The organism is Nocardioides albidus, assembly GCF_006335005.1.
Lineage (GTDB): Bacteria > Actinomycetota > Actinomycetes > Propionibacteriales > Nocardioidaceae > Nocardioides > Nocardioides albidus.
Genome location: NZ_VDMP01000022.1, coordinates 1 through 56479, shown reverse-complemented (window position 1 = coordinate 56479; position 56479 = coordinate 1). Strand labels below are relative to the sequence as shown.

The following is a 56479-nucleotide window of genomic DNA, read 5'->3' as shown; positions in this document are numbered from 1 at the left end:
GCTGGCCGCCACCAGGACGGCGCGGTCGATGCGCTCCGGCTCCTGCAGCGCCCACTCGAGGACCTGCATGCCGCCCAGCGAGCCGCCGACCGCCCCGTGCAGTCGGTCGATGCCGAGGTGGTCGAGCAGGCGCCGGTGCGCGGTGACCAGGTCGGCCATGTCGAGCAGCGGGAAGTCCGGGCCGTAGGCCTGCCCGGTCGCCGGGTTCGGCGAGGAGGGACCCGTCGTGCCCGAGCAGCCGCCCAGCAGGTTGGCGCTCACCACGAAGAGCCGGTCGGTGTCGAGGGCCTTGCCGGGGCCGATCAGGTTGTCCCACCAGCCCGGGCGGTGGGCGCCTTCGTGCCACCCGGCGGCGTGCGCGTCGCCGGTGAGGGCGTGGGCGACGAACACCGCGTTGTCCCGCGCGGGCGACAGCGCGCCGTAGGTCTCGTAGGCGATCTCGACCGGCGCGATCCGGGCGCCGGACGCGAGCACGAGCGGGTCGTCGTCGGTGCCGACGACGACCCGCTCGGTCGAGACCAGGCCGACGGAGCCGAGGCTGTCGCTCACTTCGCGGCGGCGAGGGCCTGCTCGAGGTCGGCGATGATGTCCTCGACGTTCTCGATGCCGATCGAGAGCCGCACCATGTCCTCGGGCACGCCGGCCGCCTCGAGCTCCTCCGGGGTCAGCTGCGAGTGGGTCGTGGTGGCGTTGTGGATCGCCAGGGACTTGGCGTCGCCGATGTTGGCCAGGTGGCTGAACAGCTCGAGCGCCTCGACGAAGCGCTTGCCGCCGTCGCGGCCCGCCTTGACGCCGAAGCTGACCAGGCCGCCGTACCCCTTGCCCGTGAAGGTGCGGTCGGCGACCTCCTTGTAGGGGCTGTCCGCCAGACCGGGGTAGCTCACCCAGGAGACGGAGTCGTGGCCCTGGAGGTATTCGGCGACGGCCAGGGCGTTGGCGCTGTGGCGCTCCATGCGCAGGTGGAGGGTCTCCAGGCCCTGGAGGAAGAGCCAGGAGTTGAGCGGCGCGACCGCGGCGCCGGTGTTGCGCAGCAGCACGGTGCGCGCGCGGATGATGTAGGCGAGGTTGCCGACCGCCTCGGTCCACACGACGCCGTGGTAGGCGCCGTCGGGCTGGGTCAGGCCGGGGAACCGCTCGGAGTGCGCTGCCCAGTCGAAGTTGCCGGAGTCGACGATGATGCCGCCGATGGAGGTGCCGTGGCCGCCGATGTACTTCGTCGCGGCATGCACGGCCACGTCGGCGCCCTGGTCGAAGACCCGCGCGAGGTACGGCGTCGGCGCGGTGTTGTCGACGATGAGGGGCAGGCCCTGCGCGTGGGCGGCGTCGGCCCAGGCGCGGATGTCGACCACGTTGATCTTCGGGTTGCCGACGGTCTCGGCGAAGACCAGCTTCGTCCTCTCGTCGACGTGCTGGGCGAGTTCCTCGGGCTTCTCCGGGTCGACGAAGCGCACCTCGATGCCGAACTGCGGGAGCGTGTGCGCGAACAGGGCGTACGTGCCGCCGTACAGCGTCGAGAGGGCCACGATGTTGTCGCCGGCGTAGGTCAGGTTGAGCACGGCGTACGTCGTCGCGGCGGAGCCGGACGCGGTGGCGAGCGCGCCGACGCCGCCCTCGAGCTGGGTCATCCGGTCCTCGAACACCGACTGCGTCGGGTTCATGATCCGGGTGTAGATGTTGCCCGGCTCGGCGAGAGCGAACAGGTTGGCCGCGTGCTCGGTGTCGTTGAAGACGTACGACGTCGTCTGGTAGATCGGCACCGCCCTCGCGTTGGTCGCGGGGTCGGCCTGCTCCTGACCGGCGTGGACGGCGAGGGTCTCGGGACGGTAGGTCATGGGTGCTCCTGTCGCTGGCCCCGCACGGCTTTGGGGGATGTCTCACCAAGACTAAAGTCAAGTGATTCGGTAGACAATGCTCGTCCCACAGGTCAGGCACGAGCGGGCACCGGGCGGGTAGCGTCCGCGACGTGAGGAGACCCCGCACCCGCAGCCTCGTCGTGGAGTGCCGCACCGACGACGACATCGCCCTCGAGGCGGACGCCGGAGCCGCCGCCGGCGCCGGCGTCGCCGGCCTCGACATCACCCGCACCCGGCTCTACACGCCCGACGAGCTCTACGACGCTCCGCGCTACGCCGACTCCCTCGACGCCCGGGCCTATCACTGGACGCTGGGCACCTCCGGCCCCGCGGAGGCCCTGGCCGAGGTGCTGCACGACCAGGCCGTCGACACCGCGCTCGGGGAGTGGGTCGCGGGGCAGGGGAAGGTCGGCCTGGTCGGCGTGATGGGCGGACATGCGGCGGGCCGCGGCACGGTGGCGTACGACGACGCGGCGCACCTCGGCGCTCTCCTCGGCCGCGCCCACGTCGTCGCGACCGGCGGCGGACCCGGCGCGATGGAGGCCGCCAACCTCGGTGGCCGGATGGCGGCCGCTCCGCCCGAGACGCTCGCCGAGGCGCTGCGTCGCCTGGCCGCCGTACCTTCCTTCCAGCCCTCCGTCGACGACTGGGTGGCCGCCGCCCGCGATGCGCTGTCCCTCGTCCCCGACCCCAGCCCCTCGCTCGGCGTACCGACCTGGCACTACGGACACGAGCCGCCCAACCTGTTCGCCACCGCCATCGCGAAGTACTTCCGCAACGCCCTGCGCGAGGCGATCCTGCTGCTGGTGTGCGACGCCGGCATCGTCTTCCTGCCCGGCGCCGGCGGCACGGTGCAGGAGATCTTCCAGGACGCCTGCGAGAACTATTACGCCGACGAGGACGCGGTCGCCCCGATGGTGCTGGTCGGGCGCCGCTACTGGACCGAGGAGCTCCCGGCCTGGCCGCTGTTGCGCGCGCTGTCCCGCGGCCGGGCGATGGAGCGCCACGTGCACCTCGTCGACAGCGTCGAGGAGGCTGCCGGTCTCTTCGACCCCCGGACGTGACCTGGCTCACCCGGGCGTCGTTGGGGCGATGTGGAGATCTCTCGTCGAAACCTGATCCGCAACGCCGTCGCCGCCGGAGGCCTCGCCGCCGCGGCCACCGCGCTCCCCGGTGTGCTGCGCTCCGCCGCGAGCGCCGACGCCGCGCCGAGCACCACTCTGGGCGCGACCTTCGCCACCGGACCGGCCGGCGCCGGCGGCTACCGGTCGGTGATCAGGGCCTCCGGCGAGCCGCACCGCGCCCGCACGGGTCTCGGCATCCTCGGCGACGCCGGGCGCGCCGCGCGCCGTCAGGGCCTGATCTCCTTCGTCCAGCTCAGTGACATCCACATCGTCGACGCCCAGTCCCCGCTGCGCCTGGAGTGGACCGACCGCCTCGACGACCCGAGCCCGCTGCCCGCGACCGGACTGTTCACCTCGTCGTACCGGCCCCAGGAGATGCTCACCGGCCAGGTCGCCGACTCGATGGTGCGCGCGATCAACCGGATCGGGAGCGGGCCGGTCACCGGACAGCCGTTCGCGCTCGCGATCCAGACCGGCGACAACTCCGACAACTCCCAGCTCAACGAGGTCCGCTGGAACATCACCACCCTCAACGGCGGGCCGGTCCGCTTCGACTCCGGCAACCTCGGCTCCTGGGAGGGCGTGGCCGACAGCAGCGTCGCGACCTACGACCCGGCGTACTGGCACCCGCACGGCAACCCCGCCGGCAAGCCGGTCGACCACCCTCGCTCGGAGTACGGCTTCCCCGTCGTCCCCGGGCTCCTCGACGCCGCCCGCCGGCCGTTCACCGCCGAGGGCCTGCAGATCCCGTGGTACTCCGTCTTCGGCAACCACGACGGCCTCGCGCAGGGCAACTTCCCCGCCTCGACGCTGCAGCTCAACCTGATCGCGCTCGGCGCGCTCAAGGTCGTCTCGCCGCCCTTGGGCCTCGATCCCGGCCAGCTCCTCGAGGACCTCACCACCGACCCGGCCGCGGTGCTCACCGGACTGCTCAGCGGCGTCTCCAACGCCGGCGTGCGCGTGGTGACCCCCGACCTCAACCGACGCCTCCTCACCCGCAAGCAGATCGTCGAGCAGCACTTCCTCCTCGGCGGCGCCCCCTTCGGCCACGGCTTCACGAGCACCAACCGACAGCAGGGCACGGCCTACTACTCCTTCGACCGCGGCCGCGTCCGCTTCGTCGTACTCGACACCGTCAACCCCAACGGCTACTCCGACGGCTCGCTCGACCCGACCCAGTTCGCCTGGCTCACGGCGCTGCTCGCCCAGTCCGCGGACCGGATCGTGCTCGTCTTCAGCCACCACACCTCCGACACCATGGGCAACCCGCTCATCGCGACCGGCGGCTCGCTGGAGCCCCGGGTCACCGGCGCCAAGGTCCTCGACGCCCTCCTCGCGACGCCCTCGGTGGTGGCGTGGATCAACGGGCACACGCACCGCAACAAGGTCACCCCGCGGCCGCGGCCCGGCGGCGGTGGACTGTGGGAGATCACCACCGCCTCCCACATCGACTGGCCGCAGCAGGCCCGCATCGTCGAGGTCGCCGACAACCAGGACGGCACGCTGTCCCTGTTCACCACCATGGTCGACCACACCGGACCGGCCTCCGCCGGCGCGGGCACCGAGAGCGCCGAGCGACTGGCCGGTCTCGCGCGCGAGCTCGCCGCCAACGACTGGCACGACCACGGCGCCGGCCTCGGCACTCCCGAGGACCGCAACGTCGAGCTGCTGGTGGCGAACCCGCTCGCTTGACCGGGCGTCCGGGCTGGCCTCGCGGGCTACTCCGCGGCAGCCAACTGGCCGCAGGCGGCGTCGATCTCGCTGCCCCGCGTGTCGCGCATCGTCGTCGCGATGCCCTTGGCCTCGAGACGGCGGACGAACTCGTCCATGTCCTCCTCGCGCGACCGGGTGAACTGCGAGCCCGGGACCTCGTTCAGCGGGATGAGGTTGAGTTGGCGATAACCCATGGTGCACAACGCAGAGACGTCAGCAGGAGCGCGTCGACGCGCAGGCACGTGGTTAATCGCGGACGGCACGTGAGCCACGTTAGACCGTCAGCTACGTCAAGGTCGCAGCAAGCAACGCCGTCCTGCTCGTCACCGCGCCGCCGTGAACCAAACTCGTTCGCAAGCACACCCGCTCATGACTGATGATTGTTCGGTGTCAGACCTGCCCGCACGCCAACTGCTGCTGTACGACGCAGCAACGCGCTGGAACGCGCCGCCCATGTGGCGTGGCCCTGAAGAGGTCATCGAGGCTGCCTGTAACTGTCTCGTCGACGGCATCGACAGCCCTAGTCTTCGACTGCTCGCTGGCGCCTCGCCGAAGGACCCCGCACAGGAGATCGAAGGCCTGGTACGGGCGACACTGCAGGAGCTTGGACTCCCTGAGCCTGGGACGATGCCGCGCACCAAGGTCATAGGTAGCGACGGCATGGTTCTCACACGCCTCTCACGCGACACGGTTCGATTCGAGGTGCGAAGCACGGAACCCGAACTGACTGGGCACGAGGTGCTCGTATACGTCAACGACGTAGAGATGACACGCCTCGGCGCTGGCATGGGCATGGATCCCTTTGATCTCCTCATCCCCGAGAACCAACTCATCGCGACGACCACACCCCATCAGGTAGGCATCGCACGTTGCGAATGTGGCGAGTACGGATGCGGCTCGACCGATGTCGTCATCGTTCGCGACGAGAACGCCGTCCACTGGGACTGGGAGTTCGAAGCACCCATCCGCGGCGGCGTGTCCTTCAAGGCAGATGAATACGACGCGGAGGTCGAACGCCTCGGTGCCGACCGATCATGGGAACGACCCGAGGACACCACCGCACGCCTGATCCTGACCGGAGCAGATCGCGAGCACCTGGACTCCATGGGCATGCGGCTCGACTGGGTTGCCAAGGATCACGAGAACCACGACTTCCTCAAGGTTGCCCTCTACCTCGGAGACTCCGACTGGAACTCAGAGAAGCCCGGCTATCAGGTGTTTCTCCGCTTGCCGCGCAAGGGACGCACGCCTCAGGAGGTTGCGACCGAAGCCCTTGGGCTCCTCGCCAATGACCCACGCAACTGGTCCGCTGGCTGGCACGAGACCAAGCGCGGCACCGCTGTCCCGCCCAGCCTCGCTGGACGCAAGTGGCGCCAGGAGAGCATCGGGCTTGCTGTACCCGAACCCAAGAGGCCTGCCCGCGGCTTCTGGCGTCGCAGGAGGTAGCAGCATGGACACAAACGAAAGCGCTTAAGCGGCTTCCCGTGGCCAATTGAGCACGGCGACTGGGCTACGACTTATCGAGAGCGCCGCTCACGCAGCCTTCGTTGCCGCGTCGATGATGCTGGCCAACGCCTTCGGCGTCATGGTGTCCACGGAGAACGCCTTCGCCTTTGCGACCACTTCCTTGTCCTGCGTGACGATCACCCAGTTATCCGAGAAGAGGTCCTCACTGCTGAGCACGACGGCCAGGGCAACGAGGATCGGATCGGCAGTGCCCTTGTAGTTGTAGAGATCGATGAACTTCGTATGGCCCACGGGCACGGTCTTCATGACGTCTGAGAGCTGCGCGAGCATCGCGGGTGTCATCTCGATGGTCAGAGGCTCGAGCAACTTGGCGTGCTTCGCGCGCCGTGACTCATGAGCGACCTCAGCGGGCACGCGACAGTGCTCGCGGAAGAAGGGGGACTTCTTCCTGTCTCCAAGAGGGCCGAGCGCGTTGTTGTCGATGAGGTACATGGGCATGGCTACAGCCCCGCCCTGTAGTCGCTGATCGCACGGTCACTGCGGTAGGCGTTGGAGAACATGACACGGCAGAAGTCGCCCGTCTTGATCGTGCCCGAGTCGTAGAGGGCGAGCATGCGCCGCGAGCACTCATGCCCGTTGAACTTCCTGAGGGCGTTCATGGGAAGCATCCTGTTGCGGGGCGTCTTCTCGATCTTGTCGAAGGCATCCTTAAGAGCCGCGAGGTGCTCCTCGGCCTCGTCGCGGGTCAGGAGCTTGAGGCGCTGGGCGCGCATCACTACAGCGCTGGGAGTCACCTGGAAGACGTTCGATGCCGCAGTGATGGCCTCGAGGTCGCTCAGGTCCGCGCGACGGAAGTCTGATTCGGGCATGAGAATCTCTGCCGCCAGCTCGTACTCCCGCTTTGACTTCTCCTCGGCGGTGTGGCCGTTGTAGGTGACCGTGGCAAACCGTCCACGGGCAACAAGCACCGCCATCAGCATGAGGGTGAAGATGCGCCGACCAGTGGGCTCGAAGGCCTCCCCCTCGTCGCCGCTGGCGATGAAGATGAAGGGAAGCTTGGCGTCCTTCACCGTCATGCCGCTAAAGATCTTGCCCTTGGGCAACCGCTGCGGCATGAGGTCCTGCACGCTCTGCGCCACGAGGATGTTCTGAGCCTCAAGCCTGTCCACCAGGAGGCCGAGCGCATCGCCCTTGTTCTTGGCGCCACGTAGTTCGGTCGCCCCAAGCTGCAGGGCCTCCCTCAACCTGGCCGCATCCTCGGCGATGGGCGCCTTAGACTTCTTGAGCATGCCGACGATGGGGTTGCGGTCGAGCGTCTTGTCCTTCTTCATCCAATCCTGCTTGAACTGGATGTTCTTGACGATGAGCTCCACTTGGGCCAGATCGACGTGGTGCCGCGAGTTCATGGAGAACTCACGCTTGGCACTGAAGCCCTCCAGCAGCCGCTTCTGCTTGATGCGCAACTGCTCGTCCACCACATCGCGGGGCGCGAAGAACAGGGGGTAGGGAATCTCCGCCATGCGGGCGTGCTTCACCAAGTCCCTGAAGGAGATGGAGCCGTTATCCATCGCCTTCGTGATCGGCGCATAGCTACGGACGACCGACTGCTCAAAGAGCGCTTCGAACACTCCGCGATCGATCGGAGTCGGGACGCGGTCGAGCATCACGTTTATGGACATTCACGTCACCGCCTCCCTTTTGTCGATGGCATCACTCAAATGCTGCGCCCACAGTGGCGCTCCCCCAGCACGACACGCCGAACAAGCATTGCTCATGCCCGACCTCCGCATGCTCAGTTTCGGTTAGACCCGAACCTCCGCGTGAGCATCCACCGCTGGTGGTGCGCCTCCGCAGCGTCCACTTCGCCGTCACTGAGGTTGTGCGGAGCTTCGCCGCGTCACTCCGCGTCACTCCGCGTCAGGGTGAGTTTGGCGGACTACCGGCGCTGGCGAAGAGCGTTCTTCTTGACCCCAAGCTTCAGCGCCGCCCACGCTCGCAGCAACTCCACACCGTTTCGATAATCCTCAAGCTTCTTGGCCGGCGGGATCATGGCTCGGTTGGCGTGCTTCACCGAGTTGTAGGAGTCAGCGAAGTCCTTGGCGAAGGTCGCATTAGTGAAGCTAATCGCCCCCGCTACTTCCCCGAGCAGGAACTCAATGCGCTTCTCAACGGTGGTCCCGTTCGCCGCGCCCGGCGACTTCCCAGAGTCGATGAGTGCGTGGTAGCCGATTGCTTCCATGGCGATTCCCAGCTGCATCACGTGAGCGTCGATGGTTGCGCCTTCAAGGTCGAGGAGCCGGATCAGCGGGTCGATCCCACGGTGGTAAGCCTTGGCGAGCTTGAGCCACCTGTTCAGGCCCGTCTTGCCGATGTCGGCATAGGTGAACAGGAAACGATCACTGACCTTCCACGAGGGCTCCGACCTGGACGTAGCGATGGTCCGAACCTCCCGCCATGTCTGTAGGTCCTTGCCGTCCACCGGCACGGTCTCCTTGGTGCAGGCGGCCTGATGCGAGACGAAATTGATGGGCTGCCATGCGGCCACTCGGAGGAGGTCTCGCACCCCGAAGTGAGGGGTCAGGTGATCGCCCCACTCCCTGTTCGCCTTCGTGAAGGTTTCGAGGAACACCTTGCTTCGGTAGGTCACCTCGGGCGATCGCTGCCCGGAGGTGACCGCGTGAGCAACTGCCTTGAGGTTGAGACCCGGCCCAAGAGGCATGTCCTCAACGGGTGATGCCGTTGTGCTGAGTTCTCGTGCACTTCCATCCTTGGGCCACTTCACGAAGGACTTGACCGCTGAATAGCCGAGCCACTGTCCCAGCCCGTCGATCTCCGACCGCAAGCCGTTGAGTTTCACGTAGTGCGCCGCTGCTCGCGCGCCCTCGACGGCGAACGTGGCGTTGATGACTCCGACCCCGGCATCTGGCGAGACGCCGCCGAACTTCTGCTGAGCTGAGCCACTCCTGCATCCAATGAGACCCACCGGCCCCTTGTTGTCGAAGTAGTCCAACTCGTCGGGTGGGGTGTAGCTGTACTTCGTTCGATCGGGGTCGTCCGCATACATGGTCCCGTGGCCCCACCAGCGCCCCCGGATGTCCTCGTTCACGAGGAAGGGAACCTTCAGGCGCACCCCGAGGTCATCGTGCTCATAGAGAGCGGTCATCAATTCCGTGTTGGGGTCACCGTCGATGAGGAAGCCGATGCGCGTCATGATGTCGTCACTGCTTCACTATCGCAGCCGACCGTCGTTGCCACGCTGCGATTACTCGGGGTCGTACTGGTTGTGCCAGAAGGAAGTCGACTGTCGCGGGAGCCCGGCTGCCTGATTGACGCGGTCGTCGTACCGGTAGTCGTACTCCCACGGGACGACCCTTCCGATTCGCGAGGCAACGGTGCCGAAGTCCGGGCCCGGGCTGTAGGCCGGAGCCAGACGACTGAGCGCGGCTTCAAGATCACTCTTCGACCAAGCCTTCATCAACCAGACGCCGGTGAGCGGTAGCACGTTGCCGCCAGGCAGAACGTCCTCCGCGAAGCGCGGCTCACCCCAACGCTCGCTGGATTAGAGCTCGGCAAGCATTGAGGGCGATGCACAGACGAGGTTGAAGCTGTCTACCTTGTCCTCACCGACCTCACCGATGAACACCTCGACATTGACAACGAAGTGGTCACTGCCGTGGGCAGGTTCGTCGTGCCAGACATTGATCGCCTTGACCTCACCTGAACTCCACCGGACATGTTGAGACCCTGTGTGCGGCGGGGCGGCGCTGCCACTCAGATACAGCACTCATGGTTCACGACGGAGTGGGTTCATGAGTCTGGATCCGATCCACGAGGTCGGGGTGACCTCGATCGCGCAAGTAGTCGCTGAGGTACTGGCCATGGCTCTTGAGCACGGACCTGCTGACGTAGCCTTCAAGAACCGACCGGGCTTCTTGCTGACGCCCGAGGGCAATGAGCATGTCGGCAATGTCCAGACCTCCGGCGGGTGACATGCCGATACCTACCGCTCCATACCTATGAAACTCATCAAGCACCGCGTCGTGGCTGGCAAATCGCGCCAGCCACGGGAAGCCAAACTCCTCCAGGCTCCTCTGGGTGTGCTCGACGCTCTCCGGGTCATCAATCGGCAGCCACATGTCGTGCTGCGCGCCCTCAAGCTGTCCGGCCGTCCGGCGCAGATGGCAGTTGTAGTCGTTGATCCAATCGGACCGCGGTGACCCACCGCGTTTGATTTCGGGCACGTACACACCAAAGTCCAGGCGGAAGGTCCCGTAGCGGCGCTCACGCAGACCCGACACCTCTGTCCAAGCAGCAGGCTCCTTCGGGTGCTGCCAGAAGTTGGCGACGTGGACCAGGCCACTGTCCATTGTCCGATTGAAGCAGTGCCTGCGCTTCCTGAAGCCCTGCTGCTTCATCAGAGGGGCGAAGGTAGCCACGATGGCAGCCATCTGCTCCGATTCCGCGGTCGCCATGGGACGAGTCTTGCCTAGTCCCTACTCAGATGCGGCGAGCTGCCCGCAGGCGGCGTCGATCTCGCTGCCACGGGTGTCGCGCATCGTCGTCGCGATGCCCTTGGCCTCGAGGCGGCGGACGCCCTCGTCCATGTCCGCCTCGCGCGACCGGGTGAACTGCGAGCCCGGGACCTCGTTGAGCGGGATCGGGTTGATGTGGACCCAGCCGGTGCCGCGGCCGTCGGCGGACAGCACGTCGGCGAGCAGGTCGGCCCGCCAGCCCTGGTCGTTGATGTCGCGCATCAGGGCGTACTCGATGGAGACCCGCCGTCCGGTCTTGGCGAAGTACTCGTACGCCGCGTCCACGGTCTCGGCCACGGAGAAGCGCGTGTTGATCGGCACCAGGTCGTTGCGCAGCTCGTCGTCGGGCGCGTGCAGGGACAGCGCGAGCGTGACGGGGATGCCCTCGCCGGCGAGTTGCCTGATCCGCGGCACCAGACCGACGGTCGAGACCGTCACGTGGCGCGCCGACAGGCCGAGCCCGGACGGCGCCGGCTCGGTCAGGCGGCGTACGGCGCCCACGGTGGCCTTGTAGTTGGCCAGCGGCTCGCCCATGCCCATGAAGACGACGTTCGAGAGCCGACCCGGTCCGCCCGCGACGTCGCCGTTGGCCATGGCGCGGGCCCCGACGACGACCTGGTGCACGATCTCGGCGGTCGACATGTTGCGCTGCAGGCCGCCCTGGCCGGTCGCGCAGAACGGGCAGGCCATCCCGCAGCCGGCCTGGCTGGAGATGCAGATCGTGGCGCGGTCCGTGTAGCGCATCAGCACCGACTCGACGAGCGAGCCGTCGAAGAGCTTCCACAGCGTCTTGACCGTCTTGCCCTTGTCGGCGCTCTGCTGGCGGATCGGGTCCATCAGGTCCGGCAGGAGGGCGCCGACCAGGTCGGCGCGCTGGGCCGCCGGCAGGTCGGTCATCTCGGCGGGGTCGTGGACCAGCCGGCCGAAGTAGTGCATGCCGAGCTGCTTGGCCCGGAAGCCGGGCAGGCCCATCTCGACGAGCAGGTCCTTGCGCTCGGCCTCGGTGAGGTCCGCGAGGTGCCGGGGTGGCTTCTTGCGCCCCCGGGGCTCGGCGAAGACGAGGGGAAGCGGGCGCGGCTGCGCGGCGGGCTGCTCGGACATGTCCCACCGATTCTCCCACCCGCGGGCGCGCGGTCCCAATCCCGCGCGGACCCCGGAAGAGGGCTCAGGAGTCCTTGCTGAGCAGGAACCAGACGACGGCCGCGGCGACGACGAGGACGACGAGCACGGTCGAGACCATCCCGAGCAGCATGTAGCGGCCGAACCGGCGGGTGTGGTGCGGCACCAGCAGCCCGATCGGCACCACGAACATCAGCAGCACGAACGGGAACAGCTCCTCGACGCGCTTGTAGCCCGCGAGCCACTTGATGATGGCGGCGTACAGCCCGGGCACGACGATGATGGCCAGCATGCCGGTGAAGAAGCCGGCGAGCGGGAAGAAGATCGGGTGTCCGCGGTGGAACCAGTCGGGACGACGGGACCGGTCCTCCGGTGCGTCCACCTCGCCGCCCACGCGGTCCTCGCCTGCCTCACTCATGTCCGGGCGATCGTAGCGGCCACAGCCCGCGGAACGACATCCGGCGCGATCGCCCGCGCACCGGGTCCCGCGCGCGTCGTACTGGCCCGCGGCCCCGCCGACCTGTGACAGTAGGCCGGTGACCGACCCGCACCCCTCGCTGACCTACAGCAGCTATCTCGCCCTCGACGACGTCCTCGCCGCGCAGCACCCCCGCTCGGACGAGCACGACGAGCTCCTCTTCATCGTGATCCACCAGGTCTACGAGCTGTGGTTCAAGCAGATGCTGCACGAGCTGAGCGGCCTGCAGCAGCGGCTCGAGGCCGGCGACGGCCCGCGCGCGCTGCACACCCTCGGCCGGGTGCTCACCATCCTCAAGGTCAACGTCGCGCAGGTCGACGTGCTGGAGACGATGACCCCCCGCCAGTTCACCAGCTTCCGCGGCCGCCTCGACGCCTCCAGCGGCTTCCAGTCCGCCCAGTTCCGCGAGCTCGAGGCCACCCTCGGCCGCCGCGACTCGCGAGTGTTCGAGCACTACCCCGAGGGCAGCAGCGGCCGGGTCCGGATCGCGGCCGCCATGTCGCGGCCGTCCGTGTTCGACTCGTTCCTGCGCTACCTCGTCACCCAGGGGTACGACGTCCCGGCCGCCGCCCTCGAACGCGATCTCACCTCGCCGTGGGAGCCCTCCCCCGATGTGCAGCGGCTGCTGCTGGCGGCGTACGCCGACGACGGCGGTGCCGCCCAGGTCGCCGAGCGCCTGGTCGACCTCGACGAGGGACTCCAGGAGTGGCGCTACCGGCACGTGAAGATGGTCGAGCGCACCATCGGCGCGAAGCCCGGCACGGGCGGATCCTCCGGCGCGAGCTATCTGTGGAGCACCGTCACCCGCGCCCTCTTCCCGGATCTGTGGGCGATCCGGAGCGAGATGTGAGCCGGGCCGGAGACCTCGCGCGGCACTACAGCCGCTTCCGGGTCGCCGACCGCCTGCTGCTGACCGGGCACTCGCACCAGGCCTGGCCCGATGTCGCCCGCGACGCGATCCTCGAGGCCTACGACGACGCCGCCCTGGCCGTCGACGAGAAGTGGGGCCGGGCCCAGCAGCGGGCCGAGCGGCTCCGCGACGGGGTTCGCGCCCTGCTCGGCGACCCGGGTGCGGCCGTCGCACTCGGCGCGAACACCCACGAGCTGGTCGTGCGCTTCCTGTCCGCGCTCGACCTGCGGACCCGGCCGCGCCTGGTCACGACCGACGGCGAGTTCCACTCGGCGCGCCGCCAGCTCGATCGGCTCGCCGAGACCGGTCTCGAGGTCGTGAAGGTGCCTGCCCGGCCGGTCGCCACCCTGGCGGAGCGCTTGGCGGCCGCCGTCGACGACCGGACCGCCGCTGTCGTGGTCTCCTCGGTGCTCTTCGAGACCTCGCAGCTGGTGCCGGGCCTCGACGGCGTCGCCGCCGCCTGTGCCCGGACCGGCACCGAGCTCCTCGTCGACGCCTACCACCAGCTCGGCGTCGTCCCGCTCTCGGTGCACGAGGCGGGCCTGACCGACGCCTGGGTCGTCGGCGGAGGGTACAAGTACCTTCAGCTCGGCGAGGGCAACTGCTTCCTGCGCCTCCCCCCGCACGCCGACGGGCTGCGGCCCGTGATCACCGGGTGGTACGCCGAGTTCGGCGACCTCAGCGGCTCCGCGGCCGGCACGGTCGCCTACGCCCGGGGCAGCGACCGGTTCGCCGGGTCGACCTACGACCCGACCAGCCACTACCGCGCCGCCCGGGTCCTCGACTTCTTCGCCGAGCAGGGCCTGACTCCCCCGAGACTGCGGGAGATCTCCCTGCACCAGCGCGGTCTGCTCGCCGACGCCTTCGACGACCTCGACCTGCCCGCGGAGCTCGTCACCCGCGACCGCGAGACGCCTGCCGACGGCTTCGGCGGCTTCCTCACCCTGTTCACGGCGCAGGCCGCGCGACTGCAGGCCGCGCTCGCCGAGTGCGGGGTGCTGACCGACAGCCGCGGCCCGCACCTGCGGTTCGGGCCGGCGCCGTACCTCACCGACGAGCAGCTCACCGAGGCGATGGGCATGCTCGGCGAGGTCGCCGCGGGCACCAGGTGAGCCGGGTGGATCAGGTGAAGATGCCGTAGTGCAGCAGCAGCCAGATCGGCGCGATCGTGGCGAGCAGCGAGTCGAGGCGGTCCATCAGCCCACCGTGGCCGGGGATGACCTGGCTCATGTCCTTGATGCCCAGGTCGCGCTTCATCACCGACTCGCACAGGTCGCCGAGGGTGGCCATCACGACCGCGATCAGGCCGAGCGCCACACCGATCCACCAGTCGCCGTCGAGCAGCCACACGACCAGCGCGACGCCGGCGCCGACGGTCGCCAGGGCCGACCCGGCGAAGCCCTCCCAGGACTTCTTGGGCGAGATGACCGGGGCCATCGGGTGCTTGCCGAAGAGCACGCCCGCGACGTACCCGCCGATGTCGGAGGCGATGGTGACCAGGATGAAGGTGATGATCCCCTTCACGCCCGGGTCGTCGAGACCTCCGCCGCCACGCCCGCCCTCGGCCAGCATCAACGCGACGAACGAGCCCAGGAACGGGACGTAGACCAGCGCGAAGACCGAGGCGGTGGCGTTCTTGACGTAGCCGTCGATGCCGCGGCGCAGCAGCCACAGCATGATCACCAGCGCGCTGACCGCTGTCGCCGTCACCAGCGCCGCCGAGCCCCAGAGATAGGCGACGACGACCATGGTCACGCCGCCGGCCATCAGCGGCTGCTCGGGCAGGTCGATGTCCTTGGCGAGCAGGCCCTTGCGCAGCTCCCACACCGCCACGACGACGGCGATCGCCACGATCACCATGAACGCGGGCTTCCAGAACAGCAGGGAGGCGGCGATCGCGCTGAGGAGCACGACCGCCGAGCCCACCGCCGCCTTCAGGTCCCGGCCGGCCCGGCCGTGGTCCTTCTTCGGGGCAGCGCCGTTCGAGGACGGCGTCGACGTCGAGGACATGGAGAGTGGGAGCGGTTCGAGGTCAGACCTCGAGCAGCTCGGCTTCCTTGTTCTTGAGCAGCTCGTCGATCGCCTCGGTGTGCTTCTTGGTCAGGCCGTCGAGGCGCTTCTCGGCGCCGGTGACGTCGTCCTTGCCGACCTCGCCGTCCTTCTCGAGCTTCTCGAGGGCCTGCTTGGCCTTCTGCCGGACCTGGCGCACGGCGACCTTGCCGCCCTCGGCCTTCTCCTTGGCCAGCTTGATGAACTCCTTGCGGCGCTCCTCGGTGAGCTCGGGGAACACGCAGCGCAGCTGCTTGCCGTCGCTGGAGGGGTTCACGCCGAGGTCGGAGTCGCGGATGGCCTTCTCCACGTTGTTGAGCGCACCCACGTCGTACGGCGAGACGATGATGATCCGCGCCTCCGGAGCCGTGAACGACGCCAGCTGCTGCAGCGGCGTGGGGGTGCCGTAGTAGTCGACCAGGATCTTGCTGAACATGCTGGGGTGGGCACGCCCGGCACGGATCGCCGCGAACTCCTCACGGGTCGCGTCGACCGACTTGCCCATCTTCTGGTCGGCCTCGTTGAGGGTGTCGTTGATCACCGGTTCTCCTTCGTCTGATGCTGATCTGGGGCCCGATCTGGCGTGACCTCAGCCCGCGCTGACCCGCGTGCCGATCCTCTCACCCTGCACGACACGCAGGATGTTGCCCTCGGGCTGCATGCCGAAGACGATCATCGGGAGCTTGTTCTCGCCGCACAGCGCGAAGGCGGTCTGGTCCATGATCCGCAGGCCCTCGGCGATCGCGTCGTCGTAGGTGAGCTCGTCGTACTTCGTCGCCGTCGGGTCGACGTTCGGGTCGGCGCTGTAGACGCCGTCGACGCCGCTCTTGGCCACCAGAACCACGTCGCACTTGCTCTCCAGCGCCCGCTGGACGGCGACCGTGTCGGTCGAGAAGTACGGCAGACCCATGCCGGCGCCGAAGATGACCACGCGGCCCTTCTCCATGTGCCGGATCGCGCGTCGCGGGATGTAGGGCTCGGCGACCTGTCCCATCGTGATCGCGGTCTGCACCCGGGTCTCGACGCCCTCCTTCTCCAGGAAGTCCTGGAGGGCGAGGCAGTTCATGACGATGCCGAGCATGCCCATGTAGTCGGCGCGCACCCGGTCCATGCCACGCTGCTGCAGCTCGGCGCCGCGGAAGAAGTTGCCGCCACCGGTCACCACGGCGATCTGGACGCCGGCGTCGGCGACCGCCTTCACCTCGTGCGCCAGCGCCTGCACGACATCGGGGTCGACCCCGACCTTGCCACCGCCGAACACCTCACCGGAGAGCTTCAGGAGGACTCGCTTGTAACCGGGCACGGCCCGACCTTACCGGGGGTGCGGCGGCACCTCCTCATTGCACCCGCTGCACCCGCTGCCGGAAGTTGCCGCTGTTGTCGCCGTCGATCCCGGAGTCGCGGGTCTTGGAGATGTGGCCCACCTTGTCCTCGCCGCCCTGGACCGGCTGACCCTCGATGATCGTGTCGCGCTCGAAGTGGTGCGACTTGTCGGTGTTGCGGTAGTAGCGGTGGACGGCCCAGTACGTCGCGACGCCGCCCGCGGGCCCGGCCGCCAGCAGCCAGATCGCACCGTCGTCGGAGGACAGCGGGAGGATCGCCGTGATCAGCTCGCCGATCATGCCGCTCATGCCGTCGCCACCAGGATCGCGCCGGCGATGCCCTCGAGGACGGTGCCGACCGTGAACGCCGCGAGGAGCAGCTTGGGCTGGGAGACGGGGATGCTGCCCATCGTCTCCCCCGTGCGGGCATTGACCGCGATGTAGTGGAGCACGCCGTTGCTCTCCTGCTGGTAGGAGTACAGCCAGACCGGGAGGTACATCGAGATCCAGCGGGAGCCGCCCACGTCGAGCTTCTCCTGCTCCCAGCGCACCCCGCGGTCGAACCTGCCGAGGGAGGAGCGCACCTGGGAGCGGCCGATGGAGAGCAGCTGATCCTCGAGGACCGGCGTGACCGCCTCGACGTTGAGGTCGCGCTTCTCGCTGGTGAAGCCGACCAGATAGCTGGCGTTCCATCTCACGGCGTTCTTCGTGTCGAACGGCAAGATGGTGTTGATGATGTTGTTCGTCTTGTCCGAGCCGAAGTCGGCGCGCTCGGAGGAGCCCTCGACGGTGAGGTCGTCGACGGTGAACCTGACCTGCCGGGACACCTGGTAGACGTCGGCGGCGTAGTAGGTGACGGTGTCGTCGCCCTTCTTCTCCGTCCAACGCCGGGTCTGCACCTCGCCCTTGCCCCAGTACTGGGACTCGGCGCGGGCGTCGATGACGAGATAGGGCAGGTAGACGCCGAGGACGTTCTCCGGAACGAACTCCTTCTTGAAGCGCTTGTGCGCGAAGAGCCGTCGCTTGGAGGCGAACTCGCGGATCTTCTCGATCGCCTCCTCCTTGACCAGCTTGAAGGGAAGGACCGCGTCGGGGACCGCGCCGTTGGGGATCTGCTGGTTCACGTTGAGGGTGTGCCGGCACCAGTGGCAGCGCGCGTTGAGGGCGTGGGCGGTGTCGACGACCACCTCGGCACCACACGCCTCACACTTGAAGGTGAGCATGTCGGAGGCGTCGGCGGCGATGTCCTCCGCACCGCTCGCGATGACGGTGCCCTCCAGATCGTCGATGCCCTCCCCGAGCCCGAACTCCTCCTCGACCCGCGCCTCGTGCCACTCGTTGCGGCAGAACAGGCACACCAGCATCCCGGTCGAGGCGCGCAGCCGGACGTCCGTCGAGCCGCACTTGGGGCAACGGTTGAGACCGTCCTTGAGCGACTCGTTGACGGTCTCGATGCTCGGGCCCGGCTCCGGCTCGGCCCTGGCCGCGGCGAGCTCCTCCTCCAGCGACAGGGGTGGCCCGTCGAAGGGGGGTTGCTTCGGCTCAGCGGACTCCTGGCTCACAGACCGAGCGCCTTCGCCTTCGCCGCGTCGTAGTCCTCCTGGGTGATCAGCCCGGCGTCGAGCATCTCCTTGGCCCGCTTGAGCACCGCCATCGGGTCCTCGGCCGCGGGGGCCGCGGGGGCCGCGGGAGCCGCGGGGGCCGCGGGAGCCGCGGGGGCGGGCGCCTGCTGTTGCGCGGGCTGCTGGACCGGCTGCTGGAGGCCGCCCAGGCCCATCCCACCGGTGGCCATGCCCATCCCGATCAGGCCGCCCGGTCCGGCGTTCTCACCGGCCGACTCGATGCCCGCGGCGACCGAGGCCTGCAGGTTGGAGTTGCCGCGCGAGCCGGAGAGGGCGTCGGCACGCTGGACGTTCTTGAGCAGCTCGCGGGTGTTGGCGTCGTACTCGATCGAGATGATCGCGGTCTTGACGATCTCCAGACCGCGGTCGGTGCGCCACTGGTAGTTCTGCTCGACGGCGGCCGACAGGGACTGGGCGAAGCCGATCGAGTCCTGCTGCAGGCGCGCGATCCGGTTCCCCTTCGCCGGGTCGTTGGTGTACATCGAGAAGGCCGGCGCGAGCGAGCCGACGACCTCGTTGAACAGCTGCTCGCCGGCCGGGTTGTCGATGTCGGTGAAGTCGAACGGCTTGCGGCCGCCGATGACGTCGGCCGGCACGAAGTTGCGGATGAAGGTCAGCGGGTCGGTGATCTTCAGCGTGTAGGTGCCGCGGGTGATCGCGCCGACCTGGGTGTTGAGGAAGGCGTCGTCCCAGTAGATCTCCGACTGGGTGCCGAACTTGTTGTTGGGCAGCTCCTTGAGCGTCACGAAGATCGCCGACTGCTGGGCCGACGGGCGTCCGCCGAACTTGAAGCGCTCCCAGCTCTGCTTGACGATCGAGTCGACGAGCCCGCCGCCGGTGAAGATCGACTGCGAGGCCGGGTCGTCGGAGTTCCAGATGTAGGCACCCGGCTCGGCGGCGAAGCCGGTGAAGGCCCCGTCCTCGAGCAGCACCAGGCCGTAGCCCTCCGGGACGATGATCTTCGACCCGTTGGTGATCACACCGTCCGAGCCCTGGGTGTTGCTGCCGCGGCCGGCGTTCTGTCCCTTCGCGACGGCCGGGAAGAGCGCCACCGTGGAGCCGACGCCGTCGGGAACGCCGTAGAAGTCGACCCACTGGTCGGCCAGCGTGCCCCCGATCGCACCGATCGCAGCCTGGATGAGTCCCACTTGACCTGTCTCCTTCACCTGACACCGAGGTGCGACCGCGAGTGCGGACCGCCGAGCCGACACATGTCCGATGGCCGGGCGCGCCAAACCTACCCCGTGGGCAGGGAGGGCACAGGTGAAAAAGGCAGACGGCCGGTGGTCACCCGAAGGTGGCCACCGGCCGTCGGTTGCCTCAGTTACGCGCCGACCTCGAAGCGGGCGAACCGCTTCACGGTGGTGCTGGCGGCGGCGAGGACGGCCTTGACCGTCTTCTTCGACTCCGAGACCGACTCCTGCTCGAGGAGCACGAGCTCCTTGAAGAAGCCACCCAGGCGACCCTCGACGATCTTGGCGACGGCAGCCTCGGGCTTGCCCTCCTCGATCGTCTTCTTGGTCAGGACGTCCTTCTCGGCCTCGACGATGTCCGCGGGGACCTCGTCGCGCGTGAGGTACTGCGCCTTGAGGGCAGCCACCTGCATGGCGGCGCCGCGGGCAGCGGCCTCGTCACCGTCGTACTCGACCATGACGCCGACGGCCGGCGGGAGGTCGGCCGCACGCTTGTGCAGGTAGACCGCGACCGGACCGTCGAAGTAGGCGACGTTGCCGAGCTCGATCTTCTCGCCGATGGTGATGGCGAGGTTCTCGACGACCTGACCGACGGTGCTGTCGCCCAGCGGCAGCGCCTTGGCGGACTCGGTGTCGGTCGCCTTGCCCGCGTCGACCGCCTCGGCGATCTGCTGGGCGGCCTTGATGAACTCGTCGTTCTTGGCGACGAAGTCGGTCTCCGACTTCAGCTCGATGAGCGCGCCACCGGCGTTGGCCACCAGGCCGGCCGAGGCCTCGCGCTCGGCGCCGCGGGCGGCCGCCTTGGCGGCACCCTTGACGCGGAGCAGCTCGACGGCCTTGTCGAAGTCGCCGTCGGTCTCGTCGAGCGCCTTCTTGCAGTCCATCATGCCGGCGCTGGTCAGCTCGCGGAGCTTCTTGACGTCAGCAGCAGTGAATGCCATGGATCCTCGTTGATTTCTCGAAAGGGGGTGGACGGTGAGGGCTCAGGCCTCGGCCGGAGCGTCGGCCGCGGGGGCCTCCTCGGCGGGAGCCTCGGCAGCCGGAGCCTCGGCGGCAGCGGCCTCGGGAGCCTCGGCGGCCGGGGCCTCCGTGGCGGGAGCCTCGGCAGCGGCCTCGGCGGCCGGAGCAGCGGCGTCACCCTCGAGGAGCTCGCGCTCCCACGCGGCGAGCGGCTCCTCGGCGGCGGGGCTCGAGGACGAGCCGGCGCCCGAGCGGGACATGAGCCCGTCGGCCGCGGCGTCCGCGATGACGCGGGTCAGCAGGCCGACCGCGCGGATGGCGTCGTCGTTGCCCGGGATCGGGAAGTCGACGTCGTCGGGGTCACAGTTGGAGTCGAGGATCGCGATGATCGGGATGCGCAGCTTGCGCGCCTCCTCGACGGCGAGGTGCTCCTTGTTGGTGTCGACGATCCACACGGCCGACGGGACCCGGGACATCTCGCGGATGCCGCCCAGGGTCTTGTCGAGCTTGTCGCGCTCCCGCTTCATCTGCAGGAGCTCCTTCTTGGTGCGGCCCGAGCCGGCCACGTCCTCGAAGTCGATCTCGTCGAGCTCCTTGAGGCGGTTGATCCGCTGGTGCACGGTCGAGAAGTTGGTGAGCATGCCGCCCAGCCAGCGCTGGTTGACGTAGGGCATGCCGACGCGGGTCGCCTGCTCGGCGATCGCCTCCTGGGCCTGCTTCTTGGTGCCGACGAACATGATCGTCCCGCCCTTGGCCACGGTCTCCTTGACGAAGGCGTAGCTGCGGTCGATGTAGGCCAGCGACTGCTGCAGGTCGATGATGTAGATGCCGTTGCGGTCCGTGAGGATGAATCGCTTCATCTTCGGGTTCCAACGACGGGTCTGGTGTCCGAAGTGGACGCCGCTCTCGAGGAGCTGGCGCATGGTCACGACAGCCATGATGGTTCTCTCCTGTTGTTTTCAGTTTCAGCCTGTCGTCTGCGCGTGATCCGACCTTCCGGAGCGGTCCGGAAGGACTGAGGATCGACGCCCACGGGCGATCGGCCACCGGCACTGCGAGGAGTGCGGGACCGTCGTGGTCTGCGGACGAGCGAATTCCGGTCCAGGGCGGACCGGTACTCCCCAGCCTACGGCGTGGGGCGCTCGTCGTACCAATCCGTGACCTCGGCTCTCCACAGCCCCCGTCCTCGCCGTCCCTCCTCCACAGCCCGCGTCACGTCCGGGCCCTCCGGCGGACCTCGCGCGCACCCTGGGGACATGAACCGCGCAGCGGCCGTCGTCGCCCTCGTCGTCTCCCTCCTCGCGCTCGCCGCCCCCGCCTCGGCACGCGCCGACGACCCGGTGGGGATCTGGCCCCTCCAGCCGGTGCCGGAGGTCGTGCAGCGGTTCGACCCGCCCGACTCGCCGTACGGCGCCGGGCACCGAGGCGTCGACCTGGCCGGCCGCGTGGGCCAGCAGGTCCGTACGGCGCTGCCCGGCCGCGTCGTCTTCGCCGCACGGATCGCGGGGCGCGGGGTCGTGGTGGTGCGTCACGGCGGCACGCGCACCACCTACGAGCCGGTCACCGCGTCCGTCGGGGTGGGGGTCTCCGTCGCGGCCGGCGACGTCATCGGCACCCTCGAGCTGGCCGGGTCGCACTGCTTCCCGCGCGCCTGCCTGCATTGGGGCTGGATCGCGGGAAGGACCTACCTCGACCCGCTCCGGCTGGTCGGCGCCGGACCGGTCCGCCTGCTCCCCCTGTGGCGCGACGAGCCCGCCCGCGTCCTCCCGCGCTCACCCGCCGCACGGACCACTCCCGCCGCGGCCTACCGTCGCGCGGTGATCATCGCCGCCGCCGCTGTCCAGCACGCCCGGTGACGGTGCCGAGCAGGGTGCCCGAGCAGGGGGGCCGGGATGGGGTGGCCGGCCCGGGTTCCCGCTGACGTCATACGAACCGTGGGCTCCAGACCACCCTTCGTATGACGTCCGCGCGCGGATGTGGACGAGGAGGATCAGGCGCGCGGGTGCGCCTGCTGGTAGGCCCGGCGCAGGCGGTCGGTGGTGACATGGGTGTAGCGCTGGGTGGTCGCCAGCGACGCGTGGCCGAGCAGCTCCTGGACCGATCTCAGGTCCGCCCCGCCCTCGAGCAGGTGGGTCGCCGCGCTGTGCCGCAGGCCGTGCGGTCCCAGGTCCGGCGCCCCCGGTACGTCGGCGAGCCGGCGATGGACCAGCGTGCGGACGGCCCTCTGGTCGATGCGGCCGCCGCGGGCGCCGAGGAAGAGCGCGGGTCCCGATCCGGGGCGCGCCAGGGTGGACCTTCCGTGCGCGAGCCACCGGTCGAGGGCAGCGGCGGCCGGATGCCCGAACGGCACCGTGCGCTCCTTGCGCCCCTTGCCGAAGACCCGCACGACGTTGCGGTCGCGATCGACGTCGTCGACGTCGAGCCCGCACAGCTCGCCCACCCGCATCCCGGTCGCGTAGAGCAGCTCCAGCATCGCCACGTCGCGCAGGCCGACCGCGCTGTCGTCCTCGGCGGCCAGCTCCGTCGCCGCCCCGATGAGCCGGGTGGCCTCGTCGACCCGCAGCACGCCGGGCAGGGTGCGGTGCGGACGGGGCGAGCCGAGGGCGGAGCCCACGTCGCTCGCCGTCCGGCCGGTCCGGGCCAGCCACGCGGTGAACACGCGGGCGGCGGTCGCGCGACGCGCCAGCGTGGTGCGCGACAGGCCGAGGCTCTGCTGCTTGGCCAGCCAGCTGCGCAGCGTCCTCAGATCCAGCTCGGTCACGTCGCCCAGTCCCAGGCGTCCGGCGTGCTCCAGCATGCCGGCGATGTCCCCGACATAGGCCCGGACGGTGTGCCGGGCGAGGTCGCGCTCGGCGACGAGGTGGCGCTCGTAGTCCCCGAGGGTGCGCGCGAACGCCTCCGTCAGGGGATCCGGGCCGTCGGTCATTGATCGATCGTAGAGCGCATCTCCTCCCCCAGCCGCCACCCTGTCGGCAACTGCTCGACGTGTCCCGCCGCGGCGAGATCGCCCAGCAGCCGGGCCACCTCGTCGGCGGCCATTCCGGCCACCCGTGCCACGGACGCGGTCGGGGCCGGCGAGGAGACCGGGACGGCGTCGAGGACCTGGCGGGCGGGGACCGACAGACGGTCCCGGGGCTGGTCCGCGGCCCGGCGCACGTCGAGCAGGTGCTCTCCCGACGGGCTGAGGAGCTCGAGCACGTCGGCGCCGCCGGTCACCAGGGAGGCACCGCCGACGCGGAGCAGCTCGTGGACCCCCTCCGAGGCCGCGCTGACCACCGGACCCGGAACGCCCATCACCGGGCGGTGCAGCCGGTCGGCCCACGATGCCGTGTTGAGCGCCCCGCTGCGGATCGCCGCCTCGACCACCACCGTCCCCTGGGCGAGAGCCGCGATCAACCGGTTGCGGGCCAGGAACCGGATCCGGAACGGAGCCGCGCCGGGAGGCGCCTCGGACACCACGACGTGGTGCTCGCCGAGATGGTCGAGCATCTGCCGGTGCGCTTGTGGATAGGCGACGTCGACGCCGCAGGCGAGGACCGCGACCGTGCGCCCGTCGACGCTCACCGCACCACGGTGGGCGGCATAGTCCACGCCGTAGGCGGCACCGGAGATCACGGTGCGGCCCGCGCCCGCGACGACGGCCGCCATGTCGCCGGCCACCAGGTCGCCGTACTGCGTCGAGGAGCGGGAGCCGACGATGGCCACGGCGCCGTGGAGCTCGTCGAGGCGCAGCGGTCCGCGGACCCACAGCCCGACGGGGACCTCGCCGCGAGCCTGCAGCACGCCGGCGCCGGCCAGGTCGTCGAGCGCGGTCGGCCACTCGTCGTCGCCGGGCACGAGGAACCGGATGCCACGCCGAGCGGCGCTCTCGAGCACCCGCTCGGGCTGGGCTCCGGCCAGGCGGGCGGCGGCCGCGGTGAGCTCGGGGCGCAGGTCGGGCTGCTCGTGGAGGACGTCGAGGAACCGGACTCCGCCGAGCTCGCGGGTCAGTCCCAGGCATCGCACGTCGCCGGGCTCGGTGACGATGCTGATGGTGGCCCGGGCCAGACGCTCCTCGGCCGAGACCGTCATGCGACTCCCTCCGCCCCCGCGTCGGACCGGAACATGGCGAGGTCGAGCGGCTGCCCGGTCCGCAGGCGCAGGGCGGTGCGGACCTCGTCGAGGCCGGGCGTGATGTCGCGGCCGGCACGGACCGAGCGCAGATCGGCCACGGTCAGCGCCAACCGGTGGACCCGCACCGCGCCGCGCGCGCTGAGCCGCCCGGTGAGCATCTCGGCGTCGATGACGCGTTGGGCGGCGTCGGGCAGCGGCCAGGTGTCCTTGAGCCGCGGGCTCGGGACGTGGGCGTTGAGGCGCCAGTTGCGGCCCGCGAACCTCTCGCGCTGTCGCTGGCGCGCCGCCGCGATCCGCAGCCGCATCTCGGCCGAGGTCTCCGCCGAACGGAACGGGTCGTGGCTGGCCGGAGACGCCGGCTGGACGTGGCGGACGATGTCGATCCGGTCGACGATCGGGCCGGACATCCGCGCGCGATAGGCCCGGCGCACGGTCTCGGCGCAGGTGCACCTGTTGTCGCGGGCAGCGGCCGTCCAGTTGCCGCAGGGGCAGGGATTGCTGGCGAGGACGAGCATCCCGCGCGCGGGCAGGGTGACCGACTCGTCGCGCCGCGCGATGGTGATCTCGCCGTTCTCCAGCGGTTGGCGCAGAGCCTCGATGACGTCGGTGCGGAACAGGGGGAACTCGTCCAGGAAGAGGACGCCGCAGTGGGCACGGCTGATCTCCCCGGGCTGCACCCGTCCGGAGCCGCCGCCGACCACGCTGGCCTTGCTCGCGTCGTGGTGCGGGGCGGCGAAGGGCGGACGCACCACCATGCCCGCCCCGGGATCCAGGACACCGGCCAGGGAGTGCAGGGCGGTGAGCTCGAGCGACTCCTCGGGCGTCAGGTCGGGCAGGATCGTCGGGATCCGCTCGGCGAGACTGGTCTTGCCGCAGCCCTTCGGGCCTGAGAGCTGGATCGGGTGACCGCCGGCGGCGGCGACCTCGACGGCGTACTTCTCCTCCTCCATGCCGCGCAGGTCGGCGATGTCGAGCTCGTCGAGCCGCTCCGCCCCGCGCCAGGTGATGAGCTGCACGCCGCTCGTCGCGGCCACCGGGGGCGCGAGCGGCAGGTCCTCGCGGCGCAGGTCGGCCACGACCTGGCCGAGCGAGCGCGCACCGACCACCTCCATCCCCGGCACCATCATCGCCTCGGCGATCTGGGGCTCGGGGACGTAGATCCGCGCCAGCCCGGCGGCAGCGGCGGCGAGCGCCATCGGCAGCACGCCCAGGGCCGGGCGCAGGCCGCCGGCGAGGGTGAGCTCGCCGACGAAGGCCGCGCCGTCGAGCCATCGGGGCTCGAGCTGGCCGTCGGCGGCCATCAGGCTGACCGCCATGGCCAGGTCGAAGTGCGTGCCCGACTTGCGCAGGTCGGCCGGCGAGAAGAGGAAGGTGCAGCGCTTGGTCGCCGGCCAGCGCAGGTCGGTGTTGATGAGGGCCATCCGCACGCGGTCGACCCCTTCCCGCAGGGAAGAGTCCGCCCGACCGACCACCACCGTGGTCGGCTGGCCGACGGACACGTCGGTCTGTACGTCGATGAGGTGGCCCACCGCGCCGTCGAGGGCCACGCATCGGGCGGTCGCGAACGGCATCAGTCGGTCCTCCCGAGGAGCGGTCGGTCCACGGTGGTCGCTGAGCGTGGTCTCGTGCACATGCCGACCACCGTGCCCGTCGAGGCCGACGCTCCGCCGCCGTCGGCGACACGGCTGTGGACGACGCGCCCGGTCGGCGCCCCTGTGGAGAGCCGACGTCACGTCGTGTGACGGGTGGGCCGCAGGGGGCGGTGTACGCCGGCCGCGGACCTCAGCAGAGCCCGCGTACGTGCTCGACGACCGCCGGTCCGCGACGCGGGCGCATCACGGCCACGAGGTCGATGCGGATCCCGTCGGGCCGGATCCCGCGCTCGGCGACCCACCGCTCCCCCAGGCGCATCAACCGGGCCAGCTTGGCGGGAGAGATGGCTTCGTGCGGAGTGCCGGCGACGAGCGAGGTCCGCGTCTTCACCTCGCACACGACGAGGGTCGCCCCCTCCCGCAGCAGGATGTCGACCTCCCCCTCGCTGCATCGCCAGTTCCGCTCGAGCAGGGTCATCCCCTGGGCGACCAGGTGGCGGACCGCCACGTCCTCGCCGTACGCGCCGATGGCCCGTCGGGCCTGTGCTGTGGTCGTCATCCGGACAGCGTCACCGCTGATCCGATGTGGTCATCGGGCCACGCGGGCATGGTGTGGAGAACGAATCGGCCGTGTGCCACCTGTGGATCGGTCGCGACCCCAGTTGCGACCAATGTGACTCATGGGGCAGCCCGGGCCTATTGCACCAACCGGGGGGCCCCACACCTGGGCTCGTGGTCCACCCACAGGTCGGCGCCGCCGATGTTGAGGCCGAGCAGCTCGGAGACCTGCTTGATGACGGTGGCTTGAAGACCGGCCGTGAGCGCGTTCAGCAGGCTCTTCGTGGCGTCCGTGAGAGCCGTGCTCAGCTGACCGGTCGCCGCCGCGCCCACGCTGCTGATCAGACCGACCGTGGCGCTGCCAAGGATCGGAAACCCGAGCACCCCTAGCAGGACCTTCTTCGTGGTCAGGCTGCCGCCGATGGTGACGGTCGTGGGTTGCAGCGAGAAGGCGCTGATCGACGGGATCACCGTTCCAGGAACGGTGTATGCCTTCGGGTTCGCCGCGTCCGCCCAGAAGGAGGCGGGCACCGTGACGGTCTTGGTCGAGGCGGTGACGCCGACGGCACCCGCCATCTGGACCGCGGCGGTCAGGTCGACCGTCAGGCTGGCATTGACCAACTGGGTCGCGCCGATGGTCAGAACGGATGCCAAGGGGCTGAGCAGCCCGCCGAGGCCATCCAGGAGGTTGTCCAGAAGAGTGGACCCGGACCCGGTGACGAGGTTCGCCGTCAAGGAGGCGTGAATGTTGCCGGACACGGTCGGCACCGCGACCGCGGCCGTGTTCACCTGGAAGGCTGCGCTCTGGGCGGCGCCGGTGTCGCATCCGTCGATGCTCCGGAGCGTGGCGTCCGCGTGCGCCAGCATCACTTCGAGGGTGAGATCGATCGGATCGACCTCGGCCACCACGCTGGCGAGTCCTGCCAGGCTCACCGGAAGAGTCAACGCGTTCGAGGTGATCTTGGTCGTGAGCTTGATCTGGGAGGTCTCGGCGAAGTCTCCCTCGTCGGAGCATCGCTTCCGAGGCCCCTCGATGACGTGCAATGTGCTCGTGGCCGTGATGCCGCCGGCGGACACGTCCAGCGCGGGCAGCGCGATGGCGTTGGTGCCGTTCGCCACCAGCAACGAGCCGGTGATCAGGTCCAGGACGTTGATACGAGACGCAAGCGCCGCCGGGTCGCTGGGAGAGGCCGCGACGAGGTCGGCGATGTCGACCTTCAGGTCACTGATCTCGAGGGCGGCATGGATGGCTTGAAGCGCCGTGATGGTGGCGGCGCTGGCACCATGGGCCGGTGAGGAGAGGACCTCGATCGAGGCATCGACCAGATCCGCAACGCTGACGGCCTCTGCGCCGAGGAGTTCGCTGACGGTCCCGACGCCGAGGTCCCCGGTCTCGACGAGGTCGAGGAGGCTGACGTTGGCCGCGGCGATGCCCTGATAGCTGATCAGGTCGAGGTTGAGGTTCGACCCCAGCATCTGGTTCAGCAGGGGGTTGAGCAGGGTGCTCTGCCCTGACTGGACGCGGGCCACGAACGAGCCGATCCGGAAGCAGGCGCCCTTGTCAGCCGAGGCGACGGCCCGCCGTTGCGCCTTGCCGGTGTGGCTCGCCATGAAGGCGAACCCGGTCTCGGTGTGGGCGATCACCTGAACGGCAGTCGGCTGCTTCGCAGCATCGACCGTCTCGTCGTAGGGCACGAACGTGCCGTCGTTCATCTCGCCCCAGGAGACGTCGAGTGTCGGAGTATGCCCCTGACTGGTGCCGAGGACGTCGAGGTTCCTGTCGCGGCTGGCGTTGGCCAGAGCCTGATCGTAGTTGCCGACGGTCAGGCTGGCGACGGACCTGCCCTGGTTCAGCTCGCGCGCCAGGTCCAGAGCGACGACGTCGGCCAGGGATTGGGCGTCGGCACGTGCGACCCGCTGCATCCCGAGGTCGACGGCGAATGCCGCCACCAGCAGCAGGACGCTCAGCGTGACCGCGACGAACACCGTCACCGCACCGCGCTCACCGCGGCGGCGCGCGGGCACCATCAACTCACCCTCACGGTCGCCGAATACGTCAAGGTCTCGGGCAGCGTCTGGTCCAGGAACGGAAGCGTCGGCACCACCGGATGGTCGCGGTACGGATAGCTGACCGTCACCGTGACACATTGCGCCGGGCCGCAGGAGACGGGAGGGTCGACCTCGCACGTGACATGTGCCTCGCCGCAGGCCAGGGTCGTGCCGCCGACCTCCAGCGCGCCCAGGGCGTCATCGAGCGCGGCAGTGGCCGACTCGTCCCGTTTGGATCCGTCGAGCTGGACGGCGGCTGCGCGAGCCCCCTCCGTCGCTGCCTGGCTGAGCGTCTGGCGGAACGAGAGCATCATGCCGTAGCCGATGATGCCGAAGACCAGCATGATCAGCAGCGGCGCGACCAGCGCGAACTCGACCGCCGCGGCTCCCCGCTGATCTCGTCCCGACTCGCGTCTCCGCAGGGCGCAGCGCACCATCGGTCGGCCCTCCCACCATCGCTCCCAGACGCTCCCATGACACTCCCGAGCGGCGTCGGCCCTCAATGTAATGATGCTTCGACACCCTTGGGAACGAATCGCGGCGCATTCCACTCGGACGTACGTCGGGCCCTAGTCCCTTCGGACTAGAGCGCGCATGGCTCCGGATAGCGGGACGATGGTCCTGGTGCCCATCACCCGTTCTGATCGGGCTCCCTGGCAAGCCGATGCCAGGTCCACCCGGGCTCTCGGACCGATCTGCCGCCGGGACGCGATTGGCGTCGGATCAGGCTATGAAGCGGGCGCCGGCATGCCGACAATCGAAACGGATGTCCCGGCTCGGCGGGCCGGCAGGGGGAGGGTGAGATGGTTCTGGCGCGACCGTTCGGGCGCGTCCGCGACGCAGGTGATCGTGGCGCCGCGGCGGTCGAGTTCGCCCTCGTCAGCGTCGTGCTGATCCCCCTCCTGTTCGGGATCCTGCAGTACGGTCTCTACTTCAACGCCTCGCTCAACGCCGATCAGGGTGTCCGCGAGGCGGCGAGGATGGCCGTCGTCCACCGCGCCGCCGGCGGTTGCACCACACCCGGGTGGGTCGAGGTCGCCTGCACGACCGAGGCGATGATCGGTGGCGCTCCCGCCGGCACCTACGTCAAGGTCGCGGCGCCCGAGGGATGGGCGAAGGGCAAGCCCCTCCACCTGTGCGTCCTGGTCCGCTCGCCCAGCACGTTCGGCATCCTCCCCATGCCGAACGACGGCTATGTCAGGGCGGATCTGCGCATGTCGATCGAGCAGGCGCTGCCCGCGCCCTCGGGCACCGGCGTCACCGAGACGCTGCCCTCGGGCCTGGACTGGTCGTGGTGCGTGTGAGCCGGCGCCGACCGGACCAGCGCGGAGCGGTGGCGGTGTTGGCCGCCCTGTTGGGGGTGGTGCTGGTGCTCGCGGCCGGACTGGTCCTCGATCTCGGCATGGCCTGGCACACGCGGGGCGACTCGCAGAACGCTGCCGACGCCTCGGCCCTCGCCGCCGGCAACGTGATGTACGACGCCGCCGGGGCGCCGCAGGTCACCGCGGCGGTCGCGGCCGCGAAGGACTATGCGGCGGCCAACTTCGGCGTCACGGCGGCCGACTGGAGCGGGTGCACGGACCCGGGCCACCTCGCCTACACGCCGGACTCCTCCCCCTGCGTCTCCTTCGACAGCGCCACCAGACCGACGAGGGTGCGGGTCAGGATGCCCAGTCGCAGGGTGGCGACCGCCTTCGCGTCCCTGGCGGGGGTGGACCGGTTCACGATCGCCACCTCGGCCCGCGCGACGATCAACCCGGGCGGGAGTCTCGACTGCGCGCTGTGCGTGCTCGGGAGCGGCACGACCCACGATCTGCAGAACGGCGACGCCACCATCCACGGCGGCAACATCCACTTCAACGGCAGCGTCGAGATCAGCAGCAACGGCCTGGTCGCCACCGACGGCAAGATCACCGTCGAGGGCACGGCGTCGGGCGCGATGGCGAACTACACGCCCAACCCGTTGACCGGGTATCCCGCGATCCAGGACCCGTTGGCCACGCTCGCCCTTCCCCCGGACATGAGTGGACTGATCCGCCGCACCCCCGTCGACTCCTGTCCGCCGGGTCCGGGCATCTACTCCGGCATCAACATGCGCGGCAAGGTGTGCACCCTGCCTGCCGGGCTGTACGTCGTCACCGACGGGATCTGGGACCTGGCGGGCAACGACGTGACCGTGCTGCAGGGGACCGGCGTCACGCTCTATCTGACGTGCTCGAGCTACGGAGCCCCGCGTGCCTGCGTCCCGGGCGAGCAGGGCGCGACGCTCGACGCCTCGGGCAACGGCACCCTGGCCATCACGGCGCCGACGACCGGTCCCCTGGCCGGCCTGGCGATCGTGTACGACCGCAACAGCGCCTCGACCCTGCGGCTGACCGGCAACGGCGGCGCCGGATTCACCGGAACGATCTACGCCAAGAGCGGCACGCTCGAGATGAACGGCAACGGCTGTGCGTCCATGTTCCACGCGGCGATCGTGGTGAAGGACCTCACCATGGCGGGCAACCCGTCCTGCCTGGAGGCGTCCTACGTCCCGGACCAGAACTGGAAGCCGGCGCCCTCGGACCTGCGCCTCGACCAGTAGCGGGCGGTCCGCGGAGGCGCTCAGCTCTTCGGCAGCTCCAGGTCGGAGGTCGCGAGCTCCTCGACGTTCACGTCCTTGAACGTGAGCACCTTGACGTTCTTCGCGAACCGGGCGGGGCGGTACATGTCCCACACCCAGGCGTCGGCGATGGTGACCTCGAAGAAGACGTCACCGCCCTCGGACCGGGCCTTCACGTCGACCGAGTTGCACAGGTAGAAGCGGCGGTCGGTCTCGACGACGTACTTGAAGATGCCGACGACGTCGCGGTACTCCCGGTAGAGGTTCAGCTCCTGCTCGGTCTCGTACTTCTCGAGCTCCTCGGCACTCACGGGCCCGACTCTAGTCCCCCGCCGTCAACCGGGACCTACGGCTCGACCGGCAGCGGCTCGAGCCCGGCGGCTCGGCGTACGTTGACGAAGCGCATCCGGTGGATCGGCGAGGGTCCGTGCTGCTCGAGAGCCGCCGTGTGGGTCGCGGTGATGTAGCCCTTGTGGGTCCGGAAGTCGTAGGCGGGCCAGTGCTCGTCGAGGTCGGTCATGATCCGGTCCCGGGTGACCTTGGCCAGCACCGAGGCGGCCGCGACACAGGCCGCCACCCGGTCGCCCTTCCACACGGCGAGGCCGGGGACGCCGAGACCGTCGACGGGGAACCCGTCGGTGAGGACGTACGACGCCGGCAGCGACAGCTTCGCCACCGCACGCCGCAGCGCCTCGACGTTGGCGACGTGCATGCCGAGCCGGTCGCACTCGTCGTGCGAGATCACGACGACCGACCAGGCCAGCGCGCGCTTGACGATCTGGTGGTAGCACCGCTCCCGGGCGGCGGGGGTCAGCAGCTTGGAGTCGGCGAGGCCGGGGATGACGCCCGCCTTGCCGGCAGGCAGGATCGCGGCGCCCGCGACGAGCGGTCCGGCACAGGCGCCGCGCCCCGCCTCGTCGACCCCCGCGATCGGCTCGAACCCGTGCCGGCGCAGGGCCCGCTCGTAGCCGTAGAGCCCGGCGTCGCGCCGTACGGTCGCTCCTCGGGGCAGCGTCGACATGCCCTGACTCCTCCTTGGCCGGTCCTGCATCCAGGCTAGATGAGTTGTTCCAAGGGATCGTGCAAGCGAGCGGCGCTCAACGCGTGCGCTGGCAAGGCGCAGGCGCGAAGGCATGCTGGGTGCACGTCGAGCGTCTGCAACGCCGCCGGCGTGCGTGGTGAGCGTCGCGCAGCGTGCGAGCCCTTGGAACAACTCATCTAGACGACCGACTAGCCGGGAACGGCGTCGAGCTTCTTCGCCCTCTTCAGGACGTCGGCCGGCGGGCTGTCGGGGACGGCGTCGAAGACCTCGGGGCGGGTGACCCAGCGCCACCGGTCGCGCGGCCAGATCAGCGTGAAGACCTTGCCGACCACCAGCCGGGTGTCGACCCAGGGACTCTTCGTGCACGGGTCCTCCTCGGGCCCGCACAAGTGGGCGCGCGAGTCGGCGGAGTGACCGCGGTTGTCGCCGAGCACGAGGAGCTTCCCGGCCGGGATCGGGCCGATCGTCCAGTCGCAGGGCCGGGCGAACGCGGACCCGGGCTCGGTGAGGTCGGCCTCGAGCGGCGCATCGCACGAGCCGGGGTCCTTGCCGAGGAAGGCGGTCTCGTCGATCGCCTTGCCGTTGACCTTGATCCGACCCAGTTCGTCACAGCACTGCACGACGTCGCCCTCGGTGCCGATGACCCGCTTCACGAGGTGCCCGCCGGTCGGGTAGAGGCCGACCTTGGAGAGCAGGTTCGCGAACCCGGTCGGTCCCTGGCTGTCGGCCGGCCCCAGCCACTGGTCGGGGTCCTCGAACACGATGACGTCGCCGCGCTGCGGGGCGCCGCCGAACCAGTAGGAGACCTTCTGGACCAGGATCCGGTCGTTCTCGACCAGGCCCGGCTCCATCGACTCCGAGGGGATGTAGAACGCCTGCACGAACAGGGCCTTGATCAGGATCGCCAGGCCGAGCGCCACCGCGAGCAGCAGGATGCTCTCCTGCCACACCGGCAGGTGCTTGCGCGAGGCGGAGGAGGACCGGGAGCCCGCTCGGTGGGTCGCCTCGGGGTCGGGGACCTCGGCGGCGGAGTCCGGTGCGGTGTCGTCGGTCGTCACGAACTGGAGTCTAGGGACAGGGCCCAGCGGGAAAGCACGAAGGCCCGACCAGGAGGTCGGGCCTTCGAGGACGAGGTTCGCGGAACCTCGGGACGCGGGAGATCAGATCTCGCGACGCTCCTTGATCTTGGCCTTCTTGCCGGTGAGGTTGCGCAGGTAGTAGAGCTTCGCGCGGCGCACGTCACCGCGGGTGACGACCTCGATCTGCTCGAAGATCGGCGAGTGGAGCGGGAAGGTCCGCTCGACACCGACGCCGAAGGAGACCTTGCGGACGGTGAAGGTGCGCCCGACGCCCGAGCCGTGGATGCGGATCACGACGCCCTGGAAGATCTGGACACGGGAGCGGTTGCCCTCGATGACCTTGACGTGGACCTTGACGGTGTCGCCGGCGCGGAAGTCGGGGACGTCGTCGCGCTTGGCGGCGTTGCCCAGCTCGGTGACGAGGGCGGGGCTCGGGTTGCTCATGGTTTCTCCTCGCGAGTGCACACAGGTCAGCCGCGGTAGTGGTGGTGGGTGGTGAGAGGCGCGCGGTCGGCGGTTCCCCTGTGGCAGAAGCGTCCGCGACACCGACCAGCGATCTTCCCACATCGGGCGGCGACGCCGGAAATCAGCGCGAGGTCAGCGTCAGGTCAGCGTCGCTTGGTCAGCACGACGGCGCCGGGCGGCGCGGGCAGGTCGCGGCGCAGCCGGAAGCCGGCCCGCTTGTACATCTGCTGGTTGCGTGCGCTCGCCGCGCCCGTGAACAGGACGTACGACGTCGCTGCCGCCGGCGCCACCGCCTGGATGTGCTCCAGCAGAGCCCGTCCGAGCCCGCTGCCCTGGAGGTCGGGAGCCACCATGACCCGGCCGATGTCCCACGCGTCGCCGCCCTCCAGCCGTCCCCGCACGGCGCCGACCAGCCGTCCCGCACGGCGCACGACCCAGGTGTCCCACTCCCCCAGCCAGGCGCGGACGTCGTCGAGCGACTCGTGCAGGGCGGGGATGTCGAGCATGTCGTTGGCCAGGGCCTCCTGCACCCAGCACGCGCGCTGGAGTGTCAGCAGCTCTCCGGCGTCGCCCGCGGTGGCGCGCACGATCGGCGTGCCGTCGTCCAGCACGGACGGCGTCAACAGGTCGGGCCGGCGCTCGGCGGTGCGTCGTACGGCCTGGTCGTGGCGCCAGGCCGCGATCCTGCCGTGGTCGCCGGAACGCAGCACCGCCGGGACCTCGTGGCCGCGCCACTGCGGCGGCTTGGTGTAGACGGGGTACTCGAGCAGGCCCCCCGCGGCGTGGGACTCCTCGACGAGCGACGCGGCGTTGCCCATGAAGCCCGGCAGGAGCCGGACGACGGCCTCGGTGATCGCGAGCGCGGCGACCTCGCCGCCGTTGAGGACGTAGTCCCCGAGGCTGACCTCCCGGACCTCGGCGACCCCGCGGGCGTGGTCGATCACCCGCTGGTCGATGCCCTCGTAGCGGCCGCAGGCGAACAGGAGGTGCTCGCGGGTGGCCAGCTCCTCGGCGAGGCGCTGGTCGAAGGGCTCGCCCGACGGGGTCGTGAAGACGATGGTGGTGCGCTCAGCGCCGGTCGACCCCGCCCTGACCAGCTCGTCGAACGCCTCGCCCCACGGCTCCGGCCTCATCACCATGCCCGCTCCGCCGCCGTACGGGGTGTCGTCGACGGTGCGGTGCCGGTCGTGGGTCCAGGTGCGCAGGTCGTGGACGCCGAAGGCGAGCAGACCCTTGTCGGCAGCCTTGCCGGGCAGGGACAGCTCGAGGGGGGCGAAGAAGCCGGGGAAGATCGTGAGGTAGTCGAGCCTCACCCCTCGTCCTCCTCCGGGAAGGGCGTGACCAGGCCGGGCCGGTCGGCGATCACGACCCGGCCGCCGGCCACGTCGACCTCCGGCACCAGCGCGCTGACGAACGGGACCAGCGCCTCGCGGCGGTCCAGGGTCCGGATCCGCAGCAGGTCCTGGGCGCCGTGGGTGAGGCCGGCGACCTCGCCGAGGTGGGTGCCGTCGACGTCGTAGGCCGCCAAGCCGATGAGCTGGTGGTCGTAGAACTCGTCGGGGTCCTCCGGCGTCTCGTCGGCGGGTACGACGGCCCGCAGCACCACTCCGCGCGCGGACTCGGCCGCGGTGCGGTCGGTCAGCTCGGCGAACGTCGCGAGGAGCACGCCCTGGTGCCACCGGGTGCGGCCGACGGTGAGGGTGCGGGCCGAGAACGCCGATCCGCGGGGCGCCTCGGCGAGCAGCACGGCGCCGTCGGCGTACCTGCGGTCCGGCTCGTCGGTGCGCACGTCGACGGTGACCTCGCCGCGGATGCCGTGCGGCTTGCCGATCCGGCCGACCACGACCTCGATCGAGCCGTCGCTGGTCGAGCCTGTCGAGACCACCACTGCTGTCCTCCCCTGCGGAAATGAACGACGGGCGCCGCCATGATGGCAGCGCCCGTCGTCGTGATGCGTGTTGCTCAGCGCCTGTCGGTGTCGACGAAGTCGACCCGGGTGCTGCTGTTGCCGGCGATCGCGGAGATCACGGTGCGGAAGGCGGTCGCCGTGCGACCGCTCCGGCCGATCACCTTGCCGAGGTCGTCGGGGTGCACCCGGACCTCGAGCACGGAGCCGCGGCGCAGCTGCTTGTCGCGCACGACCACGTCGTCGGGGTGGTCGACCACTCCGCGGACGAGGTGCTCCAGCGCGTCGGCCAGCATCGGCTCAGGCCTCGGCGTTCTCGGCGGCCGGCTCGGCCGGGGTCTCCTCGGCGGCGGCCTCGGCGGGCGCCTCCGTCTCGACCTTCTCCTCGGCCGGCTCCGACTTGGCCTTCTTCTCGGACTTCTTGGCGGTCACCGCGGCGCCCTTGGGCTCGTTGGCGGCCTCCTTGAGGGCCTCGTTGAAGATGTCGAGCTTGGCGCGCTTGGGCTCCTTGACCTTGAGGGTGCCCTCGGCGCCGTCGATGCCCTTGAACTTCTGCCAGTCACCGGTGACCTTGAGGATGGCCTCGACGGCCTCCGACGGCTGCGCGCCGACGCCCAGCCAGTACTGCGCCCGCTCGGAGACGACGTCGATGTACGACGGGTCCTCCTTGGGGTGGTACTTGCCGATCTCCTCGATCACCGCGCCGTCGCGCTTCTTGCGCGAGTCGACGATGACGATGCGGTACTGCGGGACCCGGACCTTGCCCAGGCGCTTCAGACGAATCTTGACGGCCACGTTTGTGGTGTCTCCTTGAGAACTGGTGGTGGGTGAGCCAGGGACCACCAGGTGGGGACACCGGGGCCCGGACTCGGACGGGTTCTGCCACCACCGGTTGAGAGGGACCGGAAGTCGCAGAACTCAGCCGCCAAGTCTGCCACGCGCCGCGCCGCAGCCCGAAATCCGGGCAACCCGGCCGACGCCCGGCGACCAGTCAGGCGACGACTCGGCCCCTGAGCACCACCCGCGACGGCTCGGCGAGCACCGAGAGGTCATCGACCGGGTTGCGCGGGTAGACGACGAAGTCGGCCGGGTCGCCCTCGTCGAGGCCCGGGTTCCAGCCCAGCCACGCGCGGCCCCGCCACGAGGCGGCACCGAGGACGTACTCGTTGGGCAGGCCCATGGCCGCCATCGCGTGGATCTCCTCGTGGAGGACCCCGTGGCGCGACGATCCGCCGCCGTCGCTGCCGACGTAGAGGGCCACGCCGGCGTCGTACGCGCTCATCAGGACCTCGCGCCGCCGCTGGTGGAGCGACTCCATGGTCGCGCTGTACGTCGGGAAGCGGTCGCGGGCGGCGGAGACGAACTCCGGGAACTTGGCGGTCTGCAGCACCGTCGGCACCAGAGCGACGCCCTGCGCGACCATCTGCTCGAGGTGGGCGGCGGTGAGGCCGGTCCCGTGCTCGATGCAGTCGATGCCGGCGTCCAGCAGCGGGCCGAGCGAGGCCTGGCCGAAGCAGTGGGCGGTCACCTTCGCGCCGTGCGCGTGGGCGACGTCGATCGCCGCGGCGACGGCGTCGGCGGGGAAGGACGGAGCGAGGTCGCCCTCCTCGCGGGAGATCCAGTCGCCGACGAGCTTCACCCAGCCGTCCCCCGCCGTCGCCTGCTCGGCGACCGTGCCGACCAGCTCGTCGGGCTCGACCTCGACCCCGTAGTCGCGCAGGTAGCGCCGTGTGCGCGCGACGTGGCGTCCGCAGCGGATCAGCCGGGGCAGGTCCTCACGCTCCTGCACCCATCGGGTGTCGGCCGGGGACCCGCAGTCGCGGGTGAGGAGGACGCCGTTGGCCCGGTCGGCCAATGCCTGCCGCTCGATCTCCTCCTCGCCCACCGCTCCCCCGTCCTCGAGGCCGAGGTGGTTGTGGGCGTCGACCAGGCCGGGCACGATCCAGCCCTCGCCGGCGGTCTCAGCTCCCGACAGCCCGGCAGGCCGCTCGTAGGTGACCCGACCGTCGACGACGTACACCTCCCGCGCCTCGCCGTCGGGCAGGACCGGACCGGAGAACCGCAGCGCGCTCACCCGGCCGACGCTACCAACGCGCCTCTCGGGCGCGACACCTCCGATCGTGGGTCCTGCCGTTCGCCTGGTGGACGCCGGAGCCCACGATCACGAGCCGACCCGGCACCGCGGGCAGGGGTGGACGACGCCCTCCCAGCCCCGCCCCGCCAGGATGGCCCCGATTCGTGCAGCGGTGCGGCACTCGCCTCCGAACACCTGGCCCCACCCCAGCCGGACCGTCAGCCGGTCGTCGACGGCTGCGTCCAGGTCGCGCTCGAGGTCGCGGTCCCGGTTGGCGATCCCGGTGTGGTTGAGGCGACCGTCGAGCTCGACGATCGTGCGGAAGCGGACGTACTCGACGTCGCGGTAGAGCAGCCCCTTGACCGATGACCGGACCTGGCGCTCCGCGGCCGGAAGACCGTGCGCCCGCTCGACCCGCTGGAGGTAGCCGTGTTCCAGCACTGAGCACGTGCCGGCCTCCGCGTCGGCGACCACCGCCTCCAGGAACCGCCTTCGTCCGATTCTCGACCGCTCCGCCAACGCGGCACGGAGGTCGGCCGGCCGCACCCGCCGGTCGCCGACCGCGTCCGCGATCACCGCCACCGCTTCGAGGTCCGTCGGCGCCTCGGCGGCGAGGTCGAGGACCCAGCCCCGTGAGCGCTGTCGCGGCGGCAGCAGCGACCAATCCACCTCGCGCCGCAGGTGGCGGCTCCGCCGCACCCGCACGCCGGACGGCCGCCGCAGACTGCGGCTCCAGTCGACCAGCACCTCGACCGGCGTCCCGTCGTCGGCGTACCCCTTGCGTCGATGGTCGCCGGACCGCTGGGCCGAGCCGCCGGCCAGAGCGGCGGGCCAACAGGCGAGCACCGCCGCCCACGCCCGCTGCTCCCAGCTGAGCGGCCCGGTGTGGTCGACGTACACGCCGGGATGCACACGCACCAGCGCGCGCCGTCGGACCAGGCGTGCGACGTCGTGGTCGGCGAGGCCCAGCTCCCGCAATTGTGCGCGCCTGACCACGCCGCTCTGCATGGCGAGGAGCGGGGCCAAGCGGCGGAGGGGGGCGTCGACCATGTCACGACCCTCACCGCGCGCGCAGGGTGACGCAACCGAGCCGCTCCGTACCTGTGGATAACCCGCCCCCGCCCTCATCGTGGGCCCTGGCGTCCACCACGTGCACGCCAAGGCCCACGATCACGCGCGGGCGGTGCTCAGAGGCGGGCCAGCAGCCAGGTCGGCGACAGCGTGGTCGCGCCGGCGCCGTGCACGCGGGCGTCGAGAGCCCGGTCGGCGGTCACGACGACCACCCGGTCGCCCTTCTCGGCGGCCCGGCGCGCCTCCGCGACGATCGTGCTGTCACCGTCCTTGGGGGCGTGCACGGTCCGCACATGGGCGTCCTTGCCCGGCCGAACGCCGCTCTTGGCCTGGCCCTCCAGCACGAGCACCACGACGTCGTACTCGATGTCGGCGACGAGGAGCCGGTCGTGCAGCCGCAGGGCGGCCCCGGCACGGTCCTTCCACCAGCCGTCGGGACGCGCGCCGATGACGTTGGCGCCGTCGACGATGAGCGTCGTCTTCGGCGACCGGCTCGCTGCGCTCGCCATGGGACCTCGCTCCGCTCGGACGACGTGTTCGATGCCCTGACCAGGCTCGCTGCGGTCAGCGCAGGAACTTGGAGAAGTCCTTGGGCAGCTCGAGGTTCTCGGCGGCCGCCTCGTAGTCGATGTCCTGGCCGATGCCGAACGGGTTGGGCTTGGTCTCCGCGGCCTTCGCCTTCGCCGCGGCGGCCTCCTGGGCGGCCTTGGCGGGATTGCCGGAGCGGCGCGCGCCCTTGCCCTTGGACTGCTTGGCCTTCTGCTTGGCGCTGGCGCGCTTGCCGCCGCCAGGGCCACCCATCCCGGGCATCCCGGGCATCCCCGGCATGCCGGGCATCCCGCCGCCGCGGGCCATCTGCATCATCATCTTGCGCGCCTCGAAGAAGCGGTCGACGAGGCTGTTGACGTCGGACACGCTGCGGCCCGAGCCCTTGGCGATGCGGGCGCGGCGGGAGCCGTCGATGAGCTTGGGGTTCGCTCGCTCGGCCGGCGTCATCGAGCGGATGACGGCCTCGATGCGGTCGATCTCGCGCTCGTCGAAGTTCTCCAGCTGCTCGCGGATCTGGCCCATGCCGGGCAGCATCCCGAGGATCTTCTGCATCGAGCCGAGCTTCTTCAGCTGCTGCATCTGCGCGAGGAAGTCGTCGAGGGTGAAGTCGCCCTGGGTGAGCTTCTCCGCGGCCTTGAGCGCCTCCTCCTGGTCGAAGGCCTTCTCCGCCTGCTCGATCAGGGTCAGCACGTCACCCATGTCGAGGATGCGCGAGGCCATCCGGTCGGGGTGGAAGACGTCGAAGTCGGTCATCTTCTCGCCGGAGGAGGCGAACATGACCGGGCGGCCGGTGACGTGGCGGATCGACAGTGCCGCACCGCCGCGGGCGTCGCCGTCGAGCTTGGTGAGGACGACGCCGTCGTAACCCACGCCGTCGAGGAAGGCCTGGGCGGTGACGAGGGCGTCCTGGCCGATCATCGCGTCGACGACGAAGAGGACCTCGTCGGGCTGGACGGCGTCGCGGATGCCGGCGGCCTGCGCCATCATCTCCGCGTCCACGCCGAGGCGGCCCGCGGTGTCGACGATCACGACGTCGTGGAGCTTGCGCTTGGCCTCCTCGATGGAGGCCTTCGCCACGGAGACCGGGTCGCCGACGCCGTTGCCGGGCTCGGGCGCGAAGACGGGTACGCCGACCTTCTCGCCGTTGACCTGCAGCTGCTGGACGGCGTTGGGGCGCTGCAGGTCGCAGGCCACGAGCATCGGCGTCTTGCCCTGCTCCTTGAGCCACAGCGCGAGCTTGGCCGCGAGGGTCGTCTTGCCGGCACCCTGGAGGCCGGCGAGCATGATGACCGTCGGGCCGGTCTTGGCGTAGCGCAGCCGGCGGGTCTCTCCGCCGAGGATCGCGACGAGCTCGTCGTTGACGATCTTGACGACCTGCTGGGCGGGGTTCAGCGCCTGGCTGACCTCCTCGCCGCGGGCCCGCTCCTTGACCGCGGCCACGAAGTCCTTGACCACGGGCAGCGCGACGTCGGCCTCGAGCAGGGCGATGCGGATCTCACGAGCCGTCGCGTCGATGTCGGCCTCGGAGAGCCGTCCCTTGCCGCGCAGGTTCTTGAAGGTCGCGGTGAGGCGATCGGAAAGTGTGGCGAACAAGAGCGTTGCGTCCTCGTGGGAGTCGTCGGAGTCGTCCGGGGGCGCCCGGGCGGAAGTCTTCGAGCACCGATCGTAACCGCCGGCCCCCGCAGCCCCGACCTCCCCGGTGACGACGGGGCGCCGGCGGCCGTGACGCACGTCTCACTCACCGGGATCCGCGACGTCCCTGGGGACCGCCCTCCCGATGCTCGGGCTCCGCGCCATCCCCGAATCCGGAGGACCTCCATGAAGCGCCGTACCCGACTCTCCACCCTCGCCGCGACGGTCGCCGTCCTCGCGACGACGCCCACGGTCGTCGGACTGCAGGCGGATGCCGACCCGAAGCCGAAGCTCGCCTCGCCCGGCTACGACATCCTGTTCGTCCGTCACGCCAACAGCACCTACCCCCAGCCGGAGGAGGAGCTCTCGGCCCTCGGCATCCAACAGGCGGCCAAGCTGGTCACCTACCTCGCCGACGCCCCGATCGCGTCCGTCGACTCCTCGATCATGGTCCGCACCTACCAGACGGCCGACGGGGTCGCCGCCGACCACGACGTGCCCGTCCTGGCCGACGAGGACATCCGGGAGGTGGAGCTGGTCTCCAAGGACGAGCGCGTCGCCGGAGGGATCCTGGCCAGCTGGGTGATGGACCCGTCCACGCGCGGCAACGCGTTCGGCGGCGGGGAGAACTACTTCGACGTCCAGGAGCGCTGGGACCGGTGGTGGGCGCAGTACGCCCGCGAGCACCGCACCGACCGAGGCACGGGCGTGGTGGTCGCCCACGGCGGCATCTACGGCCTGATGCTCCCCGAGACCTGCGCCAACAAGCCGCAGCTGCCCTTCTCGGAGCGGTTCCCGGGGAACACGGAGATGATCGAGGCCCACCTCAACCCCGACGGCACCCTGGTCTGCACCGCGTTCGGTGTCAGCCCCGACCCGGCGAGCATGCCCAACCGCGACGGATCCCCGCACTACTACTACGAGGTCGACCCGGTGACCGGCGTCGCCACCCAGGTGACCTCGCCCCTCCCCTGATCAGCTCGCGCTGATCGCCCTCCGCACGGCGCGGGCGGCCTCGGCCGCCCGCGTCTCGGAGAGCGCGCCCGCCGCGACCTCCTGGACGTAGAAGACGTCGACTGCCTGCGGCCCGAGCGTGGAGATGTGGGCCGAGCGAACCGTCATGTCGAGCGCAGCGAGCGCCGCACTGACCAGGTGCACCACGCCGAGCCGGTCGGCGGCCCGGACCTCGATGACGGTGGCCTGGTCGCTGGCTTCGGGCCGTACGACGACCGCCGGGTCGAGTCCGTCGGGCGTGTGCCGCGCGGCGAGCCGGGACGCGGGGTCGAGGCGACGCGACGTGATCGCGTCCAGCTGGTCGCGCAGCGCCCCGGGGTCGAGACCGCTCTCGCCGACGTCCCAGACGGACACGGCGAAGTCCCCCTGCGACCACATCCGCGCCGCCCGCACCGTGACGCGGCGCAGCGCGAACACGGCCGCGACGTCGGCCAGCAGGCCCACCCGGTCGAGCGCCACGACGGTGACCCGCGAGCCGTCCCCGACAGGCTCCACCACGATGGACGGCTCGCCGTCCGCCACCCCCGCGGGGATCGGGATCTCCTCGACCGTGAACGCCGGCGGCACGCTCCCCCGTTCGAGAGCCGCGCGGGCGCGGCGGGAGAGGTCGAGCACCAGCCCGGCGCGCCACGACGACCACGCCTTGGGTGAGGCCGCCTTGGCGTCGGCCTCGGTGAGCGCGGTCAGCAGCGCCAGCGCGTCGAGGCTGTCGACGTGCTCGAGGAGCGTGTCGATCGTGCCCGGATCATCGGGATCGCGGGTCGTCGCGATGTCGGCGAGCAGCAGGTGCCAGCGCACGAGCTGGCCGATCAGGTCGACCTCGCGAGGCCCGAACCCCATCCGGGTGGCGATCGCGCGGGCGATCGGGACGCCGGCGACGCTGTGCTCGGTCAGCTCGCCCTTGCCGATGTCGTGCAGGAGCGCCGCGACCGCCAGCACGTCGGGGCGCGACACGTCCCGGATGAGCGCGGAGGCCTCGACACAGGTCTCCACCACATGGCGGTCCACGGTGAAGCGATGGATGGGCGAGGCGTGCGGCAGCAGCCGGATCCGCTCCCACTCGGGCAGGATCCGGTCGAGCGCGCCGGTCTCGTCGAGCGTCTCCCACACCGGCAGCAGCCCAGGACCGGCCGCGAGCAGCCGGACCAGCTGCTGGCGGGCCTCGTCGGGCCACGGCTCCGGCAGAGGCGGACACTCGCGGACCAGGCGGGCCGCGGTCGGAGGTGCCAGGACCACGTCCCGGACGGCGGCCTCGGCGGCGGCGCGGAGCAGGAGCACCGGGTCCGAGGCCGGCTTCGCGCCGGCCTCCAGGACGACCTCCCCCCGGGACAGCGCGACACCGGGGGCGACCCGCTGGAGGTCGGGACGGCGCGGCCGGGCGGCGGGCGTTCGCCGAAGCGCGTCGTCGGTACGCCGCCACGCGAGCCGGGACAGGTGCGTGACCCTGCGCCCCAGCTCCCGCACATAGCGCTGCGCGGCCGCCTCGTCCGGCAGTCCGAGCCCCTCCGCCAGGGGTCCCCAGTGCTCGGGCGCGATCCGGTCACTGGCCCGACCGGCGGCCTCGTGGAGCAGATCCCGCACGTCCAGGAGCTGCTGGCGGCACCGCTCCAGGTCGGCGGCCGGCACGTCGACCATCCAGGTGGCGGTCAGGCTCTTGAGGACGGTCGCGTCGCGCAGCCCGCCCTCGGCCTCCTTGACGTCCGGAAGCGAGAGGTGCGCGAGCTCGCCGACGAGGCGGTGTCGGCCGCGCACCAGCTCGCGCAGCTCGGGCAGCCGCTCGCGGGCCTGACGGCGCCAGTGGGTGAGCGTCGTCGTCCGCAGCCGCAGCGCGACGCTGTGGTCGCCGGCGACGTGGCGCACGTCGAGCAGCCCGGAGGCCACCCGCACGTCACCCTCCGCGGCGGTCAGCATCTCCGGCAGGGTCCGCACCGCGTGGTCGAGCTTGGCCCCGGAGTCCCACAGCGGGTACCAGACCTGGCTCGCCAGCGTGGTCCAGCGCTCCTCCCCCAGTGTGTCCTCGACGCCCTCCTCCGCGACGAGGACGACGTCGAGGTCCGAGTAGGGTGCGAGCTCGCCCCGCCCGTAGCCGCCCACCGCGACGAGGGCGACGCCGGAGTCCGGCCCCCCGGCGGCGTCGTACGCGCCGATGCAGAGGGCGTCGGCCGCGTCGGTGCGCGTGGCCCGCTCGGCGGCGGTCACCCGGTGGTCACCCGTGCCCGAAGTGCGGACGGCCGCTGCCGGTCGAGACATGCAGGTCGTAGGCGGTCTCGGCGTGGATGACGAGGTCGACGCCGGCGACCTCGTGGTCGGGATCGATGCGGAAGCCGACCGTCCGCTCGAGGACCCACACGAGGAGCGCGGTCGTCGTGAAGGAGTACGCGAGGGTGACGCCGGCGGCGAGCAGCTGCTTGCCCAGCTGGTCGGCGCCGCCGCCGTAGAGGAGGCCGTCGACGCCGGTCACCGAGGACGACGCGAGCAGACCGATGATGATCGTGCCGACCAGCCCGCCGACGAGGTGCACGCCGACGACGTCGAGGGAGTCGTCGTACTTGAGCCTGTACTTCAGGCCGACCGCCAGCGCGCACACCGCGCCCGCGACGAGGCCGACCAGCATCGCGCCGATCGGCGTGACCGAGCCGCAGGACGGGGTGATCGCCACCAGGCCAGCGACCACGCCGGACGCGGCGCCGAACGACGTGGCGTGCCCGTCGCGGAAGCGCTCCACGCCGAGCCAGGCCAGCAGGCCGGTGCAGCCGGCGAGCAGGGTGTTGACGAACACCACGGCCGCGGTGTTGTTCGCCGCGAGGGCGGATCCGGCGTTGAAGCCGAACCAGCCGAACCACAGCAGGCCCGCGCCCACCATGACGAGGGTCAGGTTGTGCGGCTTCATCGGGTCCCGCCCGAAGCCGACCCGGCGGCCGAGCACCAGCGCGGCGGCCAGTCCGGCGGCGCCGGAGTTGATCTCGACGGCCGTGCCGCCGGCGAAGTCGAGGGCGCCCAGGCGGTTGGCCATCCACCCGCCGACGTGGTCGCCGGAGCTGAAGTCGAAGATCCAGTGCGCGACCGGCGCGTAGACGAGCACGGTCCACAGCGCCGCGAACAGCAGCCAGGTGCCGAACCGGGTGCGGTCGGCGATCGCCCCGGCGATCAGGCCGACCGTGATGACCGCGAACAGGCCCTGGAAGGCGGCGAAGATCGTGATCGGGTACGGCGCTTCCGGGTCGGCCTCGAGCATCCCCCGGAACCCGGCGTACTGGGTCGGGTCGCCGAGCAGGCCGCCTCCGAGGTCGTCGCCGAAGGCCAGCGAGTAGCCGACGAGGACCCAGACCACCATGACGACCGCGAGGGCACCGAAGACCATCATCATCATGTTGAGCACGCTCTTCGAGCGCACCATGCCGCCGTAGAAGAACGCCAGGCCCGGCGCCATCAGCAGGACCAGGGCGGCCGAGGCGAGGAGCCAGGCGGTGTCACCGGCCGCCGTGGTGGCCGCCGTGGCGGGCGCGGCGGCGGGGACCGCGACGACGGAGAGCAGATCGGGCATCCCGACACTGTGCGGGGACTTTGTTTCGCACGTGTAACGCGTCTTCCGGCAACTGTTACACGACCGTGAAGCCGGGGTCCGCCGCGTGGGCGGACCCCGGCTCGGGGTTCATCGGGTCAGAGAGCCGCGGCGTCCGTGTCGCCGGTGCGGACCCGGACGACCGACTCCACCGGGCTGACCCAGACCTTGCCGTCGCCGATCCGGCCGGTGTGGGCCGTCTTGGTGATGATGCCGACGATGTCGGCGGCGTCGGCGTCGTCGACGACGATCTCGATGCGGATCTTGGGCACCAGCGCGATGTCGTACTCCGCTCCGCGGTAGACCTCGGTGTGGCCCTTCTGCCGGCCGTAGCCGCTGACCTCGCTGACCGTCATCCCGGTGACGCCGAAGGCCTCGAGCGCCTCGCGGACGTCCTCCCACTTGTGCGGCTTGATGACCGCGGTGACCAGCTTCATGCGCTTACCTCCGAAGGGGTGGACGGGCTCAGGAGCGAGGTACGACGGGCAGCGCCGCCGCCGGTGGTGAGATCGTAGGCCGCCTCGCCGTGCTCGGCGAAGTCGATCCCGTCGACCTCGTCCTCCTCCGGGAGCCGCAGGCCCATCGCCGCCTTGATGCCCAGGCCGACGACGAGCGTGCACACGCCCGACCAGACCATCGCGAACGCCGCGACCGCGACCTGCACGACGAGCTGCTTGACACCGCCTCCGGTGAGCAGGCCGCCGCCGTGGGAGGCCAGGAAGCCGACGCCGACCGTGCCGACCAGGCCGCCGACGAGGTGGACGCCCACGACGTCGAGCGAGTCGTCGTACCCGAACCGGTACTTCAGGCCGACGGCCAGGGCGCAGACGCCACCGGCGACCAGGCCGAGCACGATCGAGCTCCAGGGCACGAGGTTGCCGCACGCCGGGGTGATCGCGACCAGTCCGGCGACGACGCCGGACGCGGCGCCGAGGGAGGTGGCGTGACCGTCGCGGATCTTCTCGACCAGCAGCCAGCCCATCATCGCGGCGCACGTGGCGAGCGTCGTGTTCAGCCAGACCAGGCCCGTCTCGGTCGTGTAGTCGTCGAGGTTGACGATGGAGCCGACGTTGAAGCCGAACCAGCCGAACCAGAGCAGGCCGGCGCCGATCATGGTGAGGGTCAGGTTGTGCGGCTTCATCGGCTCCTTGCCGAAGCCGAGGCGCCGGCCGAGCAGGAGGGCGAGGACCAGGCCCGCCACACCGGCGTTGATGTGCACGACCGTGCCGCCGGCGTAGTCGATCGGTGCGACCTCGGCACCGCCGTCACCGGAGAAGAGCAGGTCGGCCAGACCGTTGGAGACGCCACTGAGGAAGCCGCCACCCCACACCATGTGCGCGAGGGGGAAGTAGGACAGCGTCACCCAGATCGGCAGGAACACCAGCCACGCGGAGAACTTCATCCGATCCGCCACCGCACCGCTGATCAGCGCCGCGGTGATCACCGCGAAGGTCAGCTGGAAGGCGACGAAGACGTAGTTCGCGGGGTCGGTGCTCTCCAGCCCGAACTGCGTGAACGGGTTGGAGAAGAGCTTGCCGATCTCCTTGCCCGTCGCGCCGTCGGCGGTGGCGAACGTCGTGCTGTACGACATCGACCACCCCCACAGGGCGTACACGATGCCCACCACGCCGAGGGCGCTGAAGGACATCATCATCATGTTGAGGACCGACTTGGTCCGGCTCATGCCGCCGTAGAAGAGCGCCAGACCGGGCGCAGTCATCATCAGGACGAGCGAGGCCGACACCAGCATCCAGGTGTAGTAGCCGTTTTCCATGCCCCGAAGACTCCGTGGCGCAGGTTTCGGCTCGCGCGGCCGGATGTTTCACGCCGGTAACGGGTGCCGCACCGGGGTTACGACCCGGTGAACCCCGCTGGGCTCAACCCAGGAGTGCGTCGACGAACGCGGCCGCATCGAACGGCGCCAGGTCGTCGGGGCCCTCGCCCAGGCCGACGAGCTTGACCGGGACGCCGAGCTGGCGCTGCACTGCGACCACGATGCCGCCCTTGGCGGAGCCGTCGAGCTTGGTCAGCACGATGCCGGTCACATCGACGACCTCGGAGAAGACCTTGGCCTGGATCAGGCCGTTCTGACCGGTGGTGGCGTCGAGGACCAGCAGCACCTCGGTGACCGGGGCCTGCTTCTCGATGACGCGCTTGACCTTCCCGAGCTCGTCCATCAGGCCCTGCTTGTTCTGCAGCCGGCCGGCGGTGTCGACCACGACCGTGTCCACGCCGCGCTCGACGCCCTGCTTGACGGCGTCGAAGGCCACACTCGCCGGGTCGCCGCCCTCGGGTCCGCGCACGACCTCGACGCCGACCCGCTCGCCCCACGTGGCGAGCTGCTCGGTCGCGGCGGCACGGAAGGTGTCGGCGGCCGCCAGCAGCGCCGTACGCTCCTCGGCGACGAGGATCCGGGCCAGCTTGCCGACCGTGGTCGTCTTGCCGGTGCCGTTGACGCCGACGACGAGGACGACGCCCGGGACGTCCCCCTCGCCGCTCACCTGGAGCGCGCGGTCCATGGTCGGGTCGACGAGCTCGATCAGCTCCTCGCGCAGGACCGTCCGGGCGTCGGGCGCCTGACCGCCCTCGACGCGCAGCCGGGTCCGCAGCCGCTCGACGAGCTCCTGGGTGGGCGCGACGCCGATGTCGGCGGCGATGAGCAGGTCCTCGATCGCCTCCCAGGTGTCCTCGTCGAGCTTCTCGCGGCTGAGCAGGCCGAGCAGGCCGCGACCGAGGGCGTTGGAGCCGGCGAGGCGCTGCCGCAGCCGGACCAGGCGGGAGGCCGGCTTCTCCGGCCGCTCCAGCGTCGGGGCGGAGGGCTCGACCTCGGGCTCGGGCTCGGGCTCGACCTCGGGCTCGACCGGTGGCGCGTGCGTCTCCGGCGGCGCGGTGATGACGTCGGTCGTCGTGCCCTCGGGCAGCCGCCCGGTGCGACGGACCCGGGTGCCGACGAAGCCGGCGATCGCGAGGACGCCGACGACGGCGATCCCGATGACGAGATAGAGCCACTCCTGCATGGACTCATCCCACCACGCCGCCCGGCCGGGGCCGAAACGGGTGGGAGCCCGGCGTCAGCCGAGGCGCTGCAGATCCCGCTCGTCGTCGGCCAGGACGGGAGCCGATTCGACGGCGCGGCCGAGCGCGTCGCCGAGCCACGGGACCACGGGCATCTGCTCACCACGGTGCGGGTAGGCGACGTAGAGCGCGACGACAGCGGACACGACCAGGCTCAGCATCACGGCAAGCGCGACGAACAGCACCTTCGACTCCTCCGAGTAGGGATCGCTACGGGCAGGTGTCACTGATCGTACGGGGCGCCCCAAGGTCCCCGGCGGGCGGCCTCGCCCGCCGCGACTCGCGTCCGTCCCGCGTGGCCGTTCCCTCCTCGAGGCGGCCGGATGCTAGCGTCGAGCGACCGAGCGCAACGCGACGAAGAGGGCAGCAGAGGGTGGAGCCGGAGATCCTTGCCGACAGCGAGCGCGAGCTCTCCCGGCTCCGCGAGGACCTGCACCTCTCCCGGCTCGAGCTCGCGGCGGCCCGTGAGCAGCTGGAGACCGAGCGTGAGCTGATCGCCGTCGGCGCGCGCGCCGAGGAGCAGCTGATCAAGCTGTCGGTCGCCCTCGACACCTGGCTGACCAAGCGTGAGCGCCGCTCCCGCTGGTGGGGCCCGTTGCGCCGGTGGCTGGCTCCGGAGATGCCGAGCCGATCCGAGCGCGCCCAGCTCGCGCTGATCAACGCCTCCGACCTCTTCGACGGCCCGTGGTACCTCCGCACCTACCCCGGAGCGGCCGGCAGCGGCGCCTCGCCGGCCCTCCACTACCTGCGCCGCGGCGCGGGATCCGGCAAGGACCCGGGGCCTGACTTCGACACCCGCGCCTACCGCCGTCAGCACCCGGAGCTCGGGTCCAAGGACAATCCGCTCGTCCACCACCTGCGCTCGCGACGATGACCCCCGCGCAGTTCATCCACGCCTGGCACGCGCTCGTCGCCCGCTGGGAGGCTCTCGCGAGCGAGGACCGCAAGGCGGCCGACGCGCTGTTGGCCGACACGGTGCGCAGCGGGCTGCATCCCCATCCGGGTGAGGAGCTCGCGACACCGGATGCCGAGACGCTGCTCGCGTGCGAGATCGCGGTGGTGCGGCGGGCACGGGCGATGAAGGGCGCCCGATACGCGCGTGCCCATCGCGACCTCAAGGTGCTCCGCGACGGCGACATCGACCCCGTCGAGCACTTCTGCCGGGTCGGCTGGCGCTGGCTGCGCAGCCCGCGCCGCGACTTCGACGTGTGGTGGTACTGGTCGCAGTACCTCGACCCGGAGCGCGACGACATCAACCCCCTGCTGTTCCACGTGCTCGTCGGCCGCCACGCGGGCCATCGGACCTCGCCGCCGCAGGTCTCACCCCGGCCGGGCGCCCTCCCCCCGTCGCCGGCGCCGCGCAGGATCTGCCTGTACGCCGCCTACGACGCCGACGGGATCGTCGACGACTACGTCCTGCACTACCTGCGCGAGCTGAGCCGGCACGCCGACGTCTACTACCTGGCCGACGGGGTGATGGCCCGGACCGAGCTCGCCAAGCTCGCCGACGTCACGGTCGCGGCATGGTCGATCCCCCACGGACGCTACGACTTCGGCTCGTTCTCGATGCTCGCCACCGAGCTCGTCGGGTGGGACACGATCGACGGCTACGACGAGCTGCTCTTCGCCAACGACAGCTGCTACCTGCTCCGCAGCCTCGACGAGGCCTTCGCCCGGATGGACGCCCGGCCCGCCGACTGGTGGGGCCTGCAGGCCACGAAGATGGACTTCTCCCGGTCCGAGGGCCACCTGGCCCCCGTCCCGCTGGCCCGGGCCAAGACGCTGCACACCGAGCTCGAGGACTGGAATCCGCACTACCGGATGCATCTGAGCTCCTACCTGCTCGCCTTCCGCCCCCCGGTCTTCCGTGATCCCGGCTTCCGCCGGCGGCTCGGCGCGGTGGTGAAGCAGGCTCACAAGGAGCTCGTGATCTTGAAGTACGAGATCGGGCTCAGCGACTACCTCGTCAAGGCCGGCTTCGACTTCGCCACCTTCATCGACGACCTCTACCCCTTCCATCCGCTCTACTCCAGCGACTACTTCGAGCTGCTCGACCGGGGCTTCCCCCTGCTCAAGCGGAACTTCATCGGCGAGTACCCCGGCACCCCCGACCTGGGCCGCTGGCGCGAGCGCGTCCTCGAGCATGTCCCCGACGCGCGGGTCGACCTGATCGAGCCCAATCTGCGGCGCGTCGCCCCGGCCGACAAGCTCGTCCGGACGCACCGGATCAGCACCGGGCCGGACGGCCGGGTCGACTACCAACGGCGGCTCAACAAGAAGGAGTTCCGCGTCGAGGACCGCGTCGCTCCCCGGTTCGACCACTGGTGGGCCTTCCCGGTCTCGACGCCCGAGCACGTGCTGACCGGCAACGAACGCGCCATCTTCGAGGAGGTCCGCGACGATCCCTCCATCAAGAAGATCGTGCTGACCCGGTCGCGGGCGGTCGCCCCGGAGGGCGCGAACGTGGTCAGTGTCCCCCTGGACAGCCGAGCGGGCCAGGAGCACCTCGCCCGGGCGGGGCAGGTGTTCGTCCGGCACAGCGCGGAGCTGACCCTCCCCTGGGAGCTGGACATGGACCAGCACCGCGTCATCGACGTCGGCGCCGGGCTGCCGAGACCGGCCCACGCCCTCGACGCGAGAGAGGCGCTCTCCTCCTCACCGCAGCGGCGCGGACGCCGCGCGGAGCGCCACGTCCTGGTGGCGACGGGCTCGGCCGACTCGATGCCCGCCGATGCGCGGGAGGACGGCGCACGGGAGGACGGCGCGCCGAGCCTCGAGCTGTGGGCGACGGGCCAGCCCCGCCACGCCTTCCTCCTGCGCGCCGAGGAGGATCTGCCGGCCGACCTGCGTGCGGAGCTCGCCGGACTGCGGGCCGAGCTGGCAGGAAGACGACTGGCGCTGTGGCTCCCGGCCGCGGGCCGCTGCCTGCCCGATCTCGACGACGCAGGTCTCGATGCACTGGCCGCGTGGGCACGGCGCAACGACACGGTGATCGGCGTCCGCAGCAACGCCGAGGCCCACCGGCTCGCCGGCCTGGACCCCCTGCTGCTGATGCCGCGTCGCCTTCCGCACGTGGAGGTGCTCTACCGCGCGGCCGACGTCCTCGTCAGCGACAACTCCCATCACCTGGCGGAGTTCCTGCTCACGGGCCGGCCGGTCGTCGTCCTCGGCGGTGCCGACGGCGAGCAGGATCTGCCCGGTCCGGCGTGCGACTCCGGGGCCGACCTGGTGGCCAGCCTGGAGCGCGCTCTCGGCGTACGGTCCGAGGATGACCTCGAGCGCTACGCCCGCTGCCGGGAGCGCCTCGTCGGCCATGCCGACGACGGGGCCGCCAGGCGGGTGGTCCAGCAGGTACGCCGGGCGAGCCTCAGCGACCCGGCGCCACCACCAGCGGTTCGAGCACCGCGCGAACGACGTCCGGCACGGCGGTGACCGGGCGGGCGGGGTCGGTGTTGTCGACGTACACGTGCACGAACCGGCCCTCCGCACAGGCGAGTGCGCCGTCCCCGTCGGGATCGCCCTGGAACAGCCCGACGCGATAGATGACCGACGACGTGCCGAGTCGCTCGACCGCGAGACCGAGATCGATGGGGCGTGGATAGCCCATCTCCGCGAAGTAGCGGCACGAGACCTCCGCGACGACCCCGATCTCGGGGAGTCGGCGGATGTCGGTGCCCGTGGCGTCGTGCAGGTGGGCGTTGACCGCGGTGTCGATCAGGTCGAAGTAGCGGGCGTTGTTGAGGTGGCCGTAGGCGTCGTCGTCGGACCAGCGCGTCGTGGCCGTCCGCCAGGTGCGGTACGCCGACCGGTCGGGCCGGGCGCGGTCCGGGGCGGGGGTGGTCGTGGGCATGGTCACGCGGACTCCTCACGCAGCCGCTGGCTGATCACCGCCGAGACGCCGTCACCGCGCATCGTGACGCCGTAGAGGGCGTCGCCGACCTCCATGGTCCGCTTCTGGTGGGTGATGACGAGGAGCTGGGAGTTCTCGCGCAGCTCCTCGTAGATCTCGAGCAGGCGACCGAGGTTGGTGTCGTCGAGGGCGGCCTCGACCTCGTCGAGGATGTAGAACGGCGAGGGCCGGGCCTTGAACAGGGCGACGAGGAAGGCCACCGCGACCAGCGAGCGCTCACCACCGGAGAGCAGCGAGAGCCGCTTGACCTTCTTGCCGGGCGGGCGCGCCTCGACCTCGACGCCGGTGGCGAGCATGTCGGACGGGTCGGTGAGGACCAGCCGTCCCTCGCCGCCCGGGAAGAGCCGGGCGAAGGTCTGGTCGAAGGCCTTGGTGACGTCGGCATAGGCGTCGGTGAAGACCTGCTCGACCTTCGCGTCGACGTCCTTGACGATGTCGAGCAGGTCCTTGCGGGTGGCCCGCAGATCCTCGAGCTGCTCGGAGAGGAACTGGTGGCGCTCCTCCATCGCGCTGAACTCCTCGAGCGCCAGCGGGTTGACGCGGCCGAGCATCGCGAGCGCCTTCTGCGCGCTCTTCAGCCTCTTGGCCTGCTCCTCGCGGACGTAGGGCACCGTGCGCGGCTCGCTGTCCTCGGAGGGCTCCTCGTCACCGGTGCGGTCCTGCTCTCCGGACGCCTCCAGCACGGGGACAGGCTGGTCCGGGCCGTAGTCCGCGACCAGGCCCTCGGGCTCCAGGCCGAGCTCCTCGAGGGCCTTCGCCTCGATCTGCTCGATCCGCATCCGCTGCTGGGCCCGGGCCATCTCGTCGCGGTGCACCGAGCTGACGAGGTCCTGGTGCTCCTTGGCGAGGTCGCGCAGCGTCTGGCGCACGCCCGTCAGCTCCTGCTCCCGACCGCGCCGGGAGTCCTCGACCGAGCGCCGGCGGGCGGCGGCCTCCTCGATCGAGCTCTCCAGCCGGGCGAGGACGAAGGTGACGGCCTGGGCGACGGCCTGGCCGGCGCGACCCTCGGCGAGGAGTCGGGCACGCCGCTCGGCCGCACGGGCCCGTGCCTGCCGCTCGGCCTCGGCCGCCTTGCGCATCTGGTCGACCCGGCCGTGCAGGGCGCGGGCGCGCTCCTCGGAGGTCCGCAGGGCCAGACGCGCCTCCATCTCGCTCTGTCGCGCAGCGCGGGTCGCCTCGACCAGGCGCTCCTGCTCGGTGGTGTCGGGCTCCTCGTCGGTGTCCTGCTCGGCGGCGGCGAGTCGCTGCTCGAGCTCGGCGAGACCGACCAGGGCCTGCTCGCGGGAGGTCTCGGCCTGCGCGATCGCCTCGGTCAGCCGCTCCGCCTCGGCGCGCGCGGAGCGCGCGAGCGAGCCGTGCTGGCCGAGCTCCTCGGCGACGGCGGCGAGCGTGGCGTCGGACTCGTGGAGGCGGGCCAGGGCGACGTCGACCCGCTGTCGGGCCTCCGCGCGCTCGCCCTCGAGGCGCTGGAGGTCGAAGCCGAGTCGTTCGGCGGAGGCCACGGCCTCGGCGAGGGCGTCGGCGGCCTCGTCGACGGCCGCCTGGATCTCGATCAGGCTCTGGGTGGCGCTGGAGCCGCCCGAGGCGAAGTGCGCGCCGAGCAGGTCACCGTCGCGGGTGACCGCGACGACGTCAGCGAGGTCGGCGACGAGCGAGCGAGCGGCGTCGAGGTCGTCGACGACGGCCACCTTGCGCAGGAGCCGGTCGAGCGCCGGACGGATCTGGGCCGGGCACTCGACCACGTCGACGGCGTACGACGTCCCGGAGGGCAGCGCCGGCCAGGACGTCGTGGTCTCAGCCTCGCCCCCGGCGAGCAGCAGGCCGGCACGGCCGAGGTCGTCGCCGCGGAGGTGGTCGATGGCGGCGACGGCGGTGTCGACGTCGGTGACCGCGATCGCGTCGGCGGCGGCGCCGAGCGCCGCGGCCACGGCACCCTCGTAGCCGCCGCGGACGGTGACGAGCGCCGCGACGGACCCCAGCAGGCCGGAGATCGTGTCGGAGGCGGCGAGCAGGGCCCCGGCGCCGTCCTTGCGGGCCAGGCCGATCTCGAGCGCCTCCTTGCGGGCGCTGAGCCCGGCCTTGTCGCGGTCGGCCTGCTGGGCCTCCTCGCGGACCTTGGCGAGCCGCTCCTCGATGTCGTCGAGGGCCGCGACGGCTGCCTCGTGCTCGGCGTCGAGCCCCTCCTCGCCGGCGTCGAGGCCGGCGACCCGGGTCTCGAGCGCGGTGAAGTCGCGCTGCGCGCGCTCGGCGCGCGCAGCGGCGTCGGCGCGTGCGGACTCCAGGCGACCGATCTCCTCCTCCGCGGCGTGGGCGCGGGAGCGGAGCGTGTTGACCTGGCCGTGGAGCCGGGCCAGGCCCTCACGGCGGTCGGCGGCGGCGCGGAGCAGGCCCGCGACCCGGCGCTCCTCGTCGGCGGCGGCCTCCTCGGCCCGACGCCGCTCGGCCACGGCCCGCTCGAGCGCGGTCTGCTGCTCGGTGACCTGGGCCGCGATCTCGGTCTCCTGGGCCGCGAGGCGGCCGGCCTCGGCCTCGAGCTCGTCGGGGTCCCTGCCCGTGCCCGCCTGCTCCCCGTCGGCCTCGGCACCGGCGGCGTTGCGGACGCGCTCGGCGGCCAGGCTCTGGGTGCCGCGGAAGCGCTCGCGCAGAGCGGTCAGGGAGGACAGCGTCTCCTGGGCGGCCGACAGCGCCGGCAGGTCCTCGCGGAGCGCGGCCTCGAGGAGCGCCTCCTGCTCGCGCGCGGTGGCGATCGCGCGCTCGACCTCCTCGCGACGGGCGAGGAGCACGCTCTCGTCGGCGAGCTCCTGCTCGAGCGCGGTGCGTGCGGTGACCAGGTCGTCGGCGAGCAGCCGAGCCCGGGCGTCGCGGACGTCGGCCTGGACGGTGGCCGCGCGGCGCGCGACCTCGGCCTGGCGGCCGAGGGGCTTGAGCTGGCGCCGGATCTCGTTGAGCAGGTCGTTGAGACGGTTGAGGTTGCCCTCCGTGGAGTCGAGCTTGCGCAGCGCCTTCTCCTTGCGCTTGCGGTGCTTGAGGACGCCGGCCGCCTCCTCGATGAACCCGCGGCGGTCCTCCGGGGTCGCGTGCAGGATCTGGTCGAGCTGCCCCTGGCCGACGATGACGTGCATCTCGCGGCCGATCCCCGAGTCACTGAGGAGCTCCTGGACGTCGAGCAGGCGGCAGGTGGTGCCGTTGATGGCGTACTCCGAGCCGCCGGTGCGGAACATGGTCCGGCTGATCGTCACCTCGGAGTAGTCGATCGGCAGGGCGCCGTCGGAGTTGTCGATCGTGAGCACGACCTCGGCGCGGCCCAGCGGCGGGCGGCCGGCGGTGCCGGCGAAGATGACGTCGTCCATCTTGCCGCCGCGCAGGCTCTTGGCGCTCGCCTCGCCCATCACCCAGGCGAGGGCGTCGACGACGTTGGACTTGCCGGAGCCGTTGGGGCCGACGATGCAGGTGATGCCGGGCTCGAGCTGGAGGGTCGTCGCGGACGCGAAGGACTTGAACCCCTTGAGGGTCAGGCTCTTCAGATACACGCAGTCTCCCTTCGGGGTCGGGCAGTGGGTCCGACGCGGGGGAAGCTCGGCGGCTCTCAGGCTACCCCGCGGGCCCGGCGCAACGGCGCAGCCGCGTCGCGGAAGGAATGTCTTGCCGCCGGGACACGTCTGGACCTACCAGGCGACCACGCTGTCGTCAGCGTGTCGCCCCCGCGCGCAGCGCATCGACGGCAAGGGCGGTCCGAGCGCAGCGAGCGATCGTCCGCCCCCACTCGATAGGCGACACGCTCGGCCCAAGACCACAGCGAAGCCTCTTGCCGCCAGGCGGAGGTGGGCCCTACCGGACTCGACCG

Annotated in this window: 54 protein-coding genes and 1 pseudogene (1 of these 55 cut by a window edge); 11 read left to right on the top strand and 44 right to left on the bottom strand. The window is 70.8% G+C overall.

Features of this window, described 5'->3' with window-relative positions:
• A protein-coding gene (gene metX, locus FHP29_RS09005; RefSeq protein ID WP_139622536.1) for a homoserine O-acetyltransferase MetX crosses the window boundary here: on the bottom strand, positions 1-549 show its start. The gene continues 558 nt to the left of window position 1, outside the view; the window shows 549 of its 1107 coding nt (coding positions 1-549); it begins with the start codon at positions 547-549; its stop codon lies beyond the left edge, outside the window.
• Complete coding sequence (locus FHP29_RS09000) at positions 546-1832, bottom strand: O-acetylhomoserine aminocarboxypropyltransferase/cysteine synthase family protein (protein WP_139622535.1); 1287 nt, start codon at positions 1830-1832, stop codon at positions 546-548. The genes metX and FHP29_RS09000 overlap by 4 nt, the downstream gene beginning before the upstream one ends.
• Before the next feature lie 131 nt (positions 1833-1963).
• Here FHP29_RS09000 and FHP29_RS08995 point away from each other — a divergent pair, with 131 nt between their 5' ends.
• Positions 1964-2917 (top strand): LOG family protein, encoded by a 954-nt coding sequence (locus tag FHP29_RS08995; RefSeq protein WP_139622534.1) that lies wholly within the window; start codon positions 1964-1966, stop codon positions 2915-2917.
• Between the two features lie 30 nt (positions 2918-2947).
• Entirely contained in the window at positions 2948-4669 is a 1722-nt protein-coding gene (locus FHP29_RS08990; RefSeq protein ID WP_139622533.1) for a TIGR03767 family metallophosphoesterase, read from the top strand.
• 26 nt (positions 4670-4695) lie between these two features.
• Here the strand turns inward: FHP29_RS08990 and FHP29_RS08985 are convergent, their stop codons facing one another.
• Complete coding sequence (locus tag FHP29_RS08985; RefSeq protein WP_205013974.1) at positions 4696-4884, bottom strand: hypothetical protein; 189 nt, start codon at positions 4882-4884, stop codon at positions 4696-4698.
• A 193-nt stretch (positions 4885-5077) separates the two neighbouring features.
• On the opposite strand from FHP29_RS08985, the gene FHP29_RS08980 reads away from it, so the two are divergent.
• The gene (locus tag FHP29_RS08980) at positions 5078-6136 is read left to right on the top strand and encodes a hypothetical protein (RefSeq protein ID WP_139622532.1); all 1059 of its coding nucleotides are present in this window, start codon (positions 5078-5080) and stop codon (positions 6134-6136) included.
• 87 nt (positions 6137-6223) lie between these two features.
• Here the strand turns inward: FHP29_RS08980 and FHP29_RS08975 are convergent, their stop codons facing one another.
• The 6 genes from FHP29_RS08975 to FHP29_RS08950 all read right to left on the bottom strand — a co-directional run bounded on the left by FHP29_RS08975 (position 6224) and on the right by FHP29_RS08950 (position 12226).
• Complete coding sequence (locus FHP29_RS08975; RefSeq protein WP_139622531.1) at positions 6224-6655, bottom strand: hypothetical protein; 432 nt, start codon at positions 6653-6655, stop codon at positions 6224-6226.
• 2 nt (positions 6656-6657) lie between these two features.
• Positions 6658-7836 (bottom strand): ImmA/IrrE family metallo-endopeptidase, encoded by a 1179-nt coding sequence (locus FHP29_RS08970; protein WP_139622530.1) that lies wholly within the window; start codon positions 7834-7836, stop codon positions 6658-6660.
• Between the two features lie 257 nt (positions 7837-8093).
• Positions 8094-9368, bottom strand: a complete 1275-nt coding sequence (locus FHP29_RS08965) for an ApeA N-terminal domain 1-containing protein (RefSeq protein ID WP_139622529.1) — start codon at positions 9366-9368, stop codon at positions 8094-8096.
• A gap of 580 nt (positions 9369-9948) precedes the next feature.
• Complete coding sequence (locus FHP29_RS08960; RefSeq protein WP_139622528.1) at positions 9949-10629, bottom strand: DUF4304 domain-containing protein; 681 nt, start codon at positions 10627-10629, stop codon at positions 9949-9951.
• 21 nt (positions 10630-10650) lie between these two features.
• Positions 10651-11790, bottom strand: a complete 1140-nt coding sequence (gene rlmN, locus FHP29_RS08955; protein WP_139622527.1) for a dual-specificity RNA methyltransferase RlmN — start codon at positions 11788-11790, stop codon at positions 10651-10653.
• 64 nt (positions 11791-11854) lie between these two features.
• Positions 11855-12226, bottom strand: coding sequence for a hypothetical protein (locus FHP29_RS08950; RefSeq protein WP_139622526.1), 372 nt, complete (start codon positions 12224-12226; stop codon positions 11855-11857).
• A 118-nt stretch (positions 12227-12344) separates the two neighbouring features.
• On the opposite strand from FHP29_RS08950, the gene FHP29_RS08945 reads away from it, so the two are divergent.
• Both FHP29_RS08945 and FHP29_RS08940 read left to right on the top strand, forming a co-directional pair.
• Positions 12345-13136, top strand: a complete 792-nt coding sequence (locus FHP29_RS08945) for a tryptophan 2,3-dioxygenase (protein ID WP_205013972.1) — start codon at positions 12345-12347, stop codon at positions 13134-13136.
• Positions 13133-14308 carry an aminotransferase class V-fold PLP-dependent enzyme gene (locus FHP29_RS08940; protein ID WP_139622525.1) on the top strand — a complete coding sequence of 392 codons (1176 nt, stop codon included), beginning with the start codon at positions 13133-13135 and terminating at the stop codon, positions 14306-14308. Before FHP29_RS08945 ends, FHP29_RS08940 begins: the two co-directional genes overlap by 4 nt.
• Positions 14309-14318: 10 nt before the next feature.
• Here FHP29_RS08940 and FHP29_RS08935 read toward each other — a convergent pair whose 3' ends face one another.
• The 8 genes from FHP29_RS08935 to rpsB all read right to left on the bottom strand — a co-directional run bounded on the left by FHP29_RS08935 (position 14319) and on the right by rpsB (position 21280).
• Positions 14319-15206, bottom strand: a complete 888-nt coding sequence (locus tag FHP29_RS08935) for a phosphatidate cytidylyltransferase (protein ID WP_139622524.1) — start codon at positions 15204-15206, stop codon at positions 14319-14321.
• A 22-nt stretch (positions 15207-15228) separates the two neighbouring features.
• Entirely contained in the window at positions 15229-15783 is a 555-nt protein-coding gene (gene frr / locus FHP29_RS08930) for a ribosome recycling factor (RefSeq protein ID WP_192903999.1), read from the bottom strand.
• A gap of 51 nt (positions 15784-15834) precedes the next feature.
• On the bottom strand, positions 15835-16548 hold the full coding sequence (gene pyrH / locus FHP29_RS08925; RefSeq protein ID WP_139622522.1) for a UMP kinase: 714 nt from the start codon (positions 16546-16548) through the stop codon (positions 15835-15837).
• Positions 16549-16582: 34 nt separating this feature from the next.
• Positions 16583-16876, bottom strand: a complete 294-nt coding sequence (locus FHP29_RS08920) for a hypothetical protein (protein WP_205013971.1) — start codon at positions 16874-16876, stop codon at positions 16583-16585.
• Positions 16873-18129, bottom strand: a complete 1257-nt coding sequence (locus FHP29_RS08915; RefSeq protein ID WP_139622521.1) for a TFIIB-type zinc ribbon-containing protein — start codon at positions 18127-18129, stop codon at positions 16873-16875. Before FHP29_RS08915 ends, FHP29_RS08920 begins: the two co-directional genes overlap by 4 nt.
• Positions 18126-19337: an SHOCT domain-containing protein gene (locus FHP29_RS08910; RefSeq protein ID WP_139622520.1), complete on the bottom strand. Its 1212-nt coding sequence runs from the start codon at positions 19335-19337 to the stop codon at positions 18126-18128. Before FHP29_RS08910 ends, FHP29_RS08915 begins: the two co-directional genes overlap by 4 nt.
• 176 nt (positions 19338-19513) lie before the next feature.
• A complete protein-coding gene (tsf, locus tag FHP29_RS08905) occupies positions 19514-20323 on the bottom strand; it encodes a translation elongation factor Ts (RefSeq protein WP_139622519.1) in 810 nt (269 codons plus the stop codon).
• Positions 20324-20365: 42 nt separating this feature from the next.
• Positions 20366-21280 (bottom strand): 30S ribosomal protein S2, encoded by a 915-nt coding sequence (gene rpsB, locus FHP29_RS08900; RefSeq protein WP_139622518.1) that lies wholly within the window; start codon positions 21278-21280, stop codon positions 20366-20368.
• Positions 21281-21598: 318 nt separating this feature from the next.
• Between rpsB and FHP29_RS08895 the strand changes: the two genes are divergently transcribed.
• Positions 21599-22198 (top strand): murein hydrolase activator EnvC family protein, encoded by a 600-nt coding sequence (locus tag FHP29_RS08895; protein WP_139622517.1) that lies wholly within the window; start codon positions 21599-21601, stop codon positions 22196-22198.
• Between the two features lie 134 nt (positions 22199-22332).
• On the opposite strand, the gene FHP29_RS08890 is transcribed toward FHP29_RS08895, so the two are convergent.
• From FHP29_RS08890 to FHP29_RS08865, 6 genes are all read right to left on the bottom strand, one after another.
• The gene (locus FHP29_RS08890) at positions 22333-23268 is read right to left on the bottom strand and encodes a tyrosine recombinase XerC (protein WP_139622516.1); all 936 of its coding nucleotides are present in this window, start codon (positions 23266-23268) and stop codon (positions 22333-22335) included.
• Positions 23265-24413 carry a DNA-processing protein DprA gene (gene dprA / locus FHP29_RS08885; protein ID WP_139622515.1) on the bottom strand — a complete coding sequence of 383 codons (1149 nt, stop codon included), beginning with the start codon at positions 24411-24413 and terminating at the stop codon, positions 23265-23267. Before dprA ends, FHP29_RS08890 begins: the two co-directional genes overlap by 4 nt.
• Positions 24410-26026: a YifB family Mg chelatase-like AAA ATPase gene (locus FHP29_RS08880; RefSeq protein WP_139622514.1), complete on the bottom strand. Its 1617-nt coding sequence runs from the start codon at positions 26024-26026 to the stop codon at positions 24410-24412. Before FHP29_RS08880 ends, dprA begins: the two co-directional genes overlap by 4 nt.
• Before the next feature lie 211 nt (positions 26027-26237).
• On the bottom strand, positions 26238-26606 hold the full coding sequence (locus FHP29_RS08875; RefSeq protein ID WP_139622513.1) for a YraN family protein: 369 nt from the start codon (positions 26604-26606) through the stop codon (positions 26238-26240).
• Positions 26607-26743: 137 nt separating this feature from the next.
• Positions 26744-28633 carry a pilus assembly protein TadG-related protein gene (locus FHP29_RS08870; protein ID WP_139622512.1) on the bottom strand — a complete coding sequence of 630 codons (1890 nt, stop codon included), beginning with the start codon at positions 28631-28633 and terminating at the stop codon, positions 26744-26746.
• The gene (locus FHP29_RS08865; RefSeq protein WP_139622511.1) at positions 28633-29091 is read right to left on the bottom strand and encodes a TadE/TadG family type IV pilus assembly protein; all 459 of its coding nucleotides are present in this window, start codon (positions 29089-29091) and stop codon (positions 28633-28635) included. Before FHP29_RS08865 ends, FHP29_RS08870 begins: the two co-directional genes overlap by 1 nt.
• Before the next feature lie 366 nt (positions 29092-29457).
• Here FHP29_RS08865 and FHP29_RS08860 point away from each other — a divergent pair, with 366 nt between their 5' ends.
• Positions 29458-29958: a TadE family protein gene (locus FHP29_RS08860; protein WP_139622510.1), complete on the top strand. Its 501-nt coding sequence runs from the start codon at positions 29458-29460 to the stop codon at positions 29956-29958.
• On the top strand, positions 29949-31238 hold the full coding sequence (locus FHP29_RS08855; protein WP_158296525.1) for a DUF7305 domain-containing protein: 1290 nt from the start codon (positions 29949-29951) through the stop codon (positions 31236-31238). The genes FHP29_RS08860 and FHP29_RS08855 overlap by 10 nt, the downstream gene beginning before the upstream one ends.
• Before the next feature lie 20 nt (positions 31239-31258).
• On the opposite strand, the gene FHP29_RS08850 is transcribed toward FHP29_RS08855, so the two are convergent.
• The 13 genes and pseudogenes from FHP29_RS08850 to ffh form a co-directional block, all read right to left on the bottom strand.
• Positions 31259-31567: a DUF2469 domain-containing protein gene (locus tag FHP29_RS08850; RefSeq protein ID WP_139622508.1), complete on the bottom strand. Its 309-nt coding sequence runs from the start codon at positions 31565-31567 to the stop codon at positions 31259-31261.
• A gap of 35 nt (positions 31568-31602) precedes the next feature.
• Positions 31603-32277: a ribonuclease HII gene (locus tag FHP29_RS08845; RefSeq protein ID WP_139622507.1), complete on the bottom strand. Its 675-nt coding sequence runs from the start codon at positions 32275-32277 to the stop codon at positions 31603-31605.
• 209 nt (positions 32278-32486) lie between these two features.
• Positions 32487-33356, bottom strand: a complete 870-nt coding sequence (gene lepB / locus FHP29_RS08840; protein WP_240044411.1) for a signal peptidase I — start codon at positions 33354-33356, stop codon at positions 32487-32489.
• 102 nt (positions 33357-33458) lie between these two features.
• Positions 33459-33821, bottom strand: coding sequence for a 50S ribosomal protein L19 (rplS, locus tag FHP29_RS08835; protein ID WP_139622506.1), 363 nt, complete (start codon positions 33819-33821; stop codon positions 33459-33461).
• Between the two features lie 164 nt (positions 33822-33985).
• On the bottom strand, positions 33986-34348 hold the full coding sequence (locus FHP29_RS22650; protein WP_240044423.1) for a GNAT family N-acetyltransferase: 363 nt from the start codon (positions 34346-34348) through the stop codon (positions 33986-33988).
• Between the two features lie 117 nt (positions 34349-34465).
• Positions 34466-35155 (bottom strand): annotated as a pseudogene (gene trmD, locus FHP29_RS22645) (tRNA (guanosine(37)-N1)-methyltransferase TrmD); the annotation flags it as partial.
• Positions 35152-35727: a ribosome maturation factor RimM gene (gene rimM / locus FHP29_RS08825; protein WP_240044410.1), complete on the bottom strand. Its 576-nt coding sequence runs from the start codon at positions 35725-35727 to the stop codon at positions 35152-35154. The pseudogene trmD and the gene rimM, both read right to left, overlap by 4 nt.
• A gap of 77 nt (positions 35728-35804) precedes the next feature.
• Entirely contained in the window at positions 35805-36044 is a 240-nt protein-coding gene (locus tag FHP29_RS08820; RefSeq protein ID WP_139622504.1) for an RNA-binding protein, read from the bottom strand.
• A gap of 4 nt (positions 36045-36048) precedes the next feature.
• A complete protein-coding gene (gene rpsP / locus FHP29_RS08815) occupies positions 36049-36543 on the bottom strand; it encodes a 30S ribosomal protein S16 (protein WP_139622503.1) in 495 nt (164 codons plus the stop codon).
• A gap of 196 nt (positions 36544-36739) precedes the next feature.
• The gene (locus FHP29_RS08810; protein ID WP_139622502.1) at positions 36740-37822 is read right to left on the bottom strand and encodes an amidohydrolase family protein; all 1083 of its coding nucleotides are present in this window, start codon (positions 37820-37822) and stop codon (positions 36740-36742) included.
• An 87-nt stretch (positions 37823-37909) separates the two neighbouring features.
• A complete protein-coding gene (locus FHP29_RS08805; RefSeq protein ID WP_139622501.1) occupies positions 37910-38872 on the bottom strand; it encodes a type IV toxin-antitoxin system AbiEi family antitoxin domain-containing protein in 963 nt (320 codons plus the stop codon).
• A 137-nt stretch (positions 38873-39009) separates the two neighbouring features.
• Positions 39010-39402, bottom strand: a complete 393-nt coding sequence (locus FHP29_RS08800) for an NYN domain-containing protein (RefSeq protein WP_139622500.1) — start codon at positions 39400-39402, stop codon at positions 39010-39012.
• Between the two features lie 55 nt (positions 39403-39457).
• The gene (gene ffh / locus FHP29_RS08795) at positions 39458-41035 is read right to left on the bottom strand and encodes a signal recognition particle protein (RefSeq protein WP_139622499.1); all 1578 of its coding nucleotides are present in this window, start codon (positions 41033-41035) and stop codon (positions 39458-39460) included.
• A gap of 225 nt (positions 41036-41260) precedes the next feature.
• Here ffh and FHP29_RS08790 point away from each other — a divergent pair, with 225 nt between their 5' ends.
• On the top strand, positions 41261-42049 hold the full coding sequence (locus FHP29_RS08790; RefSeq protein ID WP_139622498.1) for a histidine phosphatase family protein: 789 nt from the start codon (positions 41261-41263) through the stop codon (positions 42047-42049).
• Here the strand turns inward: FHP29_RS08790 and FHP29_RS08785 are convergent, their stop codons facing one another.
• The 6 genes from FHP29_RS08785 to FHP29_RS08760 form a co-directional block, all read right to left on the bottom strand.
• Complete coding sequence (locus FHP29_RS08785; protein ID WP_139622497.1) at positions 42050-44338, bottom strand: [protein-PII] uridylyltransferase; 2289 nt, start codon at positions 44336-44338, stop codon at positions 42050-42052.
• The gene (locus tag FHP29_RS08780; protein WP_139622496.1) at positions 44295-45632 is read right to left on the bottom strand and encodes an ammonium transporter; all 1338 of its coding nucleotides are present in this window, start codon (positions 45630-45632) and stop codon (positions 44295-44297) included. Before FHP29_RS08780 ends, FHP29_RS08785 begins: the two co-directional genes overlap by 44 nt.
• Before the next feature lie 116 nt (positions 45633-45748).
• Positions 45749-46087, bottom strand: a complete 339-nt coding sequence (locus FHP29_RS08775) for a P-II family nitrogen regulator (protein WP_139622495.1) — start codon at positions 46085-46087, stop codon at positions 45749-45751.
• Positions 46084-47424, bottom strand: coding sequence for an ammonium transporter (locus FHP29_RS08770; RefSeq protein WP_205013969.1), 1341 nt, complete (start codon positions 47422-47424; stop codon positions 46084-46086). The genes FHP29_RS08775 and FHP29_RS08770 overlap by 4 nt, the downstream gene beginning before the upstream one ends.
• Positions 47425-47527: 103 nt before the next feature.
• A complete protein-coding gene (gene ftsY, locus FHP29_RS08765; protein WP_139622494.1) occupies positions 47528-48667 on the bottom strand; it encodes a signal recognition particle-docking protein FtsY in 1140 nt (379 codons plus the stop codon).
• A gap of 54 nt (positions 48668-48721) precedes the next feature.
• Positions 48722-48910 (bottom strand): hypothetical protein, encoded by a 189-nt coding sequence (locus tag FHP29_RS08760; RefSeq protein WP_139622493.1) that lies wholly within the window; start codon positions 48908-48910, stop codon positions 48722-48724.
• Between the two features lie 188 nt (positions 48911-49098).
• Between FHP29_RS08760 and FHP29_RS22640 the strand changes: the two genes are divergently transcribed.
• Together FHP29_RS22640 and FHP29_RS08750 are read left to right on the top strand one after the other, a co-directional pair.
• Positions 49099-49599 (top strand): hypothetical protein, encoded by a 501-nt coding sequence (locus FHP29_RS22640; protein ID WP_240044409.1) that lies wholly within the window; start codon positions 49099-49101, stop codon positions 49597-49599.
• Positions 49596-52157, top strand: a complete 2562-nt coding sequence (locus FHP29_RS08750; RefSeq protein ID WP_139622492.1) for a rhamnan synthesis F family protein — start codon at positions 49596-49598, stop codon at positions 52155-52157. The genes FHP29_RS22640 and FHP29_RS08750 overlap by 4 nt, the downstream gene beginning before the upstream one ends.
• On the opposite strand, the gene FHP29_RS08745 is transcribed toward FHP29_RS08750, so the two are convergent.
• On the bottom strand, positions 52093-52575 hold the full coding sequence (locus FHP29_RS08745) for an acyl-CoA thioesterase (protein ID WP_139622667.1): 483 nt from the start codon (positions 52573-52575) through the stop codon (positions 52093-52095). The genes FHP29_RS08750 and FHP29_RS08745 overlap by 65 nt on opposite strands.
• Positions 52576-52577: 2 nt before the next feature.
• Complete coding sequence (gene smc / locus FHP29_RS08740; RefSeq protein WP_139622491.1) at positions 52578-56165, bottom strand: chromosome segregation protein SMC; 3588 nt, start codon at positions 56163-56165, stop codon at positions 52578-52580.
• Positions 56166-56479 lie beyond the last annotated feature (314 nt).

Bases quoted from the DNA above. Each gene is read 5' to 3' on its own strand.
- FHP29_RS09000 (WP_139622535.1), bottom strand. From the start codon at position 1,832: ATGACCTACCGTCCCGAGACCCTCGCCGTCCACGCCGGTCAGGAGCAG.
- FHP29_RS08985 (WP_205013974.1), bottom strand. From the start codon at position 4,884: ATGGGTTATCGCCAACTCAACCTCATCCCGCTGAACGAGGTCCCGGGC.
- FHP29_RS08975 (WP_139622531.1), bottom strand. From the start codon at position 6,655: ATGCCCATGTACCTCATCGACAACAACGCGCTCGGCCCTCTTGGAGAC.
- FHP29_RS08970 (WP_139622530.1), bottom strand. From the start codon at position 7,836: ATGTCCATAAACGTGATGCTCGACCGCGTCCCGACTCCGATCGATCGC.
- FHP29_RS08965 (WP_139622529.1), bottom strand. From the start codon at position 9,368: ATGACGCGCATCGGCTTCCTCATCGACGGTGACCCCAACACGGAATTG.
- FHP29_RS08960 (WP_139622528.1), bottom strand. From the start codon at position 10,629: ATGGCGACCGCGGAATCGGAGCAGATGGCTGCCATCGTGGCTACCTTC.
- rlmN (WP_139622527.1), bottom strand. From the start codon at position 11,790: ATGTCCGAGCAGCCCGCCGCGCAGCCGCGCCCGCTTCCCCTCGTCTTC.
- FHP29_RS08950 (WP_139622526.1), bottom strand. From the start codon at position 12,226: ATGAGTGAGGCAGGCGAGGACCGCGTGGGCGGCGAGGTGGACGCACCG.
- FHP29_RS08935 (WP_139622524.1), bottom strand. From the start codon at position 15,206: ATGTCCTCGACGTCGACGCCGTCCTCGAACGGCGCTGCCCCGAAGAAG.
- FHP29_RS08920 (WP_205013971.1), bottom strand. From the start codon at position 16,876: ATGAGCGGCATGATCGGCGAGCTGATCACGGCGATCCTCCCGCTGTCC.
- tsf (WP_139622519.1), bottom strand. From the start codon at position 20,323: ATGGCATTCACTGCTGCTGACGTCAAGAAGCTCCGCGAGCTGACCAGC.
- rpsB (WP_139622518.1), bottom strand. From the start codon at position 21,280: ATGGCTGTCGTGACCATGCGCCAGCTCCTCGAGAGCGGCGTCCACTTC.
- FHP29_RS08895 (WP_139622517.1), top strand. From the start codon at position 21,599: ATGAACCGCGCAGCGGCCGTCGTCGCCCTCGTCGTCTCCCTCCTCGCG.
- FHP29_RS08890 (WP_139622516.1), bottom strand. From the start codon at position 23,268: ATGACCGACGGCCCGGATCCCCTGACGGAGGCGTTCGCGCGCACCCTC.
- dprA (WP_139622515.1), bottom strand. From the start codon at position 24,413: ATGACGGTCTCGGCCGAGGAGCGTCTGGCCCGGGCCACCATCAGCATC.
- FHP29_RS08880 (WP_139622514.1), bottom strand. From the start codon at position 26,026: ATGCCGTTCGCGACCGCCCGATGCGTGGCCCTCGACGGCGCGGTGGGC.
- FHP29_RS08875 (WP_139622513.1), bottom strand. From the start codon at position 26,606: ATGACGACCACAGCACAGGCCCGACGGGCCATCGGCGCGTACGGCGAG.
- FHP29_RS08870 (WP_139622512.1), bottom strand. From the start codon at position 28,633: ATGGTGCCCGCGCGCCGCCGCGGTGAGCGCGGTGCGGTGACGGTGTTC.
- FHP29_RS08865 (WP_139622511.1), bottom strand. From the start codon at position 29,091: ATGGTGCGCTGCGCCCTGCGGAGACGCGAGTCGGGACGAGATCAGCGG.
- FHP29_RS08860 (WP_139622510.1), top strand. From the start codon at position 29,458: ATGGTTCTGGCGCGACCGTTCGGGCGCGTCCGCGACGCAGGTGATCGT.
- FHP29_RS08845 (WP_139622507.1), bottom strand. From the start codon at position 32,277: ATGTCGACGCTGCCCCGAGGAGCGACCGTACGGCGCGACGCCGGGCTC.
- rplS (WP_139622506.1), bottom strand. From the start codon at position 33,821: ATGAGCAACCCGAGCCCCGCCCTCGTCACCGAGCTGGGCAACGCCGCC.
- FHP29_RS22650 (WP_240044423.1), bottom strand. From the start codon at position 34,348: ATGCTCGACATCCCCGCCCTGCACGAGTCGCTCGACGACGTCCGCGCC.
- FHP29_RS08820 (WP_139622504.1), bottom strand. From the start codon at position 36,044: ATGCTGGCCGACGCGCTGGAGCACCTCGTCCGCGGAGTGGTCGACCAC.
- FHP29_RS08805 (WP_139622501.1), bottom strand. From the start codon at position 38,872: ATGGTCGACGCCCCCCTCCGCCGCTTGGCCCCGCTCCTCGCCATGCAG.
- FHP29_RS08800 (WP_139622500.1), bottom strand. From the start codon at position 39,402: ATGGCGAGCGCAGCGAGCCGGTCGCCGAAGACGACGCTCATCGTCGAC.
- FHP29_RS08790 (WP_139622498.1), top strand. From the start codon at position 41,261: ATGAAGCGCCGTACCCGACTCTCCACCCTCGCCGCGACGGTCGCCGTC.
- FHP29_RS08785 (WP_139622497.1), bottom strand. From the start codon at position 44,338: ATGTCTCGACCGGCAGCGGCCGTCCGCACTTCGGGCACGGGTGACCAC.
- FHP29_RS08780 (WP_139622496.1), bottom strand. From the start codon at position 45,632: ATGCCCGATCTGCTCTCCGTCGTCGCGGTCCCCGCCGCCGCGCCCGCC.
- FHP29_RS08775 (WP_139622495.1), bottom strand. From the start codon at position 46,087: ATGAAGCTGGTCACCGCGGTCATCAAGCCGCACAAGTGGGAGGACGTC.
- FHP29_RS08770 (WP_205013969.1), bottom strand. From the start codon at position 47,424: ATGGAAAACGGCTACTACACCTGGATGCTGGTGTCGGCCTCGCTCGTC.
- ftsY (WP_139622494.1), bottom strand. From the start codon at position 48,667: ATGCAGGAGTGGCTCTATCTCGTCATCGGGATCGCCGTCGTCGGCGTC.
- FHP29_RS08750 (WP_139622492.1), top strand. From the start codon at position 49,596: ATGACCCCCGCGCAGTTCATCCACGCCTGGCACGCGCTCGTCGCCCGC.
- FHP29_RS08745 (WP_139622667.1), bottom strand. From the start codon at position 52,575: ATGCCCACGACCACCCCCGCCCCGGACCGCGCCCGGCCCGACCGGTCG.